Genomic DNA, 41,188 nt, shown 5'->3' with positions numbered 1-41,188 from the left:
GAGTGGCTGGGGTCCACATCGCTCGCTCCAAGATGGCCTGAACAACCCCTTGGAATCACGAGTGCCCCAGTCGCTCAACCCTTTCGGGACGGGCTCTCAGCTACACCTTCACCCTGCGCAAGGGCCTGAAGTTTCACAATGGCGCCGAGGTGACCTCGGCCGACATGGTCTGGAGCTGGAACCGCTACATGGACCCGAGGACCGACTGGCGCTGCCTGTCGGAGTTCGACGGCCGCGGCCGCGCCAAGGTCGAGGCGGTGACAGCGCCCGATCCGGCGACCGTCATGTTCAAGCTCGACAAGCCAAGCTCGCTCTTCCTCGCCAACATCGCCCGCACCGACTGTGCGATGACCGCGATCCTGCACAAGGATTCGCTGAAGGCCGACGGCTCCTTCGACAGGCCGATCGGCACCGGCCCTTACAAATTCGGCGAATGGAAGCGCGGCGAATTCATTCGCCTGACCCGCAACGAGGCCTATGCCAGCCTGCCGGGCGCGCCCGACGGCTACACCGGCGGCAAGCGCCCGCTCGTCGATGAAGTCCGCTTCATGGTCATTCCGGACGGCGCCACCGCCAAGGCGGCGCTGCTGAGCGGCAATATCGACATCGTCCCCGACGTCGCCAATGCCGAGGTCAAGGAGCTCAAGAAGGACCAGCGCGTCGGACTCTCGATCACGCAGAACATGGGCCTGGTCGGCATCTTGCTGCAGACGCGCGATCCGCTACTCGGCAACGTCAAATTGCGCCAGGCGATCGCGGCGGCGATCGACACCGAGGAGTTGGTCGCCCAGGTCACCGACGGGCTCGGCAAGCGCAACAACTCGATCGTGCCGGCGATGTCGTCCTATTACGGGCCGGTCCAGGCCAACGGCTACAAGCACGACCTCGCCGCCGCCAAGAAGCTGCTGCAGGAAGCCGGCTACAAGGGCGAGCCCTTGGTGATGCTGGCCAACAAGCGCTACCCGCAGAGCTTCGACGCCGCCGTGGTCTCGCAGCAGATGCTGCAGGCCGCCGGCATCAACGTCCAGATCGAAGTGCTGGAATGGGCGACGCAGCTCGACCGCTACTCCAAGGGCAATTACCAGCTCCAGGCCTTCCCCTATTCGGCCCGGCTCGACCCCGCCCTCTCCTTCGAATCCGTGACCGGCCCGAAGGCGACGCAGCCGCGCAAGGTCTGGGACAATCCGGAAGCGCAGGCCCTGCTCGACAAGTCGATGGTGGTCTCCGACAAGGCCGAGCGCCAGAAGCTGTTCGACGAACTGCACCAGCGCTTCATCGCCGAGGTGCCGATGGTAATGCTCTATAACGGCATCGACGCCGGCGCCTATGGCAAGCGCATCAAGGGCTACAAATCCTCGATCCTGTCGAAGCCGCGGCTCTGGGACGTGACGGTCGCGGATTAGGCGGCGCCGTTGACCTCGATCAGGTCCTTGGTGATGTGATGGGTGGTGAGCGTGGCCAGGCGCTCGCCGTCTCCGGCCCGGATCGCCGCGACCATGGCGTGATGATCCGCATCGCTGGCGAGCAGGGCCTGATGCGAGGCCCAGACCGTGACCGCCGAGCCGCGCGAGCGGTCGCGCAGGCTCCAGATCGTCTCCGCCAGCACCGGATTGCCGCAATGGGCATAGATCAGGCTATGGAAGGCGCGGTTGATCTCGCTCTGCTCGACCCGCGTGCCTTTCTGCACGGCCCGGCGGAACTCATGGGCGAGCGCATCGAGCCTGGCGATCGCCTCCTCGTCCATCTTGCCGATGACGAGCCGGGCGGCCGCGCTCTCCAGGATGATGCGGGTGTCGCGGATCGCGCGATAGGTCTCGAGATCGATCTCGGTGACGCGGTAGCCGCGATTGGGCACATGCTCGATCGTCTTGCGCACGGCGAGTTCGTCGAGCGCGGCGCGGACGTCGAAGCGTGTCGCCTGGAAGGCTTCCTCAAGATCGATCTGCCGCAGCCATTCGCCCGGCCGATAGGCGCGGACATGGATCGCCCGGGCGATCTCGTTGGCGAGTTCGCCCTTGGCGCGCTGGCGGGTTTTCGGACGGCTGGCCATGACGGGTCTCTAGAGCATTGCAATGACGCTTGCGAGCCGGCTCGCACGTCTCGCGCACAGGCCGCTCGGCATCGGTCGAATCCGGCTTGCAGCTCTATCCGTATCATGCAACAAAATTGGCGCCAATCTTGTAGCCAATCAGGAACCGCCGTATGACTGCTCCCGCTGCAAAGCCCGCCAAACAGGACGACGCGGCGGCGATCGCCCGCGCGCTCTACGATCTCGGCCCGACGCCGGTCATCGCCTGCAAGGCCGATCCGCGGTTCAGTTATTGCCTCTATGTGCCGAAGACCCTCGGCAAGGGTGGGCAGGCGCCCGAGCTCGTCGTCACCATGCACGGCACCGGCCGCGGCTTCACCGGCTATCGCGACGCTTTCGAGGCCTTCGGCCGCTGGAACAATTGCATCATCCTCGCCCCGCTCTTCCCGATCGGCGTGATGGGCGACGGCAACCGCAACGGCTTCAAATACATGCGTGAAGGCGGGGTTCGTTACGACGAGATCCTGCTTTCCATGGTCGACGAGGTCGCCCAGCATTACGGCCTGCGCTTCGACCGCTTCGCCCTGTTCGGTTATTCCGGCGGCGGCCATTTCACCCACCGCTTCCTGATGCTGCAGCCGAACAGGCTCTGGGCCGCCTCGATCGGTGCGCCGGGTTCTGTGACCTTGCTCGACCCGACGCGCGACTGGTGGGTCGGAACCCGCAACATGGCCGAGCTCTTCGGCACCGCCCCCGATATCGAGGCGATGCGCAAGGTCGCAGTCCAGATGATCGTCGGCGCCGCCGATCTCGAGACCTGGGAGATCACCCACAAGCCCGGCAATGCCAGCTGGATGCCGGACGCCAACCATGCCGGCACCAATCGTCCCGAGCGGCTCGATACCTTGCGCCGCAACTTCGAGGAGCACGGCATCGACGTGCGCTTCGACCTGGTGCCGAACATGCCCCATGACGGGTTGAAGGCGGTCCCGCGGGTCGAGGACTTCTTCGCCGACGTGCTCGCCAAGCGCCGCGCCGGTGCGGCTAAAGCGGCCTGAAGCCGCCGGGACCGGGACAGCGATCAGCGAGGGAAACGACAATGAACCGCCGGCTCATCTCCGCGTTCGCTCTCCTTGCTCTCGCAAGTCCCGCAACGGCGCAGACGATCAATGTCGCGCTCAATGCCGACATCCGCTCGACCAATCCGGGCGTCAATCGCGACGACAACACCGACGCCGTCGTGCTGCACATGGTCGAGGGCCTGGTCGGCTATCGCGAGAACGGCGCGGTCGCGCCGCTGCTGGCGGAGAAGGTCACGACCTCCGCCGATGGGCTGACCTACACCTTCACCTTGCGTAAGGGCGTCAAGTTCCACAACGGCGCCGAGCTCACCTCGGCCGACGTCCTCTGGAACTGGACGCGCTATATGGATCCGAAGACCGACTGGCGCTGCCGGTCGGAATTCGACGGCCGCATCGGCATGAAGGTGACAAGCGTCACCGCGCCCGATCCGTCGACCGTCGTGATGACGCTGGAGAAGCCGAGCGCGCTCTTTCTCGACACCATGGCGCGCACCGATTGCGCCATGGTCGCCATCATCCACAAGGACTCGCTGAAGCCCGACGGCAGCTTCGACAGGCCGATCGGCACCGGCCCGTTCATGCTCGGCGACTGGCGCCGCGGCGAGTTCGTCTCGCTGAAGCGCTTCGATGCTTATTTCTCGCCGGCGGGCGACAAGCGTGACGGCTATGTCGGCCGCAAGAATGCGCTGGTGCCGGAGGTCAAGTTCCTCGCCATCGCCGATGGCGCGACCGTCAAGGCCGGGCTGCTCTCGGGCGCGCTGCATGTCGCGGATATCCCGGATTCCGACCTGCCGGAGATGCAGAAGAGCAATAGCGTTCAGGTCATGACCGCGCCGAGCGCGACCAAGCACGCTTTGCTGCTGCAGAGCCGCGATCCGCTGCTGTCGGATGTCCGCATGCGTCAGGCGATCGCGGCGGCGCTCGATCTCGACGAACTCGTCGCCCAGGCTTCGAACGAACTCGGCAAGGTCAACAACTCGGCCGTCCACATGGCCTCGCCCTATTATAGCGAGGTCCAACGCCAGCGTTACAACCACGATCCGGCGCGGGTGAAGAAGCTGCTCGTCGAGGCCGGCTACAAGGGCCAGACGATCAAGCTGATCGCCAACAAGCGCTCGACCGTGCCGAGCTTCCCGGTCGCGGTCGTGGCGCAGGCCATGCTGCAGGCCGCCGGCATCAACAGCGAGATCGAGGTGCTGGAATGGGCGACCCAGCTCGACCGCTACAGCAAGGGCAACTACCAGATGATGTCCTTCAGCTATTCCGCCCGCATCGATCCGGCCCAGAGCTACAACCAGTTCAGCGGCCCCAAGGACACCTACCCTTCAAAGGCCTGGGACAGCCGCCGCGCCGACGAATTGATCGAGAAGGCGACGATCACCGCCGATGAGGGCGAGCGCCAGAAGCTGTTCGATGAGTTGCACCAGCTGATGCTCGCCGATGCGCCGCTGATCTTCCTCTACAACCAGGTCGACACCGCCGTCGTGTCGAAGCGCCTGAGGGGTTTCGCCCCCTGGGTCGCCTCGAAGCCGCGGCTCTGGGAGGTCGGCCTCGCCAACTGACCCGCCGCGGACGCCGCGGCACGATCACAGCGACAACTTAAAAACGACAGGGGACCGAGATGAAGTATCTGTTTGCGCCGGCCGTCGCCCTCATCGCCGCAAGCACTTTCGCCGCTCCGGCTGCGGCCCAGTCCATCACGGTGGCGGTCGCCGCCGACATCCGCAGCAACAATCCCGGCGTCAACCGCGACGACAACACCGACGATTTCGCGCTGCAACTGGTCGAGGGCCTCGTCGGCTATAATGAGGGCGGCGTCGCGACGCCATTGCTCGCCGAGAAGGTCGATCTCTCGGCAGACGGCAAGACCTACACCTTCACGCTGCGCCAGGGCGTCAAGTTCCACAACGGCGCCGAGCTCTCCTCGGCCGACGTGCTGTGGAGCTGGAATCGCTACATGGATCCGAAGACCGACTGGCGCTGCACCTCGGAATTCGACGGGCGCTCGGGCCTCAAGGTCGAATCGGTGACGGCGCCCGATGCCCGCACCGTGGTCATGCAGATCGATAAGCCGAACGCGCTCTTCCTCGACACGCTCGCCCGCACCGACTGCGCGATGACCGCGATCCTGCACAAGGATTCGGTCAAAGCCGATGGCAGCTGGGACAAGCCGATCGGCACCGGCCCCTACAAGTTCGGCGAGTGGAAGCGCGGCGAGTATTTCACCATGACCGCCTTCGAGGGCTACAAATCGCCATCGGGCGGACAGCGCGACGGCTATGTCGGCTCCAAGCGTCCGCTGCTCAAGGAGGTCAAGTTCCTGATCGTCAAGGACCCGGCGACGGTCAAGGCCGGCCTGATCTCCGGCGCGCTCGATCTCAGCGAGATACTGCCGAGCGACGCGGCCGAGCTGAAGAAGAATCCCAAGCTCTCGGTCGTGGCCGAGCCCAATGCCGTCCGGCACGTCTTCCTGATCCAGACCCGGGACGCGGTGATGGGCAACCAGAAGCTGCGCCAGGCGATCGCCGCCTCGCTCGACATGGATGAGATCGTCGCCGCCTTCTACAACGACCTCGGCAAGCCCAACACCTCACCGATATATTCCGGCTCGAGCTATTTCGGCGAGGCCGAGAAGAAGGGCCATGTCTTCGACGCTGCCCGCGCCAAGACCCTGCTCAAGGAAGCCGGCTACAAGGGCGAGAAGATCGTGATCCTCGCCAACAAGCGCCCGGTCGTGCCGAGCTTCCCGGCCGCGGTGGTGGCCCAGCAGATGCTGCAGTCCGTCGGCGTCAACGCCGAGATCGACGTGCTCGACTGGGCGACCCAGCTCGACCGCTTCAACAAGGGCAACTACCAGATGCAGTCCTTCTCCTTCTCGGCACGCTTCGACCCCGCCATCGCCTTCGAGCAGTTCTCCGGGCCGAAGGACAAGCAGCCGCGCAAGACCTGGGACAACCCGGAGGCTCAGAAGCTGATCGACAAGCTCTACGTCACCTCCGACCGGGCCGAGCGCCAGAAGCTCGTCGACGACTTGCACAAGCGCGTCATCGACGAAGTCCCAATGATCTTCGCCTTCAACGGTCTCGACATCGTCGCCCATGCCAAGCGCGTCCAGGGCTTCAAGCCGTGGCAGTCGAAGCTGCGCATGTGGGAAGTGACGCTGGCGAACTGACGCCACCTGCCACCGCGCATCCGGGAGGAAACCGATGCTGCGCTTCGCGCTGATGCGCATTCTCATGTCCGTGCCGACGCTGCTGATCGTGTCGGTCTCGGTCTTCGGCTTGATCCGGCTTATCCCGGGCGATCCGGCCTCGCTGATGCTGGGGGATCTGGCGACCCCCGCTTCGATCGCCGACCTGCAGGCAAGGCTCGGTCTCGACCAGAGCCTGCCCGTCCAGTTCGGCATCTGGTTCGGCAACCTGCTCAAGGGCGATCTCGGCCAATCGATCAACTCGCAGCAGGCGGTGCTGCCGCTGATCCTGCAGCGCTTCTGGATCTCGGCGCAGATCGTTCTGGTCGCGGTCGCGCTCGCCAGCCTGGTCGCGGTGCCGGCCGGTGTGCTTGCCGCCTGGAAGCAGGATTCGTCGCTCGATCTCAGCCTCGTCGCGGTCGCGACGCTGCTGCTCTCGATCCCGACCTTCTGGCTCGGCCTCCTGTTGCTGCTGTTCTTCGGGCTCAAGCTCGAATGGCTGCCGGTGGTCGGCTATGTCTCGATCGCCGAGAATCCCATAGCCGGCATCCTTTACCTCATCATGCCGATCATGACGCTGTTCCTGCACGAGATCGGCGTGATCCTGCGCATGGCCCGCGCCTCGACGCTGGAAGTGCTGCGGCTCGACTACATCACCCATGCGAGAGCCAAGGGCCTTGCCGAAAGCGCCGTGCTCTGGAACCACGCCTTCAAGAATGCCTTCGGGCCGACCTGGACGCTGATCGGCCTCGTCCTCGGCAATCTGTTAGGGGGCATCGCGGTGGTCGAGACGGTCTTCACCATCCCCGGCCTCGGCCGCCTGCTGGTCGATTCGATCTTCGCCCGCGACTATCCCGTCATCCAGGGCTGCATGCTCTTCGTCGCCTTCACCTATGTGCTGGTCAATCTCGTGATCGACCTCTGCTATCCGATCTTCGATCCAAGGGTGACGGCGCAATGAGGCTCCCCGCTCCCAACGCCCTGGTCGGCGGCACGCTGATCGGCTTCCTCGTCCTCGTTGCTGCGGTCAGTTCGGTCTGGACGCCCTATGACCCCTTGCGGCTCTCCTTCCGGGCCAAGCTCGCCGCGCCCTCAGCCATGCACTGGCTCGGCACCGACGAATTCGGCCGCGACGTGCTCTCGCGATTGATGGCGGGCGCCGCGACGTCGGTCTGGATCAGCCTGCTGACGGTCGCGCTCGCGGTGTCGCTCGGCACGATGATCGGCCTGTTCTCCGGTTATGTCCGCGGCTGGGTCGACCGCACCATCATGGCCTTCAACGACGCGCTGCTCGCCTTCCCCGGCATCCTCCTGGCGCTCGGCCTGCTCGCCGTGGTCGGCGCCAACAAATACGGCATCATCCTGGCGCTCGGCATCGCCTATGCGCCCTCGGTCGCCCGCATCGTGCGCGGCACCGTGCTGTCGCTGCGCGAACGCGAATTCATCTCAGCCTCGCGGGTGATGGGCAATTCCGAGGGCTTCACCATGGCCCGCCACATCCTGCCGAACTGCATCGCGCCGCTGACCGTGCTGGCGACCTCGATGTTCGGCTGGGTGCTGCTGGCCGAGAGCTCGCTCTCCTTCCTCGGCCTCGGCGTGCCGCCGCCGGCTCCGACCTGGGGCAATATGCTGGCGGGCTCACGGCCCTATATCGGCCAGGCCGTCTGGCTCGGCATCTTCCCGGGCCTTTGCATCTCGCTGACCCTGCTCGGCATCAACCTGCTCGGCGATGCGCTCCGCGACAAGCTCGACCCGCGGATGAGGGGTGCGCGATGACCTCCACCAAGCCATTGCTGGAGGTCGACGGCCTCACCCTTCGGATCGGCGCGAGTGGCCGCACCGTCGTCAACGATGTCAGCTTCTCGGTGTCGCCCGGCGAGATCGTCGGCATCGTCGGCGAGTCCGGCTCCGGCAAGACGCTCGCCGCCCGCGCTGTGATGGGTTTCATCCCGCCGGCGGTGCGCCTGATCTCCGGTTCGATCCGCTTCGACGGCGAGGAGGTCACGACCTTGGCGCCAAAGCGTCTGCGGGCGATCCGCGGCGCCAAGGTCGGCATGGTCTTCCAGGAGCCGATGACCTCGCTCAACCCGTCGATGCTGATCGGCCGCCAGCTCGAAGAGGGCCTCGCGCTGCATCGCAAGCTCGACGCCGCCGGCCGGCGCGAGCTCATCCTAGACATGCTCCGGCGCGTCGGCATCCGCGATCCCGAGGGCGCCTTCAACGCCTATCCGCACCAGTATTCCGGCGGCATGCGCCAGCGCATCATGCTGGCCTCGGTGATGCTGCTGAAGCCGGCGCTGCTGCTCGCCGACGAGCCGACCACGGCGCTCGACGCCGTCGTCCAGCGCGACGTGATGGAGCTGATGGTCGACCTGACCAAGGAGAACGGCACCGCCGTACTCCTGATCTCGCATGATCTCGGCATGGTCGCGCGCTATTGCAGCCGCATCGTCGTGATGTGCCAGGGCGATGTCGTCGAGCACGGCAAGAGCGAGGATATCCTCGCCCGGCCGCAGCATCCCTATACACGCAAGCTCCTCGCCGCCATGCCGCATCGCGAGCCGGCGCGCGCGCTGCCGGAGGCGGCGACGCCGCTGGTGTCGGTCGATGACCTGGTCGTCGACTATGGCGGCCGCCAGGGCTTCTTCCGCAAGGAGCAGGGCAAGCGGGCGCTCCATGGCATCAGTCTCAACGTGAAGCCCGGCGAGGTCGTCTCGGTCGTCGGCGGCTCGGGCTCCGGCAAGTCCACGCTCGGCCACGCCATCGCCGGCCTGCTCAAGCCGAGCGGCGGCGAGATCCGCTTCAACGGCAAGCCGATCGACAGGAGCGACGCCGCCTTCTGGGACTACCGGCTGAACTGCCAGATGGTGTTCCAGGACCCGTATTCCTCGCTCGATCCGCGCATGACCATCGGCGAGCTCGTCGGCGAGCCCTTGCGGCTGATCAAGGGCATGGGCGCGGCCGAGAGGAAGGCGCGCCTGCAGGAGGTGCTGGGTGAGGTCGGCCTCGGCGACGGCTTCGCCGAACGCTATCCGCACGAGCTTTCCGGCGGCCAGCGCCAGCGCGTCGCCATCGCCCGCGCGATCATCCGCAGGCCAAGCTTCGTCATCGCCGACGAGCCGGTCTCGGCGCTCGACGTCACCGTCCGCGCGCAGGTGCTGGAGCTCTTCGCGGAACTGCAGAAGAAGCACGGCTTCTCCTGCCTGTTCATCAGCCATGATCTCGGCGTGGTCGAGCAGGTCTCCGACCGCGTCGTCGTCATGCAGGATGGCCGCATCGTCGAGGAAGGCACACGCGATCAGATCTTCGATGCGCCGCAGCACGACTACACCCGCAAGCTGCTCTCGGCCGTGCCCGGGCTGGAGAGCATGGAGGATGGCGGGGTGAGGCTGTTCTGGAGGCTGGCGGAGCCGGAGACAGCATGACGAAAGCCGTCATGCTCGGCCTTGTGCCGAGCATCCACGTCTTGAACACGCCCTCGACCAGCAAAGACGTGGATGGTCGGGACAAGCCCGTCCATGACGGCACGTCCAATGCAAACTGAAGAGCCCTCGCCATGAAGAACGGAATGATCGTCGCCCCGCAGCCGGAAGCGGTAGAAGCCGGCGCCGCCGTGCTGGAGCGTGGCGGCAATGCGATCGATGCGGCGATCGCCTGCGCCTTCATGCAGGGGGTGGCCGATCCGCTGATGTCGGGCATCGGCGGCTTCGGCTCGATGCAGCTCTACATGCCCGGCAGGGGCGTGCACGAGATCGTCGAGTTCTATGCCCGCGCCTCTTATTCGGCGAAGCCGGACATGTGGCAGGACAAACTGCGCGGCCAGTCGCGCGACGGCTTCGCCTTCCTGCTCGAGGGCGGCATCAACGAATTCGGCCATCTCGCCGTCTGCACGCCCGGCAGCGTCAAGGGCTATGACTATGTGCTGTCGCGCTTCGGCACGATGGACTGGGCCGATGTCATGGCGCCGGCGATCAAGCAGGCGCGCGAGGGCGTGCTGGTGCGCCCGCACATGCACTGGTTCTGGACCCAGGACCAGAGCGGCTCCGGCCAGGTCAACACCTCGGACAAGCTGCGCTACAGCGAGACCGGCAAGGCTCTGTATTTCCGCCCCGACGGCAGCGCGAAGCGCCCGGGCGACATCATCGTCAACGCCGACATGGCCAACACGCTGGAGCGGCTCGCCAAAGGCGGCGCCGACCTGTTCTACCATGGCGAGCTTGCCGAGGAGATCGCCGCCGACTTCGCGGCGCATGGCGGGCTGATCTCGCGTGAGGACCTTGCCCGCTACGAGCTTTCGGTCGCCGAGCCGATCTGGGGCTCCTATCGCGGCCACCGCATCTCGACCTCGCCGCCGCCGGCGAGCGGCATGTCGATGCTGCAGATCCTCCACATGCTGGAGGCCTTCGACATCGGCTCGCTCACCCACGGCGGCGCCGAGCATGTCCGCCTGCTGGCCGAGGCAATGAAGCGCATGACCATCGACAAGGACCAGTTCATGGGCGACCCGGCCTATGTCGACGTGCCCGTCGAGCACCTGATCTCCAGGGAGCATGCGGCAAGCCAAGCCGAGAGCATCCGTCGCGGCGAGCGCGCCGATGTGAAGCGGCTGGAGCGCTCATCCTCGCGCGAGACCACCCATGTCACCGTGGTCGACCGCCACGGCAATGCGGTGGCGCTGACCCATACGCTCGGCAGCCCGTCGGGCGCGATCACCGAGGGGCTCGGCTTCATCTACAACGGCACGATGAGCCGCTTCGACCCGCGCCCCGGCCGCGCCGGCTCGATCGCGCCCGGCAAGCGCCGCTCCTCCTCGGCGGCGCCGACCATCGTCTTCAAGGGCGACAAGCCCTTCATCGTCATGGGCGCGCCGGGCGGCAGCTATATCGCCCCGGCAATGGCGCAAGGTATCAGCAATGTCATCGATTTCGAGATGTCGATGCTGGAGGCGGTGGCGGCGCCGCGCGTCATGGGCGTCTCGAATTCCATCGATATCTCGAACCGCATCCGCCGCAGCGTCGAAGCCGAGCTCAAGGCGCAGGGCTATGACGTCAAGCGCTCGGCCCAGAGCTATCCCTTCGCCGCGCTCCATGGTGTCAAGATCGAGGACGGGCTCGCCACCGGCGGCGCCGACCCGCAGCGCGACGGCATGGCGATCTCGGTGCCGGGGTAGATCAGCCGGCGAGCCAATCGTCATTGCGAGGAGCGCCAGCGACGAAGCAATCCAGGAGGGACGTAGAGCTCTACGTCCCCCCTGGATTGCTTCGCTGCGCTCGCAATGACGAACAGAACTGACCGCCTCACACCGGCGCGATCTGCAGCGGGTCGACCGAGATCGCCCGCTTCAGCGTGCGCAGGCCGAAGGTCGTGCGCGACTGCCGCATGCCCGGCAGGCGGTAGATCTTCTCGCGCAGGAAGCGCTCATAGTGCTCGGTGCCGCTGACCACGGCCTTGACCAGGTAGTCATAGTCGCCGGTGACGAGATGAGCCTCGACCACCTCCGGAATCCGCGTCAGCGCCTCGCCGAAGCTATCGAGCAGCTTGTCGTCATGCTTGTCGAGCGTGATCTCGATGAAGACGACATTGTCGAGGCCGAGCGCGCGGTGGTTGAGCACCGCGACATATTTCTCGATCGCGCCGTTCTCTTCGAGCCGCTTCACCCGCGTCCAGCACGGCGAGGGCGAGAGGCCGACCTTCTCGGCCAGCGCATTGATCGTCAGCCGCCCGTCCTCGTTCAGGGCGGAGAGGATGCGCCGATCGATCGCATCCAGTTCCTCGCCACGCCGTGCCTTGATCGCCATCGAATGAATTTTCCGTCAATCTCTGATTTTGCAGAATAATCCTCTGACTATGCCTCAATCTCAAGGCCATTTCGGCAAGAACTTGATGATCTGCAACCCTAATATGCCCGCATAAGGACTGCGCCCAGACGGGCGCGCCTGCAAACGCGCCTTGCGGCCAACATCGCGGCGCGGAATGCTGGGTAGAGCGAGAGCCTAGGGAGCGTGGACATGACAGACCCCTCACCGCTTCGGTTCCATGTTCCCGTCCCCGCCAGCCGCCCCGGCGAAAAACCCGACTTCTCCCATGTCGTGATCCCCAAGGCCGGCTCGGTGCAGCGCCCGCCGGTCGATGTCGATCCCAAGGAAATCCGAGACCTCGCCTATTCGATCATCCGCGTGCTCAACCGCGAGGGCGAGGCGGTCGGCCCCTGGGTCCCGGAGCTCTCCAAGGACGAGTTGATCCGCGGCCTGCGCCACATGCTGACCCTGCGCGCCTTCGACGCCCGCATGCAGATGGCGCAGCGCCAGGGCAAGACCTCGTTCTACATGCAGCACACCGGCGAGGAGGCGGTTAGCTGCGCCTTCCGCATCGCGCTCGGCAAGGGCGACATGAATTTCCCGACCTATCGCCAGGCCGGGCTCCTGATCGCGCACGACTATCCGCTCGTCGAGATGATGTGCCAGATCTACTCGAACGAGCGCGACCCGATGAAGGGCCGGCAATTGCCGGTGATGTACTCCTCCAAGGAAAACGGCTTCTTCTCGATCTCGGGCAACCTCACCACCCAGTACATCCAGGCGGTGGGCTGGGCGATGGCTTCCGCGATCAAGGGCGACACCAAGATCGCGGCCGCCTGGGTCGGCGACGGCTCGACCGCCGAATCCGACTTCCACGCCGCGCTGGTCTTCGCCTCGACCTACAAGGCCCCCGTCGTCCTCAACGTCGTCAACAACCAGTGGGCGATCTCGACCTTCCAGGGCATTGCGCGCGGCGGCTCCGGCACCTTCGCCGCGCGCGGCCTCGGCTTCGGCATCCCGGCCCTGCGCGTCGACGGCAACGACTACCTCGCCACCTATGCCGTGGCGCAATGGGCGATCGAGCGGGCCCGCCGCAATCTCGGGCCGACGCTGGTCGAATACGTCACCTATCGCGCCGGCGCGCATTCGACCTCGGACGATCCCTCCGCCTACCGGCCCAAGCATGAGTCCGACGACTGGCCGCTCGGCGACCCGATCGTGCGGCTGAAGCAGCACCTGATCGCGATCGGCGCCTGGACCGAGGAGCGCCACAAGCAGGCCGATGCCGAGATCATGGCAACCGTCATCGCCGCGCAGAAGGAAGCCGAGAGCTTCGGCACGCTGCATGCCGGCGGCAAGCCCTCCTCGCGCGACATGTTCGAGGACGTCTATGCCGAGCTGCCGCCGCATCTGCGCCGCCAGCGCCAGCAGATCGGAGTCTAAAGTATGCCCCGCATGACCATGATCGAGGCGATCCGCTCCGCCCTCGACGTCTCCATGGGCCGCGACGACAACGTCGTCGTCTATGGCGAGGATGTCGGCTATTTCGGCGGCGTCTTCCGCTGCACCCACGGCCTGCAGCAGAAATACGGCGTCAACCGCTGCTTCGACGCGCCGATCAGCGAGCTCGGCATCGTCGGCACCGCGATCGGCATGGCGGCCTATGGCCTGCGCCCCTGCGTCGAGATCCAGTTCGCAGACTACATGTACCCGGCCTATGACCAGATCGTCTCCGAGGCGGCGCGCCTGCGCTACCGCTCGGCCGGCGACTTCACCTGCCCGATGGTGATCCGCATGCCGACCGGCGGCGGCATCTTCGGCGGCCAGACCCACAGCCAGAGCCCGGAAGCGCTGTTCACCCACGTCTCCGGGCTGAAGACGGTGGTGCCGTCCAATCCGCGCGACGCCAAGGGCCTGCTGATCGCGGCGATCGAGGATCCCGATCCGGTGATCTTCCTCGAGCCGAAGCGGCTCTACAACGGACCGTTCGACGGCCATCACGACCGTCCGGTCACGCCCTGGTCGAAGCACGCGCTCGGCGAGGTCGAGGAGGGCCACTACACCATCCCGCTCGGCAAGGCGGCGATCCGCCGCGAGGGCTCGGCCGTCACCATCGTCACCTACGGCACCATGGTCCATGTCGCGCAGGCCGCCACCGAGGAAACCGGCATCGACGCCGAGATCATCGACCTGCGCACCCTGCTGCCGCTCGACCTCGACGCGATCGTGGCTTCGGTCTCGAAGACCGGCCGCTGCATCGTCCTGCACGAGGCGACGCTGACGTCAGGCTTCGGCGCCGAGCTCGCCGCGCTCGTCCAGCAGCACTGCTTCTACCATCTGGAGGCGCCGATCATGCGCGTCACCGGCTGGGACACGCCTTATCCGCACGCCCAGGAATGGGACTACTTCCCCGGCCCCGCCCGTCTTGGACGGGCGCTGCGCGACATCATGGAGGCACGCTGATGGCCGAGCGCATCATCAAGCTGCCCGATGTCGGCGAGGGCATCGCCGAGGCCGAGCTGGTCGAGTGGCACGTCAAGGTCGGCGACATCGTGCGCGAGGACGATCTTATCGCCGCGGTGATGACCGACAAGGCAACCGTCGAAATCCCCTCCCCCGTCGAGGGCGAGGTCACCTGGGTCGGCGCCGAGATCGGCGATACCGTCGCGATCGGCTCGGCGCTGGTCAAGCTGAAGGTCTCGGGTGATGGCGCCGCGAGCGAGGCGCCGGCCGAGGCCGAGGCGCCTGCCGAGCCTCCGAAGGAAAAGCCTGCTGCTGCGCCTCCTCCGGCCGCACCGGTCGCAGCTGCGGAGCCCGCTCCCAGGCAGTTGCCGACGCCTAAGCCCGCGGCTCCGGCCCGCCCGGCCCCGGTCATTACAACACCGGCGCCGCGCCGCCCGGTCGGCGAGAAGCCGCTAGCCTCTCCGGCCGTCAGGCTGAAGGCGCGCGAGGCCGGCATCGACCTGCGCCAGGTCCAGGGCTCCGGCCCGGCCGGCCGCGTCACCCATGAGGACCTCGACGCCTTCATCCTGCGCGGCCCCGAGGCTCCGACCAAGGGCGGGCTCGTCGCCAGGACAGGAATCACAGACGTCAAGATCGTGGGCTTGCGCCGCCGCATCGCCGAGAAGATGGCGCTGTCGAAGTCGCGCATCCCGCACATCACGATCGTCGAAGAGGTCGATGTCTCCGCTCTCGAAGACCTGCGCGCCGCGCTCAACAAGAAGCCGACGGCCGAGCGGCCAAAGCTGACGATATTGCCCTTCCTGATGCGGGCGATGGTCAAGGCGCTCGGCGAGCAGCCCAATCTCAACGCTCTCTATGACGACGAAGCCGGCGTCGTCCACCAGCATGCCGGCATCGATATCGGCATCGCCACCCAGGCGCCGTCCGGTCTGATGGTGCCGGTGGTCAAGCATGCCGAAGCGCGCGATCTCTGGGGCTGCGCGATCGAGCTCTCGCGCCTGGCGGAACGGGCCCGCGACGGCTCGGCGACTCGCGACGAGCTCACCGGCTCGACCATCACCATCACCTCGCTCGGCGCGCTCGGCGGCATCGCCACGACCCCGGTGATCAACCATCCCGAGGTCGCGATCGTCGGCGTCAACAAGATGATGGTCCGCCCGGTCTGGGACGGCACCACCTTCGTGCCGCGCAAGATGATGAACCTCTCCTCCAGCTTCGACCACCGCGTCATCGACGGCTGGGACGCGGCGGTCTTCGTCCAGCGGCTGAAAGAGCTGCTGGAGACGCCGGCGACGCTGTTCGTGGACATGTGAGCGGCGGGAACGAGCCATGACCGACATCACCTGCAAGCTCCTCGTCATCGGCGCCGGCCCCGGCGGCTATGTCTGCGCCATCCGCGCCGGACAGCTCGGCATCGACACCGTCATCGTCGAGAGTACCAAGCTGGGCGGCACCTGCCTCAACATCGGCTGCATCCCGTCCAAGGCGATGATCCATGTCGCCGAGGAGTTCGAGAAGGCGGCCCATGTCGCCGCCGGCAAGACGCCGTTCGGCCTCACCGCCGCCGAGCCGAAGCTGGATCTGAAGCAGGCCGTCGCCTGGAAGGACGGCATCGTCCAGCGGCTGAACAACGGCGTCGCCGGTCTGCTGCGCAAGGCCAAGGTCAAGATCGTCCATGGCCAGGCCCGCTTCCGCGACGGCAAGACGGTGGCGGTCGAGACCGAGACCGGCCCGAAGATCATCAAGGCCGAGACGATCGTGATCGCGACCGGCTCGCTCCCGGTCGAGCTGCCCTTCCTGCCCTTCGGCGGCAACGTCATCTCCTCGACTGGCGCGCTGGCGCTGGCCGAATTGCCGAAGCGCCTCGTCGTGGTCGGCGGCGGCTATATCGGGCTCGAGCTCGGCACCGCCTTCGCCAAGCTCGGCAGCAAGGTCACCGTCGTCGAGGCGCAGGAGAAGATCCTGCCGCTCTACGATGCCGAACTGACCGCGCCGATCGCCAAGAGCCTGTCGGCGCTCGGCGTCGAGGTTCTGCTCGGGGCCAAGGCGCTCGGCCAGACAGCCAAGGGCGACGGGTTGCGCATCGAGACGGCCGACGGCAAGGAGCGCGAGTTGCCGGCCGACAAGATCCTGGTCACGGTCGGCCGGGCGCCGGCAACGGCCAAGCTCGGTCTCGACGAACTCGTGCTCGACATGGACGGGCGCTTCATCCGCATCGGCGAGCGCTGCGAGACCTCGATGCGTGGCATCTACGCCATCGGCGACGTCACCGGCGAGCCGATGCTGGCCCATCGCGCCATGGCGCAGGGCGAGATGGTCGCCGAGATCGTCGCTGGCGAGCCGCGCATCTGGGACAAGGCCTGCATCCCGGCGATCTGCTTCACCGATCCCGAGATCGTCTCGGCCGGCCTGTCGCCGGCGGAGGCCAAGGACGCCGGCTACGAGACCAAGATCGGGCTCTTCCCGTTCCAGGCCAATGGCCGCGCCATGACCCGCCATGGCGAGGCCGGCTTCGTCCGCATCGTCGCCCGGGCCGACAACCATCTCGTTCTCGGTATCCAGGCGGTCGGTCAGGGCGTTTCGGAGCTCTCCGCCGCCTTCGGCCTCGCCATCGAGATGGGGGCGAGGCTGGAGGACGTCGCCGGCACGATCCACGCGCATCCGACCTTGGGCGAGGCCTTCCAGGAATCGGCGCTGAAGGCGCTCGGCCACGCCTTGCACATCTGAGGCGAACGCAGGCCGGGGTTCAACCCGGCGAGGGTTGACGCAGCAGCGCTCGCCGCTTCGACTGGCAGGACGGGTCAGGATGGACCCGCCTTGACTGCCGGAGCCTTCAGCCGTGACCGAACCCTGCGATCTCGACGCCGTCACCGCCCGCCGCCTGATCGGCGAGAAGAAGCTCTCGGCGACCGAGCTGCTCGAAAGCTGCCTCGCCCGGATCGACGCCGTCGATCCTGCCGTCAACGCCATGGTCGCGCGCGACGACGAGCGTGCCCGCGCCACGGCGAAGGCGGCAGACGCCGCCACGATGCGCGGCGACGCTTTGCCGGCGCTACATGGCCTGCCGATCGGCATCAAGGATCTTGAGGATGTCGCGGGCCTGCGCACCACCTATGGCAGCCCGCTCTTCGCCGACCATGTCCCGACGCAGGATCAAGGCATCGTCGCCTCCGTGCGCAAGGCGGGCGCGGTCATCGTCGGCAAGACCAACACGCCGGAATGGGGCGCCGGCGCCAATACCCGCAACGCCGTCTACGGCGTCACCGGCAACCCGTTCGATCCCTCGCGCTCGGCCGCCGGCTCCTCCGGCGGCTCGGGCGTCGCGCTCGCGACCAATATGGTGCCGATCGCCACCGGCTCGGACACCGGCGGCTCCTTGCGTAACCCGGCTGCCTTCAACGGCATCGTCGGCTTCCGCCCGACGCCGGGGCTGGTGCCGAGCGACAAGCGTCCGCTCGGCTGGAACCCGCTTCCGGTGCTCGGCCCGATGGCGCGTACCGTGCCCGATCTCTGCCTTCTGCTCTCGACCATGGTCAGCGACGACGCCGCCGACCCGCTGGCGACGACGATCCATGGCAGAACGGTCAGGCGGCCTGAGGATTTCGCGCGGCCGGACCATTGCGATCTCGCCTCGCTGAGGGTCGCGCTCACCCCGGATTTCGGCTTCGCCCCGACCGAGAAGCACATCCGCGAGGTCTTTGCCGACAAGGTCGGCCGCTTCAGCAAGGTCTTCGGCCGGGTGGACGAGGCGACACCAGATTGCTCCGGCACCGATGAGAGCTTCGAGGTGCTGCGCGCCGTCTCCTTCCTCGCCAGCCATCACGACCGCGCGACCAGGACGCCCGACAAGGTCGGTCCCAATGTCCGCGCCAATGTCGAGGAAGGCCTGCGCTACAGCGCGCTCGACATCACCCGCGCCCTCAAGCAGCAGACCGTGCTCTACCATGAGTGGCAGCGCTTCTTCGATACCTATGACGTTATCCTCTCTCCGGCGATCACGCTGTCGCCGCGGCCCTGGTCGGAACTCTATCCCGCCGAGATCGACGGCAAGCCGACGCGGACCTATTTCCACTGGTTGGCGAATGCCTATGCGGTGACGATCGTCGGCCACCCCGCCATCTCGCTGCCGGTCGGGCTCGACCGTAACGGCATGCCCTTCGGCCTGCAGATCGTCGGCCCGCGCGGCGGTGACGCCAAGGTGCTTGCCGTCGCGGCGGCGCTCGAGTCACTCTTGGCCGGCGATCCGCTGACGGCGCGCCCCGTGCCGGATATCGCCAGGTTGAAGGCCGCGCCGAGGCTCGCGGACAGCCCGAATTTCCTCGGCTTCGACTAGCCGAAGCACGCAGTTTTCCAAGCCACAACAACAGGACGAACGAAGTTTGTAGTCGCACGATCCAATCATAAGAGGGGAGAGACCATATGAAGCGTCGTCAGTTCCTGCAGGGCACGGCAGCTGCCGCCCTGTTCGCTCCAGCGCTCGCCCGTGAGGCCATGGCACAGGCGCCGAGCGCGACCATGCTGAAGATGGCGCCGCAGGCGAATCTCACCTCGCTCGATCCGATCTGGACGACGGCGACCGTCACCAACAATCACGGCTATTACGTCTTCGACACGCTCTATGGCGGCGACCTCAATCTCAAGCCGCAGCCGCAAATGGCCGAGGGCCACGAGATCTCGGCCGACGGCAAGGTCTGGAAGATCAAGCTGCGCGAGGGGCTCGCTTTCCATGACGGCCAGCCGGTCCGCCCGGCCGACTGCATCGAGAGCCTGAAGCGCTGGTGCCAGCGCGACCCCTACGGCCAGCTCCTGATCAAGGCCGTCGAGGCCTGGGGCGCGCCAGACGAGCGCACCATCGAGATCAAGCTGATCCGGCCTTTCCCGATGATGCTAGACTGCATGGCCAAGGCGGACAACCCGCCCTTCATCATGCCGGAGCGCCTCGCCAAGACCGAGGCGACCAAGCAGGTCACCGAGATGACCGGCTCAGGGCCCTACAAATTCGTCGCCAGCGAATATGTCTCGGGCAGCCGCGTCGTCTACGAGAAGAACGAGGCCTACAAGCCGCGCAGCGAGCCGCCGAGCCGCAATGCCGGCGGCAAGGTCGCGCATTTCAAGCGGATCGAGTGGCACATCCTGCCCGACCCGGCGACGGCGGCTGCGGCCCTGATCCAGGGCGAGATCGACTGGTGGGAGCGCCCGCTCGCCGATCTCCAGCCGCTGCTGGCCAGAAGCTCCGACGTCGTCCGCGAGGTCATCGACAAGAACGGCCGCGGCTCGATCATGCGGCTGAACCATCTGCAGCCGCCCTTCAACAATCCCAAGGTGCGCGCCGCCGTTCGCCTCGGCGTCAACCAGGAAGACTATATGCGCGCGTCGCAGGGCGACGACACTACCGCCTGGCAGCTCTGCCGAAACCTGTGGTGGCGCGGCACGCCCTATTATACCGGCGAGCTTGAGGACCTGATGCCGCAGAGCCTCGACAAGGCCAAGGCGGCCCTGAAGGCGTCCGGCTACAACGGCGAGAAGGTCGTCATCATCAACCCGACCGACTTCCCCGATATCGGCCCGCTCGGCGACGTCACCTACGAGCTGCTGAAGTCGATGGGCATGAATGTCGAGATGGCGGCGAGCGACTGGGGCACGGTGATCCAGCGCCGCAACAGCCGCGAGCCGGTCGAGAAGGGCGGCTGGAGCATCTTCCACACCACTGGCGCCGCGGTCGGCTGGGGCAATCCGGCCCTGTCCAACCTCGTGCGCGGCCCGGGTGAGAAGGGCTGGTTCGGCTGGTGGACCAACGCCAAGGCCGAGGAGATGGCCGAGGAATGGCTCTATGCGCCGGATGAGGCCAAGCAGAAGCAGGTGGCGGTCGCGCTCGGCCGGCTGGCGCTGGAGGAATGCGCCACCATCCCGCTCGGCCAGTTCGTGATCAAGACGGCCTATCGCAAGGGCCTGACCGGCATGCTGCCGGGCTCGGCGCCGTATCCTTGGGGGCTGAAGCGGGGGTAAGGCAACTCAGCGCTCCCACCAGCAAAGCGCGGGAACCCTCTCCTGTAAGGAGAGCGTAGGGTGAGGTGTAGGCCGTTCGACCAGTTTCGCGCAGCCTGACCGCGCGGTTGGGTTCAGGCCAACGTTTCCAGTCCGAACACCTCTCCCCTGCCCCTCTCCTTACAGGAGAGGGGTTCTGCCCGCGCGGTTCGAACGCCTCAATTCGCCGCCACCGCCGCCGACCACGGCGAGGCGGCATCACTGATGCCTTCTTGCCCGTCCTGCCCGCTCCGCACCATGTTCGGGCAGGCGAAGTTGAGCGGCAGCACGCCGTGCTCGACCACCGTCAGCGGGCCGACGGCAGCCAACGCATCGAGCGTGCCCTCGGGCAGGCGGGCATCGGCACTGGTGCCGTCGGGACCGGAAACGTCGATGCGTGGCTGATGCGCCGCATCCTCAAGGGTCATCCCGCTGTCGAGGGTGAAGGCCAGCATCTGGTAGACGCTGGCAAGGATGCGCCGCCCGCCGGAGGCGCCGGCGCCATAGCGCGGATAGCCGCCATCTGCCGGCGTCACCACCACCGGGCACATATTGCACAGGGGCCGGGCGCCCGGCGCGATCGCATTGGCGCTGCCCGGGCGTGGATCGAACCACATCATGCCGTTGTTCATCAGCACGCCAGTGTCGGGCAGGACGAGGCGGCTGCCCATCGAGGACAGCAAGGTCGTGGTCAGCGCGACGATGGTGCCCTCGCCGTCGACGACGGTGAGATGGGTGGTGCAGGTCTCGCCCGGCTCCTTCGCAGCTTGCGCCGCGCCCAAGCCTTCGAGCCGGGTGGCGTAAGCTTCGCGCATCACCTGCGAGAGCCGGACGAACCAGGCCGAGTCCGGACCGCCATCCGGCGGCGGGCTTCCCGCCATGCCCTCGACCACCGCCTGCAGGGTCGGCGCCGCCGTCAAGCCGCCGGCGGTGTGGATGCGATGCGTGCCGCGCCAGTCGATTACCGGCGCCTCGCGCACGCTCGCGCGGCAATCGGCGAGATCCTGTGCATCGACTACGCCACCGACGGCGGCGATGTCGGCCGCTAGCTGCTTTGCGAGATCGCCGCGATAGAAATCGTCGAGCCCCGCCTTGGCGAGATGCTCCAGTGTGCTGCCGAGATTGCCGAGCGTCCGGAAGCCCGGCACGCCCTGATAGGGCGGCACAGGCGGCAGGCCGTCCGGCAGGTAGATGCGCGCGCTCTCCGCATAGAGCCTGAGCACCGCGGCCGAGGAGGCGATCTTCAGCGTCGTGTACCAGTCCTGCGCCATGCCCCGCCTGGCCAATGCGACCGCGGGCTGAAGCAGCTCGGAAACGGGCATGCTCGTGCCGAACCGCTCCTTCAAGGTCGCATAGCCCGAAACCGAGGAGGGAATGCAGAAGGACAGCGGTCCGTGAATGTTGCGATCGCCTTCGACCTCCGGCCAGGCGAACAGGTCGAACTTCATCGCACCGGTCAGCGGGTAGTCGGCCGGATCGGCGCGGCGCGGCGCGACAGGGCCGAAATCGACGACCTGCGCCCGGCTCTCGCCGGCCTTGAGCACGACGCCGAAGCCGATACCGCCGAGCCCGCTGTTCCAGGGCTCGACCGCCGCCAAGGCGAAAGCGGTGGCGACTGCGGCATCGGCGGCATTGCCGCCGGCTTCGAGGATCGCCGCGCCGGCGGCGGCGGCCTCATGGTTCTGCGAGACGACGATGCCCTTGCGTCCGTGTGCCGACGGCTTTGTCAGGCTCCAGTTCTGGGTGCGGTAGGCACGTGCTGGCTGGGCTGTCATCGGCGAGGTCCGGTCGGTGTGGGAGAGCGCCATCGTGGCACGCCCCCATCGGGACGTCACTTGAGGATGCCTCAAGCCTGCCCCGCGACCGGTGCGGCTCAGTGCGCCTGGCGCTCCTCGCCCCGCAGATGCACCAGCGCCTTGATCGGCAGATGATCGGAGGCCAGCCGGGACAGCTCGGTGTCGTGCAGATCGACCTGCGTGATCGTCTCGGCCGGATAGGCGACGATGCGGTCGAGCGCCCAGATCGGGAAGCGCGACGGGAAGCTCGGGATCGCCGCCTGCAGCGGCCCGAATTTCGGCGCAAGCCCATGCAGGCTCGACTTCTTGCCGATCCGCCATTCGTTGAGGTCGCCCATCAGGAAGATCGGGCGCCCATCCGTCGGCTTCGAAGCGTTGATCAGCGTCTCGACCTGGCGCGAGCGCGAATGGCGCAGCAGCCCGAGATGCGCCGCGACCACCCGGATCGGCGCGCCACAGACGGTGAGATCAGCGATCAGCGCTCCGCGCGGCTCAACGCCGGGCAGGACGAGCTGCCGAGTCGCGGTGACCGCGCCGTCGCGGAAGAGCACGACATTGCCGTGCCAGCCATGACCCTGCCAGGCGCTCTGCACCGGCACCGGCTTCAGGCCCGTGCGGCGTTCGAGGCGCGCGAGGTCGAGCAGCCCGGAGCGTTCGCCGAAGCGCTGGTCGGCCTCCTGCAGCGCCACGACGTCGGCGTCGATCTGCCGGAGCACCTCGATGATCCGGTTGGGATCGAAGCGGCGGTCACGCCCCACGGCCTTGTGGATGTTATAGGAGGCGACCTTGAGCTCGGTCGCTGGCGAGGTGCTGGCAAGCGCCTGCTGCCCTGCGGCCTCGCGCGTCCAGCTCGACATCTGCGGGGGCCGCAGCACCCTGATCCGGCGCAGCCCGCGCCCTTCGAACTCTAGCATCCGGCCGGCATCTCCACGACGACTCATTCGCTCACGGGGCTCTTAGCTCGAAAAAGCCTAGCAAGAGCCTTGCCATGATCAATTCCCGAAAGCCGCCGGAGTTCGATCCGCTCTGAGCGAACGACTCGTGAGGATAGGGGTTATAGGAAAAACGGAATTCCGGCAGTCGCTGAATGTCATTTCTCGAAGTCTTGATCGCTGCCCTGGCCTTGATCGCGCTGATCGCGGTCGCAGCCGCCTATTCCTATGGCCGCTTTGCCCGCCGCACCAGCGCTCCGCACTCGCATGCACTGCCACCCGCCGAGGCGCAGACCCCGATCGACCGGGCGCTCGCGCCGCTGCTGACCGCCCACCCCGATCTCAATGGCGCGACCCTGTTGGCTGACGGCGCGCGCGCCTTCGCCGCGCGTGTTCTCACCGCACGCAATGCCGGCCGCAGCCTCGATCTGCAATATTATTACTGGCGCAAGGATACCGCCGGCCGCCTGCTCATGCGCGAGATCATCGCCGCCGCCGATCGCGGCGTGCGCGTGCGCCTGCTGATCGACGACATCAACACTCGCGGCAACGACTCGGTCTACCTCTCGCTCGACGCCCACCCCAATATCGAGGTCCGGCTGTTCAACCCGAGCCGGAACCGCTCCAACGGTATCCGTCGCGGCCTGGAGCTGGCACTACGCGCCTTCCGGGTGACGCGCCGGATGCACAACAAGGCATGGATCGCCGATGGCCGCCTCGCCATCATCGGCGGCCGGAATATCGGCAACGCCTATTTCAACGCGGCACGGGCCAGCAACTTCCACGATCTCGATCTGCTCGTTGCCGGCGAGACGGTTTCGCAGGCCGCGGTGATCTTCGATGGTTTCTGGAATAGCCCGAGTGCGGTCCCGATCGCCTCGCTCAGTCGCCCCATCGCACGCCGCCTGCCGAGCCTGCCGGCGCCCTCGATTGGCCGCGACCGCACCAATGCACAGGCTCTGCTGCGCCTGGTCGAAACACTCGATGCCGGCGCAGCCCTCGTCCAGTTGTTGGATGAACTGCGCTGGATCGCGCAAGTGCAGATCATCTCCGACCCGCCGGAGAAAGCCGTCGGCGCTGGGGCGCAGGGCTGGCTGGCACGCCGGCTCTACCGGGCGATCGCCGAGACGCAGAGCGAGCTGCAGATCACCTCGCCCTATTTCATCCCCGGCGAGCGTGGCCTGCAAGCGCTCTCCGACCTTGTCGCGCGCGGGGCCGAGGTCACGATTCTCACCAATTCGCTGGCCGCCACCGACGTCGTCGCCGTCCATGGCGCCTATGCGAGCTATCGCAAACGGCTGCTGCAACAGGGCGTCAGGCTGTTCGAACTGCGCCCGGAACTGATGCCCGCCGGCGTCTCGCTCTTCGGCTCGAAGGGCGCGAGCCTCCACACCAAGGCCTTCACGGTCGACCGGCACACCGGCTTCATCGGCTCCTTCAATTTCGACCCGCGCTCGGCCTCGCTGAACACCGAAATGGGCGTGGTCGTGGTCGATGACGGCCTCGTCGCCGAGATGCGCGACATCTTCGCCCGGGAAACCACGCCGCACTGCTCCTTCCGGCTCGGCCTCGACCATGGCCGCGTCTGCTGGGACGAAGCCTCGCGGCCTGGCGGCCGCCTGTTGCAAGAGCCTTTGGCCGGTTTCGGCCGCCGTCTCACCGCGGCGTTGGTCCGCCTCCTGCCGATCGAATCGCAATTGTGAAGCGGCTTACAGGCTCGCCCAGCTGCTACGCCAAGGCGGGCTGATCGGCCTCGGCCGGCTCGGCGAGCGTCGGGTTGCGTACGAGACGCGGCGCGATGGCGTCGAGGAGGGGCAGCGCGGCCGCGCCGAGCGCTGCCGTGAGCTGCCCGGTGGTGCCGCGCTGGATGCGCGCGATGGCGCGCCCATCGCGCCTCGCGACGGAAAGCGGCAGAGGCTCGGCCGCCACGATCAGGGCGTCGATGACGCTATCGGGCAGGGCGCCGCCAAGGATGATCGTCTCCGGATCGAACAGGTTCTCCAGCATCGCGAGCACCGGCGCGAGCAGTGGCCCGGCCCGGGCGATCCAGTCCGCGACCGCCGGATGGCCCTCGGCATGGAGCCGGGCGATGCCGGCCGCATCGACCTGGACGATGCCCATCTGGCGCAGCGTTTCCTGCAGGGCCGAGGGCGAGACATAGCGTTCGAGACAGCCCTGACGACCGCAGATGCAAGGCAGGCCCTGCGGCACGGCCGGGACATGGCCGAGTTCGCCGGCATTGCCGAAGGCGCCGCGATAAGGCTCGCCGCCGAGCATCAATCCGAGACCGAGGCCCAGCCCGAAATAGACCAGGCAGAAATGCCGGAGATTGCGGCCGATGCCGTAGAGATGCTCACCGACCGCAGCCGCCGTCGCATCGTTCTCGACCGTGACCGATGTTGAGAGCGCCTCGCTCATCAGCGCCGTCACATCGCGCCCGGTCCAGCCCGGCAACGCGGTCGAGCCCACGGTGATCGTGCCCTCGAAGTCGAACGGCCCCGGCATGACGACGCCGCAGCCGAGCAGACGTTCCGGCACGCCCCTCCCAGCCCGAGCCCGCTTCAGTTCCGCCGTCGCCAGACCCTGCACCGCCTCGACCGAGAGGTCAGACAGGGGCACGACGCGCTGCGCCCTGACCTCGCCGGTGAGGTCGACCAGCACAGTGGTGACGTGGTCGGCGGCGATCTCCATGCCGGCGGTGACGCCGCCATCGGCGTTGAGCGCGAACTCGACCGGCGGCTGGCCGCGCGCGGTGCGGCGGCGGCCCAGCTCGACCAGGAACCCCTCCTCTAGCAATTCGGCGACGATGTTCGAGACCGCCTGCGCCGTCAGCCGGGTCAGGCTGGCGATGTCGGAGCGGCCGAGCCGGCCATGCTGGCGCAAGGTCTCCAGCACGACACGCCGGTTGTGGCGGCGCGCCCGCTCGGGATTGGCGCCGAGGGCGACGCTGGGCGCAGCCGGGGTCTTGCGATGCGGCATGATGGGCAGCCTCTTTCGTCCGCACAGGCTGCGCCGGCCATTAATCAAACTCAAGTGAATTAATCTATTGACAGGGGACGGCCTGCGGGGAAGCATGCCCGCCGAACGTCCGGCAGCCGGGAGCGAGCATGCGGGCGGACGTCGCAACGAGACGGGGAGGAAGACCCATGCGCGGCTTTCGCGGATTAGTCCTGGGCATAGCCATGTCGATCGGCGCCATCGCCGGCGCCAAGGCCCAGGCGGTCGAGATCGAGTACTGGCAGTACGTGTTCGACGCCCGCATCAAGGCGATGAACGAGCTGATCAAGCGCTTCGAGGCCGCCAATCCCGGCATCAAGGTCAAGCACACGACCTTCCCCTATGCCGACTACCAGACCAAGATCGCCGCCGCCGTCCCGGCCGGCCAGGGGCCGGACGTGGTCCAGCTCTATTATGGCTGGCTCGACAATTTCGTCGGCGCCAAATTCATCCAGCCGCTGCCGCGCGACGCCTTCCCGCACGACGTGATCGAGAAGGAGTTCTATCCGATCGTCCAGACGATGAAGCGCGACGGCGAGTATTACGGCCTGCCGACCGCGGTGCGCACGCTGGCGCTGTTCTACAACAAGAAGCTGTTCCAGGAGGCCGGGCTCGACCCGAACAAGCCGCCGCAGACGCTCGACGAGTATCTCGAGGCCGCCAAGAAGACGGTGAAGCGCGACGCCGCCGGCAACATGCTCTCCGCCGGCGCCGTGATCGACATGCCGGGCCAGGACCTGCACTGGTGGCGCGAGGTGCTGCTGCGCCAGATGGGCGGCAAGCCCTATTCCGACGACAGCAAGACCGTCGCCTATGACAGCGAGGCTGGCGCCAAGGCGCTGAACTGGTATGCCGACCTGCAACGGGTCCATAAGGTGGGCCAGGCCGGCTTCATGGACGAGGGCCAAGCCGCCTTCCGTGCGGGCCGCGCCGCGATGACGGTCGACGGCTCCTTCCGACTCGGCGCCTTCGGCGGCATCAAGACCTTCGAATGGGGCGTGGCCGAGCTGCCAGCCAGCGCCGACGGTAAGCGCTCGAACTTCGCCAGCTACTGGGTCAACGCCATCACCGCCAAGCCGACCGGCGCCAAGCTCGAGGCGGCCAAGAAGTTCATGGCCTTCACCACCTCGCCGGAAGCGATGCAGGTCTGGCTCGACATGGTCGGCGAGCTCCCCGCCCGCAAGGCGGCCGCCGAGACAGAGAAGAATCTCGCCCACCCGATCTACGGCCCCTTCCTCAAGGCGCTGAACTACTCGCAGGCGACGGTCTTCGTCGACGAGCTGGCGCAGCGCCAGGTCGGGCTCGACATGGCCAACCGGGTCTTCATCCAGAACCAGGACGCCAAGGCCTCGCTCGCCGAGGCCGCCAAGGCCGAGCAGGCGATCCTCGACCGCTTCTACAAGAAGTGATCGCGGTTTCCTGAGGACCAGCACGGCAGGACGCGCCATGACCGCCAAGACCCAAGTCGCCCGCTCCGGCGGGCGCCTCTGGCAAGGCCTCACCTTGCAGCAGAAGCAGGTGGTCTGGGCCTGGGGCTTCCTTGCCGTGCCGATCCTGTTCTACGGGCTGATCCGCTTCTACCCGACGGTCGAGGCCTTCATCATCTCGACCACGAACTGGAACCTGATGAGTTCGCCCGCCTTCGTCGGGCTGGCGAATTTCAAGCGGCTGATGGCCGATCCGGGGTTCTGGCAGGTGTTCCGCAACACCTTCCTCTATCTGATCATCGGCACGCCGCTCAGCCTCGTGCTCGCCTTCACCATCGCCTATCATCTCGACCGCGTCCGCTTCATGCATGGCTTCATCCGGGCGCTCTACTTCCTCCCCTTCCTGACCACGGCGACGGCGATGGCCTGGGTCTGGCGCTGGTTCTACCAGCCGGTGCCGATCGGCCTGATCAACGACCTGCTCTCCTCCTTCGGCTTCGCCCAGCAGCCCTTCCTGCGCTCGACCACGCAGGCGCTGCCGGCGGTATTGGCTCCGGCGATCTGGGCCGGGCTCGGCTTTCAGGTGGTGATCTTCCTCGCCGGCCTACGCGCCATTCCGACGACCTATTACGAGGCCGCGCGGATCGACGGCGTCTCCGATTTCGCGATCCTCCGGAAGATCACGCTGCCGCTGCTGAAGCCGACGATCATCTTCCTCGTCGTCTTCTCCTCGATCGGCTTCCTGCGCATCTTCGACCAAGTCTACAACATGACCAGCGGCGATCCCGGCGGCCCGCTCAATTCGACCAAGCCGCTGGTGCTGATGATCTATCAGACCGCATTCTCGTCCTTCGACATGGGCTATGCGGCGGCGCAGACCGTCGTGCTCTTCCTCGTCCTGCTCTGCGTCTCGCTGCTGCAGCTGCGCCTGCTGAGGGATCGCTGATGACCGGCGCCGCTCTCTCCCCGCGCTTCGCGCCCGGCCGCGTCATGGCCTGGCTGCTGCTGCTCGCCGGCGGCCTCCTGATGCTGACGCCGCTGCTCTTCATGTTCTCGACCTCGCTGAAGGATTCGGCCGATATCTACGACCTCCGCCTGATCCCGGCGGCGCCGACGCTCGACAACTACAAGACCGTGCTGTCGGACGGGCGTTTCCTGCGCTGGTTCTGGAATTCGCTGGCGATCGCAACGATCGTCACCCTGTCGAACGTCTTCTTCGACAGCCTGGTCGGCTACACCCTCGCCAAGTTCCAGTTCCGCGGCCGCTATCTCGTCTTCCTGGCGATCCTCTCGACGCTGATGATCCCGACCGAGATGCTGGTCATCCCCTGGTACGTCATGGCCAAGAATTTCGGATGGCTCGACAGCTATTGGGGCATCATGTTCCCGGGCATGATGACCGCCTTCGGCACCTTCCTGATGAAGCAGTTCTTCGAGACGGTGCCGAACGACTTCCTCGAGGCGGCGCGCGTCGACGGGCTCAACGAGTTCGCGATCTTCTGGCGCATCGCCTTGCCGCTGGTGACGCCGGCGCTATCGGCGCTGGCGATCTTCACCTTCCTGAGCAACTGGACCGCCTTCATCTGGCCGCTGATCGTCACCACCAGCAAGGAGCTCTACACGCTCCCGGTCGGACTCGCCTCCTTCGCGGTCGAATCACAGATCCAGTGGGAGCTGATCATGACCGGCGCGGCGCTGGCGACGATCCCGACGCTCGCCGTCTTCCTGCTGCTGCAGCGCTACATCGTCCGCGGCGTCGTGCTCGCCGGGCTCAAGGGATAGTTGTCATGACCGCCCACACCGATCCGCGCACCAGCGACACATCCGTCTTTCCCGATCCGGTCTACAAGGAGACGGTGCTGCGCCCGCTCTTCGATGCGGTGAAGACGCATCATGTCGCGGGCTTCCGCGCCGTCGACCGCGCCCATCTCGTCATGCTGGCCGAGACCGGGATCCTGCCGCGCGCAACCGCCGCCGAAATCGCCCGCGCCCTGATCGAGATCGAACGCGAGATCGACCCGGCGACGCTGAGCTATACCGGCGAGGTCGAGGATTATTTCTTCCTGGTCGAGGCCGAACTGCGCAAGCGCCTGAATCCGGACGACAATGGCCGCCTGCACACCGGCCGCTCGCGCAACGACATCGAGCACACCCTGTTCAAGCTGGCGCTGAAGCCGCGGCTCGACAGGCTCGCCGCACAGCTGCGCGCCCTGATCGCCGCGGCGCTGACGTTGGCCGAGCGCGAGAAGGATACGCTGATCGTCGCCTATACCCATGGCCAGCCGGCCCAGCCCTCGACGCTCGGCCATTATCTCTCCGCCGCGATCGAGGTGATGCTGCGCGACCATCAGCGCCTGATGCAGGCGCGCGAATTGCTCGATCTTTGCCCGCTCGGGGCCGCCGCGATCACCACCTCCGGCTTCCCGCTCGATCGGCACCGTACCGCGCATCTGCTCGGCTTCAAGGCGCCGCTGCAGAATTCCTATGGCTGCATCGCCGCGGTCGATTACGTCACCGGCGTCTTCGGCGCCGTCGAGCTGGTCTTCCTGCATCTCGGCCGCTTGATCCAGGACCTGCAATTCTGGACCGCCTTCGAGGTCGGCCAGGTCTATGTCCCCAACGCCTTCGTGCAGATCTCCTCGATCATGCCGCAGAAGCGCAATCCCGTGCCGATCGAGCATCTGCGCCATCTGGCGTCGCAGAGCGTCAGCCGCGCGAGGCTCGTCCGGGATGTCGTCCACAACACGCCGTTCACCGACATGAACGACAGCGAGGGCGAGACCCAGGAAGCCGGCTACCAGACCTTCGAGACTGGCGGGCGCGTGCTCGATCTGCTCGCGGCGCTGCTGCCGGCGCTGTCTATCGACAGCCGCCGCGTCGCCGAGACGATCCGGCGCTCCTGCATCACCATCACCGAGCTCGCCGACACGCTGGTGCGCCAGGAGGACCTCTCCTTCCGAGCGGCCCACGAGGTCGCCTCGGCCGTGGCGCGCGCCGTCGTCGCCAACGACGGTGATCTGCCGCGCGACGGCTACGAGCCCTTCGCGGAGGCCTTCCGCCACGCCGCCGGCCGCGAGCCAAACCTCAGCCGCGAGGACTTCGCCACGGCGGTCTCGCCCGAGAATTTCGTCGCCCTGCGCGAGCGCTTCGGCGGGCCGGGGCCAAAAGTGTTGGGCGAAGCGCTCGCCGGCTATCGCGCCGAACTTGCCATAGCCGAAGAGGCTGCCGCCGCGATGGCGGAACGGGAGGATTCTGCGCGCCGCGAGTTGGATGCCGCCTTCACCGCCCTCGCAGGAGCCGCCTGATGGCCGGGATCGCGATCGAGAAACTGGTCAAGCGCTACGGCACGACCCAGGTCGTGCATGGCATCGACCTCGACATCCAGGACGGCGAGTTCGTTGTCTTCGTCGGCCCCTCCGGCTGCGGCAAGTCGACGACGCTGCGCATGATCGCCGGGCTCGAGGAGATCAACGACGGCACGATCGCGATCGGCGGCCGGACCGTGAACCGGCTCGAGCCGAAAGAGCGGAACATCGCCATGGTGTTCCAGAACTATGCGATCTACCCGCATATGAGCGTCGCCGAGAACATCGCCTTCGGCCTCTACACCTCCGGGCTCGACAAGGCGCAGAAGCGCAAGCGGGTCGAGGAGGTCGCCGAGGTGCTCGGCCTGACGAAACTGCTGGAGCGCCGTCCCTCGGCGCTTTCAGGCGGCCAGCGCCAGCGCGTCGCCATCGGCCGCGCCATGGTGCGCGACCCCGCCGTCTTCCTGTTCGACGAGCCGCTCTCCAATCTCGACGCGCAATTGCGCGCCCAGATGCGGCTCGAGATCAAGCGCCTGCACCAGCGGCTCGGGACCACCATCGTCTTCGTCACCCATGACCAGGTCGAGGCGATGACGCTCGCCGACCGGATCGTGGTGATGCGCGACGGCCATATTCTCCAGGTCGGCGCGCCGATGGAGCTCTACGAGAAGCCGGCCGACGTCTTCACCGCCCGCTTCATCGGCTCGCCGACGATGAACATCGTGCCGGCGAAAGCGACTGCGGAGGCTGGCCACAGCGCGCTGCAACTCGGCGAGAAGCCGCTGGCCTGGCCCGCCACGCTCCCGGCCGACATCCTGGTCGGCGTCCGGCCGCAAGAACTGCGCGTGCTGGGCGAGGGCAAAGCCGCCGACCTCATCCTCGCCGGCACGGTGGCCGTGGTCGAGCCGCTCGGCCCGGAGACCTTCGTCCATGTCGAGGCTGAAGGTGGTCTGCTGCTCGCCTCGGCCCCGGCCAAGAACCCGCCAGCCGTAGGCAGCGCCGTCAGGCTCGGCGCCTCGGCTGCGGCTCTGCGCCTCTTCGACGCCAAGAGCGAGCGCGCCCTGTGACATCCAGGCCGCCACGGCCGGACGGGCTCGTCCTGAGCACCGGCCGGCTCTATTGCGATCTCGTCTTCCGCGGGCTGCAAGCAATGCCGCGCCTCGGCGAGGAACGCTTCGCCGACGACATGGCGATCGTCCCCGGTGGCGGCGGCTTCATCACCGCAGCCCATCTCGTTGGACTCGGCCGCCCCACCGCCTTGCTCGCTCGCCTCGGCGAAGACCCGCTCGCGCAATCGCTCCGGCCGGCGCTCGAAGCCAGCGGTGTCGATCTCACCTTCCTGGAGCGCGCCATCGACGCCGGCCCGCAGCTCACCGTCGCGATGGTCCAGGACAGCGAGCGCGCCTTCCTTTCGCGCCGTGCCGGCCCGGCCCGGCCGGCGACGCTACCCGCCGCCCTCGGCGATGTCCGCGCTGCCCATCTCCACATCGCCGAATTCGCGACGCTGGCCGAAATCCCGCATCTCGTCACCGACGCCAAGCACCACGGCCTCACCGTCTCGCTCGATCCGAGCTGGGACGATGCGTTGATCCGCTCGCCTGATCTGCTCGCCCTTTGCAACGGCATCGACATCTTCCTGCCGAACGCGGCAGAAGCGCGCGTGATCGCCGATAGCGACGATCTCGATACGGCCGGACAGCGGCTTGCCCGGCACTTCGCGCTGGTGGTGATCAAGGATGGTGGCGACGGCGCCCGTCTCTTTCAGGGCGAGGACAGCATCGCGCTTCCCGCCGCGCCCTGCCCGGCGGTGCTCGACACCACCGGCGCGGGCGATGCCTTCAATGCCGGCTTCCTCGCCGCCTGGCTCGCCGGGAGATCCCCCGAACGCGCCATCGCCGAAGGCATCGCCTGTGGTAGCCTCTCGGTCCAGAGCGTCGGCGGCACCGGCCGCAAGCTCGATCCGCGCCAGGTCGCTGGGATCGCCGATCAATTGCTGGAAACACGGCTGCGTCGCCATGGCTGAAGCCCTGCTCACCCGCGAGGCGGCCGAAGCCGCCGATGTCGCGTGTCACCAACGCGCGGAGAACGGCGCAGCCATCGCCGATCTCGTCCAGCGCCTGCGCATCAAGCGGCCGGCCTTCGTCGCGACCTGTGCCCGTGGCTCCTCCGACCATGCCGCGACCTATGGCAAGTACCTGATCGAGCGCGCGCTCGGCCTGCCCGTCGCCTCGCTCGGCCCGAGCCTCGCCTCGGTCTATGGCGGCGAGCTCGATCTCTCGCGCGCGGTGTTCATCGCCGCCTCCCAATCCGGCCGCAGCCCCGACGCGCTGCTGCTGACCGAGGCAGCCAAACGGGCCGGAGCGCTCGTCGTCGGCTTCGTCAACGACGAAGCCTCGCCGCTCGCCGGCATGGTCGACGTGCTCGTGCCGTTGCGCGCCGGCCCGGAACGCAGCGTCGCCGCAACCAAGAGCTTCCTCGCCACCTGTCTTGCCTTCCTGCACCTGGCAGCCGAATGGGCGCAGGATGAAGACCTCTCCGCAGCGCTCGCACAGGCGCCGGAAGCGCTCGACGCCGCCGGACACTGCGACTGGACGCCGGCCCTGCTCTCCTGGCGCGAGGCCAGCAGCCTCTATGTGATCGGGCGGGGCCTCAGCTTTGGCATCGCCCAGGAGATCGCCCTCAAATTCAAGGAAACCTGCCGCATCCATGCCGAGGCCTTCAGCGCCGCCGAGGTGCTGCATGGGCCGCTCGCGCTGGTCGGACCGGGCTTTCCGACGCTAGCGCTTGATCCCGGCGACGAAGGCAGCGAGAGCGTCTGCGCCGCGGCTACGGCCTTCGCCGGGCTCGGTGCCGATCTGCGCTATGCCGGCGGCGGCGTGGGTGCGGCAAAACACCTGCCGCTACCCTCCGGACTGCCCACCGCCCTGCTGCCGCTTGCACAGGTCCGCACCTTCTACGCCGCCGTGGCGGCACTCGCTAAAAGCCGGGGCCTCGACCCCGACCGCCCGCCCCATCTCTCCAAGGTGACGCGGACGGTCTGATCCACCTCACTTGCCGAGCACGAGGTTCGGCAGCCAGGTCGTCAATGGCGGCCAGAGCGTGATCGCGACAAGCACCGCGAGCAGCGGTAGGAGCCAGGGCACGATCGCCCGCGACATCGCCTCGAAGCTGATCTTCGCGATCTTCGATGTCACGAAGAGCACCACGCCGACCGGCGGCGTGATCGTGCCGATCATCAGGTTCAGGACGAAGATCAGGCCGAACTGGACGGGGTCGATACCGAACTGACTCGCCGCCGGCGTCAGGATCGGGATCAGGATCAGCATGGCCGCAAGCGCTTCCATGAAACAGCCGACGAAGAGCAGCAGCAGGTTGACGATGAGGAGGAAGACCAGCGGATTGCCGGCGAGGTCGACCAGCATCGGCCCGACCGTCTGCGGGATGCGCGAGATCGACAGGCACCAGCCGAGCGCCGCCGCGCTCATCACCAGCGCCAGCACGACGCCGGTGGTCTCGACGGTCTGAACCACCAGCTCTGGCAGGTCGTTCAGCGAGAAACTGCGATAGACGAACAGGCCGAGCACGATGGCGTAGGCGGTCGCGACAGCAGCCGCCTCCGTCGGCGTGAAGATGCCCGCCATCATCCCGCCGAACAGGATGGCCGGCGTCATCAGCGCCCAATGCGCCTCCTTATAGGCGACCCAGAGCTGGGCCGCGCCTGGAAAGGGATGACGCGGCAGGTCCTTCTTCCTGGCGACATAGACCACCATCGCCATCAGCGCGCCGGCCATGAGCAGGCCGGGGATGACGCCGGCAAGGAAGAGGCCGCCGATCGAGACGTCGGCCGAGACGCCATAGATCACCATCGGCAGCGAGGGCGGGATGATCGGTCCGATCGTCGCGGAAGCAGCGGTGATCGCCGCTGCCGTCTCCGGATCGTAGCCCTCGTCCTGCATCGCCTTGATCTCGAGCGTGCCGACGCCGCCGGCATCGGCCACCGCCGAGCCCGACATGCCGGCGAAGATCACGCTGGCGAGGATATTGGCATGGCAGAGCCCGCCGCGCAGCCAGCCGACGCAGGCCGTGGCGAAAGCGAAGATCCGGTCGGTGATCCCCGCCGAATTCATGATGTTGCCCATCAGGATGAAGAGCGGCGCCGCCAGCAGCGGGAAGGAATTGGCGGATTGCGCGATTTTCTGCGGGACGATGCCAAGCGGAAAGCCGCCGAAGACGGCGAAGGCGATAGCCGCGAGGCCCATCGAGACAAAGAGCGGCACGCCCATCAACAGGGCGATGAACCAGACCGGCAGGATCTGCAGCATCAGGGTGCTCATAGCGGCTGCGTCCCCGGTTCGGCGGTCTCGATCTTGCGGCCGGTGACGACATCGCCGATCTCGGCGAGCGCCTGCAGGATCAGAGCAAGGCCGGCGAGCGGCATCACCACATAGAGCGCCGCGCTCGACACCGGCAGCGCGATCGACTCGACGTCCCAGGTCCGCTCGATCAGGCCGAAGGAATAGCGGATCAGGATCGCCGCGAAGAGGATGATCGCGGCTTGCGTCACGATCTCCAGCATCCGACCTACCGGCTTCGGCAGGAGATCGGCGAAGACGGTGATGCGGATATGCGAGCGTCGGCGGGCGGCAATGATCCAGCCGGTGAAGCCGGTCCAGACCAGCAGGTATTGCGCCAGCTCGTCGGTCCAGGCCAGCGGGGCGTTGAGCTGGCGCGAGGCGACGCCGAGCAGGACCGCGACGAGCAACGCCAGCAAGAGCCCGACGGCTGCGGCGCGGACGAGGCGGTCGGTGAAGGCGACGAGGGATTTCACAGAATAATAGGCCCTGATGTGGGGTGATCAAAAGTCACGGGCGCTACCGTCATGCTCGCCCTGGTGGCGAGCATCCACGTTTTGAACACCGCGCTCTATCAGCGAAGCGAAGACGTGGATGGTCGGGACAAGCCCGACCATGACGGGTGCTGACGGATGCCGCTTAAAGCGCCGCGAGCGCGTCCCAGGTGCCCTTGCCCCATTTGCTCTCGAACTGCTTCGGCAGGCTCGCCAGCACCGGCTTGCTGAAGCTTTCCAGATCGGGCTCGGTGACGCTCATGCCGGCCGCCTTCAGCGTCGCGACGAGGCTACCCTCCTGGCTTGCCAGCTCGGCGTCCTGCCAGGCGACGCCGTTGGCGATCGCCGTCTCCAGAATAGTCCGGTCGGTGTCCTTCAGCCCCTTCCAGAAATCCTGGTTGATGACGATCAGGCGCGGCGTGATGATGTGGCCGGTCAGAATCAGGTGCTTCTGCACCTCCTGCAGTTTGGCGCTGTGGATCGTCGGCAGCGGGTTCTCCTGGCCGTCGACAGCGCCCTGGCTCAGCGCCAGATAGAGCTCGTTGAAGTTGACCGGGGTCGCCTTGGCGCCCCAGGCCTCGACCATGGCGCGGAAGGTATCGACCGGCGGCACGCGCAGCTTTAGGCCAGCGACGTCGGCGGCGCTCTTCACCTGCTTCGAGCCGGTGGTGAGGTGGCGCTTGCCGTAATAGGTCACCGCCGCCATGCGCATGCCGCGCTTCTTGATCAGCTCCTCGTTCATCTGGGTGAAGACCGGCGCCTTGGCGACCTTGGCCATATGCGCCGGGTCGCGCCAGAGATAGGGCGCCTCGACCACCGAAAGCTGCGGCAGGAAGGAGCCGAGCGCCGCGGCGCCGTCGGTCGTCATCGTCAGCGCACCGGAAGCCACCGACTCCATCATGTCCTTGCCGGAGCCCAGCTGGCCGGCGGGGAAGGACTGGATGTCGACACGGCCGGAGGTCTTCTCCTTCACCTCCTTGGCGATCCGGTCGACCATCTGCACCTGCGGGTGCGTGGTCGGCAGCATCTCGCCCCAGCGCAGCACGGTCGCTTGCGCGCGCAGCACGGTCGGCATCGCGATCATGGCGCCGGCCGCGGCGGAACCGGCGAGAAAGGCGCGTTTCGTCAGCTTGGTCATCGTCGTTCTCCTCCCTGTATGGCCTCGGCATCCCATCTCCAGCCCTCATCCTGAGGAGCGATCGCAGATCGCGTCTCGAAGGATGCTCCAGATGGTTCGGGAGCCTCCTGGAGCATCCTTCGAGACGCCGCTGCGCGGCTCCTCAGGATGAGGGCTGGAGATTGAGTGCGTCGGTCCTCTCCCTAGAACAGCCGTTTTCCGGCTTGGTTGTGCGATTCAGTAGCTCATCGCCCGCGTCCGGGCGTTGTTGATGTGCGCGCTCATCTCGGCCGCAGCCGCCTCGGGATCGCGCGACTCGATCGCCGCGATGATCTTGAGATGGTCCTGCATCACCGGGATCAGGATGTGGTTCTGGATCCGTGTCTCGTATTGCCGGATCAGGCGGATCTTTAGCCAAGTGACGCGAAAAGCCTGGCTGACGATATCGTTGTCGAGATGGTCGATGATCATCTCGTGCATCAGCCGGTCGACATTCTCGGCATCCTCGATCAGCGTCTCGTCGCCGCCGGCCTCGGCGCGGCGGATGATCGCCTCATGGCGCTGGCGCTGCTCGGCGATCTCCTCGTCTGTCGCGGTCCGCGTATAGGCGGCGGTCGCTTCCTTCTCGAGGAAGAGCCGGAACTGGAAGGCGTTGCGGATCAAATTGAGGTCGACATGGGCGACCTGCATGCCGCGCTGCGGCACGGTCTTGATCAGCCCTTCCGCCTCGAGCCGCGGGATCAGTTCGCGGATCGCTCCGAGCGGGTAGCCCGTCATGGCGACGAGCTCGCGCTGGGTGACGAACTGGCCCGGCCGGATCTCGCGCGCGAGCAGCCGCTCGGTGAAGCTGGCATAGGCCCGCTCCCTGAGCTTCAGCGGCTCGCCGTCGCGCTCCGGCTCAGACTGGCTCATCGTTCCTCCTCAGGCCGCTTTGGCGCGGGTTATCCGGTCGAAAGCGGCGAACAGCGCCTTGCGCTGGCCCTCGTCGAGCGCGACCAGCGGCGCCCGCATCGGGCCATAGCCGGCATCGCCATGGAGATGGCCGACCAGCGCCTTCACCGCCGGCAGCACCGGATAGGAGCAGATCTCGTCGACCAGCGCGTTCACGGTGGCGTCCTCGGCGCCCTCATAGACGACCGGGCGCAGCAGATGCGGCACGAGATTGGCAGCGCCGCAGATCGAACCCTGCGCGCCGGCACGAACGGCCCGGCCGAGCAGGCGCTCGTCACCGACCAGGATGGCGAGCTCGCCATGCGCCTTCAGGAAGGCCTCGGTCGTCGGGTAGTCGCAGGAGGAATCCTTGACGCCGGTGACGACGCCCGGAAACGCCTTCTTCAGTCGCTCGACCAGCCCGACCGAGATATCGACCGCCGTCACCGAGGGGATGTGATAGAGGATGGTGTTGCGGGCGGACGCGCCGAGCTTCTCGAAGAACTGCGAGAACCAGGCATAGAGCCCCTCGTCGCCGACGCCCTTGAAGTAGAAGGGCGGTGCGACCAGCAGGCCCTTCGCGCCAACATTCAGCGCCGTCTGCGCCTGGTCGACCGCCTCGTGCAGCGAGGCGGCTGCGACGCCGGCATAGATCTGCTTGGCAGGGTCGATACCGGCGCCGACCAAAGCGCCTAGCATGGCGGTGCGGGCCGGGCTGCCGAGCGCCGCGCCCTCGCCGGTCGTGCCGAACAGCGTGACCGAGTCGCAACCGTTCGCCAGCACATGCTTGGCGTGGTGGACGAGCCGCGGCAGGTCGACGGCGCCGCCTTCCCGCATCGGCGTGGTAATGGCGCAGGAGAGGCCGAAGCGGTTGGGATTCAGAGCCATTGCGAAGCGTCTTTCCGTGAGATGTCCGACCGGGAGATTGGGCAGGCGATGTCAGCCATCCTTCAGCCCTCCGGCGGAGAGGCCGGCGACGATCTCGCGCTGGGCGAGAACGGTCAGCAGCAGGACGGGCAAGGTGACGAGCAAGGCGGCGGCGGCGAGCGGGCCCCAGGAGATCTGCTCGAAGGTCAGCGAGTTGTAGACGGCCGAGGGCAGCGTGCGGCTCGCCTTGCCGCCGAGCACGACCGAGAAGATGAAGTTGTTCCAGGAGAAGATGAAGGCGAGGATGCCGCCGACGACGATGCCGGGCCGGGCCAGTGGCAGCGCGACATGGCGGAAGGCCTGCCAGGTGGTGGCGCCGTCGATGCGGGCGGCGTCCTCGAGCTCCATCGGCACGTTCTCGAAGTACCCGATCATGATCCAGACGATGATCGGGATGGTGATGACGAGATGGGTGATCACCAGCGCGGTGATCGTGCCGACGAGTCCGGTGATCTGGAAGAGCAGGAAAAGCGGGATCAGATAGGACAGCGCCGGCGTCATCCGCGCGACCAGGATCAGGATCGCGAACTTGTGGGCCTTGCCGCGGGCGATGCCGTAGCCCGCCGGCACGCCGACGGCGAGGCCGACCAGCACCGCCCCGCCCGTCACCAGGATCGAGTTCCAGAGATAGAGCGCGAAATTGTTCTTCTCGAACACGTCGAGATAGTTGGCGAAGGTCGGCGGGTTCGGGATGAACACCGGCGGGAAGGCGGTGTTGTCGAGCTCGTTCTTCAGCGAGAGCGAGATCATCCAGAGGAAGACCAGTACCGCCGGCGAGACCAGCACGAAGACCGACGCGTAGAAGCCGAATTTCGAGAGGAGCCGCTTCATCCGATCGTTTCCTCGTCAGCCCTCATCCTGAGGAGCGCCGCAGGCGCGTCTCGAAGGATGGTCCAGCTGATCCCGGAGCCTCCCGGAGCATCCTTCGAGACGCCGCTGACGCGGCTCCTCAGGATGAGGGTTGAGTGTGTGAAACGCCCTTGCATCACGCGTTCCACTTCGACTTCTGGCGCGCATAAAGCAGCAGCAGCGACAGCATGATGATGATCACGAAGAAGATCACCACGACCGCGGAGGCGTAGCCGATCTTGTAGAACTGGAAGGCCTGCAGATAGAGGAAGATGTTGAGCGTCTCGGACGCCGTCCCGGGGCCGCCCTGGGTGATCACGAAGATCGTGTCGAAGGCCTTCAGCGCGTCGATGGTGCGGATCACGATCGCGACCATGATGAAGGGCCAGACCAGCGGCAGCGTGATGTGGCGGAACATGTGCCAGGCATTGGCGCCGTCGATCAGCGCGGATTCGTAAGGCTCGCGCGGCAGGCCCGCGAGGCCGCCGAGCACGATCAGCATGACCAGCGGCGTCCAGTGCCAGACCTCGACCAGGATCAGCGTCGGGATCACCGTGTTCGGCGAATAGACCCAGGCCTGCGGGCCGATGCCGACAAGCGATAGCAGATAGTTCAACACGCCGAGCTGGGGATGGAACATCATCGTCCAGACCAGCGCGACCGCCACCGGCGTCGCCATCATCGGCATGACGAAGATGGTGCGCAGCAGGCCGCGGAACGGGAATTCGCGATGGAAGACCAGGGCTGCCGCCGTGCCGAACAGGATCGGCAGGACCACCGCGAGCACGGTGAAATAGAAGGTGTGCCCCATCGACTCGATGAAGCGCGGATCGCGGAAGAGCTCGGCGAAGTTCTGCAGGCCGACGAATTCCTGGCCGCCGCCGATCTTCCAGTCCTGCGTGGACATGTAGAGCGTGAACAGCCAGGGGAAGACGATCACGCCGGCGACGATCAGCACCGCCGGCAGAGAGAACAGCCAGTAGCGCGGGGTGAAATCCCGCGAATCCGCCGCCTTGGACGGCGCCGGGCTTGTAAGGCTGCTGGCTTGCAGGGTGGTGCTGGTCATGTGCTGGAACCGTCATGCTCGGGCTTGACCCGAGCATCTCTTGGGAAATGCCCTGTGGTCACGAGATGGCCGGGTCAGGCCCGGCCATGACGCGTAACGGCCAGCCTCAGCCTTGCTCGCTCTTGGCCAGCACCGGTGCGAAGGCTTCCGTCGCTTTCTTCAGCTCGGCCGCGACATCGGCGCCGCCGATCGCATTGGTCAGCGCCACCCCGAAGACGTCGCGGAACTCGGTGACGGGGACGATCTGCGGCAGCGCGGCACGGGCGATCTTGGCCGATTGCAGCAGGCAGTCGAAATACTGCTTGCCGAACTTCGAGGCCTCGATCGTGGCCGTGTCGGAATAAGCCGAGGAGCGGGCGGGGGCGCCAGCGCCAGCCTTCAGCATGGCGAGCTGCTGGGCCCTGTTGGTG

Annotated in this window: 35 protein-coding genes and 1 pseudogene (1 of these 36 cut by a window edge); 23 read left to right on the top strand and 13 right to left on the bottom strand. The window is 66.9% G+C overall.

What is annotated here, in order from left to right:
• Window positions 1-92: 92 nt before the first annotated feature.
• Window positions 93-1,403 (top strand): annotated as a pseudogene (locus ACFPOB_RS00950) (ABC transporter substrate-binding protein); the annotation flags it as partial.
• On the opposite strand, the gene ACFPOB_RS00945 reads toward ACFPOB_RS00950, so the two are convergent.
• Complete coding sequence (locus ACFPOB_RS00945; RefSeq protein ID WP_377795155.1) at window positions 1,400-2,050, bottom strand: GntR family transcriptional regulator; 651 nt, start codon at window positions 2,048-2,050, stop codon at window positions 1,400-1,402. The pseudogene ACFPOB_RS00950 and the gene ACFPOB_RS00945 sit on opposite strands and share 4 nt — an antisense overlap.
• Window positions 2,051-2,202: 152 nt before the next feature.
• Between ACFPOB_RS00945 and ACFPOB_RS00940 the strand changes: the two genes are divergently transcribed.
• The 8 genes from ACFPOB_RS00940 to ggt are packed head-to-tail and all read left to right on the top strand — an operon-like array spanning window position 2,203 to window position 11,471.
• On the top strand, window positions 2,203-3,087 hold the full coding sequence (locus tag ACFPOB_RS00940) for an alpha/beta hydrolase family protein (protein WP_377795153.1): 885 nt from the start codon (window positions 2,203-2,205) through the stop codon (window positions 3,085-3,087).
• Window positions 3,088-3,128: 41 nt separating this feature from the next.
• Complete coding sequence (locus ACFPOB_RS00935; RefSeq protein WP_377795151.1) at window positions 3,129-4,673, top strand: ABC transporter substrate-binding protein; 1,545 nt, start codon at window positions 3,129-3,131, stop codon at window positions 4,671-4,673.
• A gap of 59 nt (window positions 4,674-4,732) precedes the next feature.
• Window positions 4,733-6,283: an ABC transporter substrate-binding protein gene (locus ACFPOB_RS00930; protein ID WP_377795150.1), complete on the top strand. Its 1,551-nt coding sequence runs from the start codon at window positions 4,733-4,735 to the stop codon at window positions 6,281-6,283.
• 34 nt (window positions 6,284-6,317) lie between these two features.
• The gene (locus tag ACFPOB_RS00925) at window positions 6,318-7,262 is read left to right on the top strand and encodes an ABC transporter permease (RefSeq protein WP_377795149.1); all 945 of its coding nucleotides are present in this window, start codon (window positions 6,318-6,320) and stop codon (window positions 7,260-7,262) included.
• On the top strand, window positions 7,259-8,077 hold the full coding sequence (locus ACFPOB_RS00920; protein ID WP_377795147.1) for an ABC transporter permease: 819 nt from the start codon (window positions 7,259-7,261) through the stop codon (window positions 8,075-8,077). The genes ACFPOB_RS00925 and ACFPOB_RS00920 overlap by 4 nt, the downstream gene beginning before the upstream one ends.
• Window positions 8,074-9,726 carry an ABC transporter ATP-binding protein gene (locus tag ACFPOB_RS00915; RefSeq protein WP_377795145.1) on the top strand — a complete coding sequence of 551 codons (1,653 nt, stop codon included), beginning with the start codon at window positions 8,074-8,076 and terminating at the stop codon, window positions 9,724-9,726. The genes ACFPOB_RS00920 and ACFPOB_RS00915 overlap by 4 nt, the downstream gene beginning before the upstream one ends.
• Entirely contained in the window at window positions 9,723-9,845 is a 123-nt protein-coding gene (locus tag ACFPOB_RS00910; RefSeq protein WP_377795143.1) for a hypothetical protein, read from the top strand. Before ACFPOB_RS00915 ends, ACFPOB_RS00910 begins: the two co-directional genes overlap by 4 nt.
• Window positions 9,846-9,857: 12 nt before the next feature.
• Window positions 9,858-11,471, top strand: a complete 1,614-nt coding sequence (ggt, locus tag ACFPOB_RS00905) for a gamma-glutamyltransferase (RefSeq protein WP_377795142.1) — start codon at window positions 9,858-9,860, stop codon at window positions 11,469-11,471.
• A gap of 127 nt (window positions 11,472-11,598) precedes the next feature.
• Here the strand turns inward: ggt and ACFPOB_RS00900 are convergent, their stop codons facing one another.
• Window positions 11,599-12,099 (bottom strand): Lrp/AsnC family transcriptional regulator, encoded by a 501-nt coding sequence (locus ACFPOB_RS00900; protein ID WP_377795140.1) that lies wholly within the window; start codon window positions 12,097-12,099, stop codon window positions 11,599-11,601.
• Window positions 12,100-12,309: 210 nt separating this feature from the next.
• On the opposite strand from ACFPOB_RS00900, the gene ACFPOB_RS00895 reads away from it, so the two are divergent.
• The 6 genes from ACFPOB_RS00895 to ACFPOB_RS00870 all read left to right on the top strand — a co-directional run bounded on the left by ACFPOB_RS00895 (window position 12,310) and on the right by ACFPOB_RS00870 (window position 20,568).
• Window positions 12,310-13,542, top strand: coding sequence for a 3-methyl-2-oxobutanoate dehydrogenase (2-methylpropanoyl-transferring) subunit alpha (locus ACFPOB_RS00895; protein ID WP_377795138.1), 1,233 nt, complete (start codon window positions 12,310-12,312; stop codon window positions 13,540-13,542).
• A gap of 3 nt (window positions 13,543-13,545) precedes the next feature.
• Window positions 13,546-14,562 (top strand): alpha-ketoacid dehydrogenase subunit beta, encoded by a 1,017-nt coding sequence (locus tag ACFPOB_RS00890; protein WP_377795136.1) that lies wholly within the window; start codon window positions 13,546-13,548, stop codon window positions 14,560-14,562.
• A complete protein-coding gene (locus ACFPOB_RS00885; RefSeq protein WP_377795135.1) occupies window positions 14,562-15,875 on the top strand; it encodes a dihydrolipoamide acetyltransferase family protein in 1,314 nt (437 codons plus the stop codon). Before ACFPOB_RS00890 ends, ACFPOB_RS00885 begins: the two co-directional genes overlap by 1 nt.
• A gap of 16 nt (window positions 15,876-15,891) precedes the next feature.
• Window positions 15,892-17,289 carry a dihydrolipoyl dehydrogenase gene (lpdA, locus tag ACFPOB_RS00880; protein ID WP_377795134.1) on the top strand — a complete coding sequence of 466 codons (1,398 nt, stop codon included), beginning with the start codon at window positions 15,892-15,894 and terminating at the stop codon, window positions 17,287-17,289.
• Between the two features lie 112 nt (window positions 17,290-17,401).
• Window positions 17,402-18,895, top strand: coding sequence for an amidase (locus ACFPOB_RS00875; protein WP_377795132.1), 1,494 nt, complete (start codon window positions 17,402-17,404; stop codon window positions 18,893-18,895).
• A gap of 86 nt (window positions 18,896-18,981) precedes the next feature.
• Window positions 18,982-20,568: an ABC transporter substrate-binding protein gene (locus ACFPOB_RS00870; RefSeq protein WP_377795131.1), complete on the top strand. Its 1,587-nt coding sequence runs from the start codon at window positions 18,982-18,984 to the stop codon at window positions 20,566-20,568.
• 197 nt (window positions 20,569-20,765) lie between these two features.
• On the opposite strand, the gene ACFPOB_RS00865 is transcribed toward ACFPOB_RS00870, so the two are convergent.
• Both ACFPOB_RS00865 and ACFPOB_RS00860 read right to left on the bottom strand, forming a co-directional pair.
• The gene (locus ACFPOB_RS00865) at window positions 20,766-22,394 is read right to left on the bottom strand and encodes a gamma-glutamyltransferase (RefSeq protein WP_377795130.1); all 1,629 of its coding nucleotides are present in this window, start codon (window positions 22,392-22,394) and stop codon (window positions 20,766-20,768) included.
• A gap of 65 nt (window positions 22,395-22,459) precedes the next feature.
• Entirely contained in the window at window positions 22,460-23,239 is a 780-nt protein-coding gene (locus ACFPOB_RS00860) for an endonuclease/exonuclease/phosphatase family protein (RefSeq protein WP_377795157.1), read from the bottom strand.
• A gap of 230 nt (window positions 23,240-23,469) precedes the next feature.
• Between ACFPOB_RS00860 and ACFPOB_RS00855 the strand changes: the two genes are divergently transcribed.
• A complete protein-coding gene (locus tag ACFPOB_RS00855; protein WP_377795129.1) occupies window positions 23,470-25,017 on the top strand; it encodes a phospholipase D-like domain-containing protein in 1,548 nt (515 codons plus the stop codon).
• A gap of 25 nt (window positions 25,018-25,042) precedes the next feature.
• Here ACFPOB_RS00855 and ACFPOB_RS00850 read toward each other — a convergent pair whose 3' ends face one another.
• A complete protein-coding gene (locus ACFPOB_RS00850; RefSeq protein ID WP_377795127.1) occupies window positions 25,043-26,293 on the bottom strand; it encodes an ROK family transcriptional regulator in 1,251 nt (416 codons plus the stop codon).
• A gap of 203 nt (window positions 26,294-26,496) precedes the next feature.
• On the opposite strand from ACFPOB_RS00850, the gene ACFPOB_RS00845 reads away from it, so the two are divergent.
• Genes ACFPOB_RS00845 through ACFPOB_RS00815 form a run of 7 tightly spaced genes read left to right on the top strand, consistent with a single transcriptional unit; the run spans window position 26,497 to window position 34,084 of the window.
• Window positions 26,497-27,720, top strand: a complete 1,224-nt coding sequence (locus tag ACFPOB_RS00845; protein WP_377795126.1) for an extracellular solute-binding protein — start codon at window positions 26,497-26,499, stop codon at window positions 27,718-27,720.
• 37 nt (window positions 27,721-27,757) lie between these two features.
• Complete coding sequence (locus ACFPOB_RS00840; protein WP_377795124.1) at window positions 27,758-28,684, top strand: carbohydrate ABC transporter permease; 927 nt, start codon at window positions 27,758-27,760, stop codon at window positions 28,682-28,684.
• Window positions 28,684-29,520 carry a carbohydrate ABC transporter permease gene (locus ACFPOB_RS00835; RefSeq protein WP_377795123.1) on the top strand — a complete coding sequence of 279 codons (837 nt, stop codon included), beginning with the start codon at window positions 28,684-28,686 and terminating at the stop codon, window positions 29,518-29,520. The genes ACFPOB_RS00840 and ACFPOB_RS00835 overlap by 1 nt, the downstream gene beginning before the upstream one ends.
• 5 nt (window positions 29,521-29,525) lie before the next feature.
• Window positions 29,526-31,043: an argininosuccinate lyase gene (locus ACFPOB_RS00830; protein ID WP_377795122.1), complete on the top strand. Its 1,518-nt coding sequence runs from the start codon at window positions 29,526-29,528 to the stop codon at window positions 31,041-31,043.
• Window positions 31,043-32,110, top strand: a complete 1,068-nt coding sequence (locus ACFPOB_RS00825; RefSeq protein ID WP_377795121.1) for an ABC transporter ATP-binding protein — start codon at window positions 31,043-31,045, stop codon at window positions 32,108-32,110. Before ACFPOB_RS00830 ends, ACFPOB_RS00825 begins: the two co-directional genes overlap by 1 nt.
• Window positions 32,107-33,066 carry a carbohydrate kinase family protein gene (locus tag ACFPOB_RS00820; protein WP_377795119.1) on the top strand — a complete coding sequence of 320 codons (960 nt, stop codon included), beginning with the start codon at window positions 32,107-32,109 and terminating at the stop codon, window positions 33,064-33,066. The genes ACFPOB_RS00825 and ACFPOB_RS00820 overlap by 4 nt, the downstream gene beginning before the upstream one ends.
• Complete coding sequence (locus ACFPOB_RS00815) at window positions 33,059-34,084, top strand: SIS domain-containing protein (protein WP_377795117.1); 1,026 nt, start codon at window positions 33,059-33,061, stop codon at window positions 34,082-34,084. The genes ACFPOB_RS00820 and ACFPOB_RS00815 overlap by 8 nt, the downstream gene beginning before the upstream one ends.
• Window positions 34,085-34,090: 6 nt before the next feature.
• On the opposite strand, the gene ACFPOB_RS00810 is transcribed toward ACFPOB_RS00815, so the two are convergent.
• From ACFPOB_RS00810 to ACFPOB_RS00775, 8 genes are all read right to left on the bottom strand, one after another.
• Window positions 34,091-35,377 carry a TRAP transporter large permease gene (locus ACFPOB_RS00810; protein WP_377795115.1) on the bottom strand — a complete coding sequence of 429 codons (1,287 nt, stop codon included), beginning with the start codon at window positions 35,375-35,377 and terminating at the stop codon, window positions 34,091-34,093.
• Complete coding sequence (locus tag ACFPOB_RS00805; protein ID WP_377795113.1) at window positions 35,374-35,871, bottom strand: TRAP transporter small permease; 498 nt, start codon at window positions 35,869-35,871, stop codon at window positions 35,374-35,376. The genes ACFPOB_RS00810 and ACFPOB_RS00805 overlap by 4 nt, the downstream gene beginning before the upstream one ends.
• Window positions 35,872-36,034: 163 nt before the next feature.
• Complete coding sequence (locus tag ACFPOB_RS00800; protein ID WP_377795111.1) at window positions 36,035-37,027, bottom strand: sialic acid TRAP transporter substrate-binding protein SiaP; 993 nt, start codon at window positions 37,025-37,027, stop codon at window positions 36,035-36,037.
• Between the two features lie 216 nt (window positions 37,028-37,243).
• On the bottom strand, window positions 37,244-37,918 hold the full coding sequence (locus ACFPOB_RS00795) for a GntR family transcriptional regulator (protein ID WP_346357871.1): 675 nt from the start codon (window positions 37,916-37,918) through the stop codon (window positions 37,244-37,246).
• 9 nt (window positions 37,919-37,927) lie between these two features.
• Entirely contained in the window at window positions 37,928-38,824 is an 897-nt protein-coding gene (locus ACFPOB_RS00790) for a dihydrodipicolinate synthase family protein (protein ID WP_377006774.1), read from the bottom strand.
• Between the two features lie 51 nt (window positions 38,825-38,875).
• The gene (locus ACFPOB_RS00785) at window positions 38,876-39,694 is read right to left on the bottom strand and encodes a carbohydrate ABC transporter permease (RefSeq protein ID WP_092158904.1); all 819 of its coding nucleotides are present in this window, start codon (window positions 39,692-39,694) and stop codon (window positions 38,876-38,878) included.
• 154 nt (window positions 39,695-39,848) lie between these two features.
• The gene (locus ACFPOB_RS00780) at window positions 39,849-40,778 is read right to left on the bottom strand and encodes a carbohydrate ABC transporter permease (protein WP_377795110.1); all 930 of its coding nucleotides are present in this window, start codon (window positions 40,776-40,778) and stop codon (window positions 39,849-39,851) included.
• Window positions 40,779-40,884: 106 nt separating this feature from the next.
• Window positions 40,885-41,188, bottom strand: partial view of an ABC transporter substrate-binding protein gene (locus ACFPOB_RS00775; RefSeq protein WP_377795108.1) — the 3' end only. 1,046 nt of this gene lie beyond the right edge of the window; 304 of the gene's 1,350 nt are visible here — the last part of the coding sequence; its start codon lies beyond the right edge, outside the window; the stop codon is at window positions 40,885-40,887.

The organism is Allobosea eneae, from assembly GCF_042657265.1.
Taxonomy (GTDB): domain Bacteria; phylum Pseudomonadota; class Alphaproteobacteria; order Rhizobiales; family Beijerinckiaceae; genus Allobosea; species Allobosea eneae.
The sequence above is the reverse complement of the archived record's forward strand: the minus strand, read 5'-3'. Positions and strand labels throughout refer to the sequence as shown.

Excerpts from the sequence above, each read along its gene's own strand:
- ACFPOB_RS00840 (WP_377795124.1), top strand. The coding sequence starts at position 27,758 with ATGACCGCCAAGACCCAAGTCGCCCGCTCCGGCGGGCGCCTCTGGCAA.
- ACFPOB_RS00815 (WP_377795117.1), top strand. The coding sequence starts at position 33,059 with ATGGCTGAAGCCCTGCTCACCCGCGAGGCGGCCGAAGCCGCCGATGTC.
- ACFPOB_RS00910 (WP_377795143.1), top strand. The coding sequence starts at position 9,723 with ATGACGAAAGCCGTCATGCTCGGCCTTGTGCCGAGCATCCACGTCTTG.
- ACFPOB_RS00940 (WP_377795153.1), top strand. The coding sequence starts at position 2,203 with ATGACTGCTCCCGCTGCAAAGCCCGCCAAACAGGACGACGCGGCGGCG.
- ACFPOB_RS00945 (WP_377795155.1), bottom strand. The coding sequence starts at position 2,050 with ATGGCCAGCCGTCCGAAAACCCGCCAGCGCGCCAAGGGCGAACTCGCC.
- ACFPOB_RS00870 (WP_377795131.1), top strand. The coding sequence starts at position 18,982 with ATGAAGCGTCGTCAGTTCCTGCAGGGCACGGCAGCTGCCGCCCTGTTC.
- ACFPOB_RS00935 (WP_377795151.1), top strand. The coding sequence starts at position 3,129 with ATGAACCGCCGGCTCATCTCCGCGTTCGCTCTCCTTGCTCTCGCAAGT.
- ACFPOB_RS00890 (WP_377795136.1), top strand. The coding sequence starts at position 13,546 with ATGCCCCGCATGACCATGATCGAGGCGATCCGCTCCGCCCTCGACGTC.
- ACFPOB_RS00795 (WP_346357871.1), bottom strand. The coding sequence starts at position 37,918 with ATGAGCCAGTCTGAGCCGGAGCGCGACGGCGAGCCGCTGAAGCTCAGG.
- ACFPOB_RS00825 (WP_377795121.1), top strand. The coding sequence starts at position 31,043 with ATGGCCGGGATCGCGATCGAGAAACTGGTCAAGCGCTACGGCACGACC.
- ACFPOB_RS00785 (WP_092158904.1), bottom strand. The coding sequence starts at position 39,694 with ATGAAGCGGCTCCTCTCGAAATTCGGCTTCTACGCGTCGGTCTTCGTG.
- ggt (WP_377795142.1), top strand. The coding sequence starts at position 9,858 with ATGAAGAACGGAATGATCGTCGCCCCGCAGCCGGAAGCGGTAGAAGCC.
- ACFPOB_RS00860 (WP_377795157.1), bottom strand. The coding sequence starts at position 23,239 with ATGTCGAGCTGGACGCGCGAGGCCGCAGGGCAGCAGGCGCTTGCCAGC.
- ACFPOB_RS00835 (WP_377795123.1), top strand. The coding sequence starts at position 28,684 with ATGACCGGCGCCGCTCTCTCCCCGCGCTTCGCGCCCGGCCGCGTCATG.
- ACFPOB_RS00885 (WP_377795135.1), top strand. The coding sequence starts at position 14,562 with ATGGCCGAGCGCATCATCAAGCTGCCCGATGTCGGCGAGGGCATCGCC.
- ACFPOB_RS00780 (WP_377795110.1), bottom strand. The coding sequence starts at position 40,778 with ATGACCAGCACCACCCTGCAAGCCAGCAGCCTTACAAGCCCGGCGCCG.
- ACFPOB_RS00830 (WP_377795122.1), top strand. The coding sequence starts at position 29,526 with ATGACCGCCCACACCGATCCGCGCACCAGCGACACATCCGTCTTTCCC.
- ACFPOB_RS00895 (WP_377795138.1), top strand. The coding sequence starts at position 12,310 with ATGACAGACCCCTCACCGCTTCGGTTCCATGTTCCCGTCCCCGCCAGC.
- ACFPOB_RS00930 (WP_377795150.1), top strand. The coding sequence starts at position 4,733 with ATGAAGTATCTGTTTGCGCCGGCCGTCGCCCTCATCGCCGCAAGCACT.
- ACFPOB_RS00855 (WP_377795129.1), top strand. The coding sequence starts at position 23,470 with ATGTCATTTCTCGAAGTCTTGATCGCTGCCCTGGCCTTGATCGCGCTG.
- ACFPOB_RS00845 (WP_377795126.1), top strand. The coding sequence starts at position 26,497 with ATGTCGATCGGCGCCATCGCCGGCGCCAAGGCCCAGGCGGTCGAGATC.
- ACFPOB_RS00920 (WP_377795147.1), top strand. The coding sequence starts at position 7,259 with ATGAGGCTCCCCGCTCCCAACGCCCTGGTCGGCGGCACGCTGATCGGC.
- ACFPOB_RS00800 (WP_377795111.1), bottom strand. The coding sequence starts at position 37,027 with ATGACCAAGCTGACGAAACGCGCCTTTCTCGCCGGTTCCGCCGCGGCC.
- lpdA (WP_377795134.1), top strand. The coding sequence starts at position 15,892 with ATGACCGACATCACCTGCAAGCTCCTCGTCATCGGCGCCGGCCCCGGC.
- ACFPOB_RS00865 (WP_377795130.1), bottom strand. The coding sequence starts at position 22,394 with ATGGCGCTCTCCCACACCGACCGGACCTCGCCGATGACAGCCCAGCCA.
- ACFPOB_RS00900 (WP_377795140.1), bottom strand. The coding sequence starts at position 12,099 with ATGGCGATCAAGGCACGGCGTGGCGAGGAACTGGATGCGATCGATCGG.
- ACFPOB_RS00790 (WP_377006774.1), bottom strand. The coding sequence starts at position 38,824 with ATGGCTCTGAATCCCAACCGCTTCGGCCTCTCCTGCGCCATTACCACG.
- ACFPOB_RS00810 (WP_377795115.1), bottom strand. The coding sequence starts at position 35,377 with ATGAGCACCCTGATGCTGCAGATCCTGCCGGTCTGGTTCATCGCCCTG.
- ACFPOB_RS00915 (WP_377795145.1), top strand. The coding sequence starts at position 8,074 with ATGACCTCCACCAAGCCATTGCTGGAGGTCGACGGCCTCACCCTTCGG.
- ACFPOB_RS00850 (WP_377795127.1), bottom strand. The coding sequence starts at position 26,293 with ATGCCGCATCGCAAGACCCCGGCTGCGCCCAGCGTCGCCCTCGGCGCC.
- ACFPOB_RS00925 (WP_377795149.1), top strand. The coding sequence starts at position 6,318 with ATGCTGCGCTTCGCGCTGATGCGCATTCTCATGTCCGTGCCGACGCTG.